Source organism: Amycolatopsis viridis (genome assembly GCF_011758765.1).
GTDB lineage: Bacteria > Actinomycetota > Actinomycetes > Mycobacteriales > Pseudonocardiaceae > Amycolatopsis_E > Amycolatopsis_E viridis.
On record NZ_JAANOU010000001.1, the window covers coordinates 5,394,191 to 5,449,686 of the forward strand.

Sequence of the window (55,496 nt, forward strand, 5' to 3'; positions counted from 1 at the left end):
CAGAACGCGAACGTCGGCAGCAGGCTCGCCCAGCTCGGCCAGTTGCGCGACCTCGCCGGGGAGGCCGCGGACGGCCTGCGGCACCGCGACCTGTCCGCGGTCGGCACCGCGCTGCGCAAGAGCTGGGAGGCCAAGCGCGCGCTCGCCTCCGGGGTGTCGAACCGGCAGATCGACGAGGCCGTGGACGCCGCGCTGGCCGCGGGCGCGTCGGGCGCGAAGGTGACCGGCGCGGGCGGCGGCGGGTTCCTGCTGGTCACCTGCCCGCTGGAGCACCAGCGGGAGGTGCGCGACCGGCTGGCCGGGATGACCGAGCTGCCCATCAAGCTGGAGCGCCTCGGGTCCCGGGTCATCCTCAACGTGCACCACGACATCTGGAGCTGACGCGTGACGAAACCGGCCACCGCCCCGCCCGTCGCGGCGGCACCCGCGGTCCGCGGGCACCGGCTGTGGCCGGCGGGCACGCTCGCGGCCGTCCTCGGGCTGGCCGGGCTGTGGTGGTGGTCCGGGCCGGCCCCGATGTCCGCGCCGTGGGACGTGTTCATCCTGCTCGACGGCGGCTACCGGATCACCGAGGGCCAGGTGCCGGGCACCGACTTCGGCAACCCGATCGGGCCGCTGGTGTACGGGCTGGTCAGCGTCGGGATGCGGATGCAGGCGGTGCCGTCGCTGACCGCGGTCGTCTACGCCGGGCTCCTCTTCCTCGCGATCGCCGCACCGCTCGCCTGGTTCGTCGCGCGCCGCCGGCTGCCCGCGGCGGCCGCGGCCGGGTTCACGGTCTTCACCGCGCTGCTGGTGCTCGCCGCCCGGCCGCTCGGGTACTCGCCGTGGATCACGACGTACGCGATGCTCTACAACCGCTACGGCTGGGTGCTCTACTCCACCCTCCTGCTGCTGGTGCTGATCCGGTCCCGCGGGCCGCTCACCGCGCGGCGGGCGGTCACCGACGGGCTCGTGCTCGGTCTGCTGCTGGGCCTGATGTTCTTCGGCAAGGCCAACTTCTTCGCGGCCGGTGTGGTCGCGGTCGTGGCCGGTCTGGTCCTGGGCACCCTGCGGCGCAGCGTCCGGCTCGGCGTCGCGGCGCTCGCGGCGTTCCTCGGTGTGGTGGCGGTGATGCGGCTGGCGTTCGGCATCCGGCTCACCGGGTACCTCGCCGACCTGGTGCACGCCGGTGCGTCGCAGGGCGGGCAGCGGCTCGGCATGCTGGTGACCAGTGCGGCCTACACCGCACCGGTGCTGCTGCTCGCCGCGGCGGTCGTCGGGGTGCTGGCCGTGCGGGCGCGCCGCCGGCAACTGCCCGCGCGCCCGCTCGCCGAGGTCGCGGTCGCGGCCGGGTTCGTCTGGGTGTCCAGTGTGCTGGTCGCGTCGGCGAACACCGCCGAGCACGGTGATCTGCCCGCGCTCGTGGTGATCCCGCTCCTGCTCGTCCCGGTCCTGCCCACCGCAGCACCCCGGGCGCTGGGAGCCGCGGGCCTGGCCGTGCTGGTCGCCGCCGCGGCGGGCCCGATCGCGGGGAAGGACGCGCTGTCGCTGGCGCGGGCCGTCGGCGGGCACGAGTCCGTGGCGAGCCCGCCGGTGAGCCAGCGGATCGACAGCCCGGGTCTGCGTGACTTCGTGGTCCCCGCCGACGCCCGGTGGCAGACGGCCTACCGCACGGCCGGCGCGGTACCGGCGATGATCGACGACGGCATCGCGGTGCTGCGCCGCCACGCCGGGCCGGCGGACACCGTGTCGACGCTCGCGCTGGCCAACCCGTTCTCGTTCGCGCTGTCCCTGCCACCGGCCACCGGCGGTCCACTGTGGTGGGACGTGGGCATCAGCTTCGACACGTCCACGCACCCCACCCCGGAAGAGGCGTTCGGGACGACGAAGTGGGTGATGATCCCCCGGATCGTGGACGGCCAGGGCTGCTGCACGGAGACCGTCACGGCCCTGCGTCAGATCTACGGCCCCTACCTGGCCCAGCACTTCACGGAGGTCGAGACGACGGCCGACTGGGTCCTGCTCGGGCGGACGCGATGACCGGCGTGCGAGAACCGGCGGCCAGGCGGCGGAACCAGCCGCTGCTGCCCGCCCCCGCGGCGCGGGTGCTGCACGTGACCGCGGCCGTGGCGGCGGTGGTCGTCGTGCTGCTGGGCGTGCTCAACGCCGGGCACACCGAACCGGGCTGGTTCGACGCGTGGGTGCAGCCGGCCGCCACCCGCTCGGTCGGCGCGGCCTGGTCCGCGGCGATCGCGGTGGACTTCCTCGGCGAACCACGGGGATCGGTGACGGTCGTCGTGGTGCTCGCGGTGCTGTTCGCGGTGCTGCGCCGGTGGCGGGTGCTGGCGCTCGCGCTGGCCGGCCCCGGGTTGACGATCGCCGTGACCGCGCTGGGCAAACCGCTGGCGGACCGGACGATCCACACGGTCTACCTGTCCTACCCGAGCGGGCACACGGCCTTCGTCACCGCGGTGACGCTCGCGGTGGCGATGCCACTGGCCGGACGGCTGCGTGCGGGTCCGGTGGTGGTGCTGGCGTGTGCGCTGGTCACCGGCGCGTACGCGGGCTGGGCGCAGGTCGGGCTCAGCGCGCACTACGCCACCGACGCCATCGGCGGGTTCTGCACCGCGGTGGCGGTGGTCCCGGCGACCGCGACCCTGATCGACCGGATCTGGCGACGGACCGCGACCGGCCCCCGGCCGGGTCAGGCGTAGGGCCGGAACACCGGCTTGACGGCACGGCCGCCGAGCCACGGCGTGGGGTCCGCGACGTCGAGGGCCTTGCGGTAGACCGCGCACGCCTGCGCGACCACGTCCACCGTCCGGTCGATGTCGGTCTCGGTGAGGGCGCTGCTGACCACGAACGACGGCCCGAGCACGCCGCCGGCCACCAGCTGGCGCAGGAACAGCGTCCGGTACGGCTGCGACGGCCGCAGCTGCTCGTCGAGCGTGCCGAACACCAGGTTGCTCGCCCGGCCGCGCACGACCACGTGGTCGCCGACGCCCATCGCCGCGGCCACGTCCCGCACCCCGGCCGCCAACCGCTCGCCCAGCGCGTGCAGCCGCGCGGTGATGCCCTCCGCCACGTAGGTGTCGATCACGGCCATCGCGGCGGCCAGTGAATGCGTTTCCGCTCCGTGGGTGGTGGACAGCAGGAACACCCGTTCACGCGAGTCGCGCAGGCCGCCCAGCTCCATCAGCTCCCGCCGGCCCGCGAGCGCGGACACCGCGAACCCGTTGCCGAGCGCCTTGCCGAACGTCGACAGGTCCGGCGTCACCCCGTAGTAGCCCTGCGCGCCCGCCTCGGACCAGCGGAACCCGGTGATCATCTCGTCGAAGATCAGCACCACGCCGTAGCGGTCGGCCAGCGCACGCAGCCCGGCGAGGTACCCGGGCGGCGGTTCGACGGCGGTCGCCGCCTCCAGGACCAGGCAGGCGACGTCGTGCCGCCGCAGCACCTCCTCGGTCGCGGCGAGGTCGCCGTAGGGGAAGCGCACGGTCAGGTCCGCGATCTCGCCCGGGATGCCCGCGGGCATGCCGGTGGTGCCGATGAACCAGTCGTCGGTGGAGAAGAACGGCTGGTCACCGCAGATCGCCGCCACCCGGCGCCCGGTGGCCGCTCGCGCCAGCCGCACCGCGGCCGTGGTGACGTCCGACCCGTTCTTGGCGAACTTGACCATGTCCGCGGTCGGCACGGTGGCCAGGAACCGCTCCGCGGCGGCCAGTTCGACGATGGACGGGCGCACGAAGTTCGTGCCCCGCTCCAGCTCGCGCCGCACCGCCTCGACCACCCGCGGATGGGCGTGCCCGAGGCTGACCGAGCGCAGCCCGGAGCCGTACTCGATGTACTCGTGTCCGTCCACGTCCCACACGTGCGCACCCCGCCCGTGCGAGATGACCGGCGCCAAGCCCTCGGGGTACTGGTCCTCGCCCTTCGCGTAGGTGTGCGCGCCGCCGGGCACGAGCGTGTGCAGCCGCTCGTTGGCTGCCGCGGACCGGGGCAGGAACTGCGGGTCCATGACGGTCACCTCAGGGTCTTCAGAACTTCGGCGAGCGACGGCGCGCGCCGGTCCCGGTCGGAGGTCAGGGTCACCGGCAGCGGCCACGGGATCGCCAGACCGGGGTCGTCGAAGGCGATCGTGACGTCCTCCGCCGGGTCGTGCGGCCGGTCGATGCGGTAGGACACGTCGGCGGGGTCGGTCAGCGCCTGGAAGCCGTGGGCGCAGCCCGCCGGCACGTACACGGTGACCTGGGTGTCGCCGGAGAGCTGGAAGTACTCGCTGTTGCCGAAGGTGGGTGAGTCCGGCCGCAGGTCGACCACCACGTCGAACACCTCGCCGTAGGAGCAGCGGACCAGTTTGGCCTCCCCGGCGCCGGAGCGCAGGTGCATCCCGCGGATCACGCCCCGCACCGACCGGGACAGGCTGTCCTGGGCGAACCCGTCCGGGTCGATGCCCACGGACGCCACGACCTCCCGGTCGAAGGTCCGCGAGAAGAAACCGCGCGCGTCGACGTGCGGCGTCGGTTCGAACAGCCAGGCCCCGGCGATGCCGGGCACCGGAACGGCCTTCATGTCCGGCCCCCTTCCACGACAGATTGGGACAGTGTGGCGAACTGGTGACGAATCCGCTCGGAAATCACGCGATTTCGGTCCTTGAGGACGGCGATCAGCTCCTCGCGCCGGTCTTCGGCGGCGCGGAACCGGTCGACGAGCCGGTCGAAGTCCGGCTCGCGCGCGGAGAGGCAGAACTCGCCGAGCCCCATCGCGTCCATGAGCACGTCGTTCTTGCGCGCGTAGCCGAGCGACACCGTCGGCCGCACGGTCTTCAGCGCGCACAGCACGTTGTGGTAGCGGGTGGCGACGACGACGTCGACCCCGGCCATCCGCTGCATCAGGTCGGCGAGCGAGGTGACCGGCTCGGCGGTGACGCCGGGTACGGCGGCCGCGATCCGGCGGGCGATCTCCTCGTCGGCGGTGTCGCCGGTGAACAGCCGGACGGGACGGCCCTCGGCGGCGAGCAGGCGCACGAACCGGGTCACGGTGGCCAGGTAGGCGCGGTGGATGTCGGCCGCTCGCGCGCGGTCGTCGTTGCCGCCGGTGTAGGCCATGACCCCCACCCCGACCGCACCGGTCGACGGCCGCGGCTGCGGGTCGGGCAGGCCGAACGCGAGGTCGGGGTGGACGGCGTCGCCGCGCACGTCGACGCCCATCCGCGCCATCGCCTGCCGCGAGTGTTCGTCGCGGTAGGAGCGGTGGTGCGCGAGCCGGGCCGCCGCCGTGATCACCCAGCGCGTGGCGGGGCGGCGCACGTACTCGGCGCCGGCCGCGACGAGCGCGACCTTCGTCCCGGTCAGCCGCGCGGTCAGCCCGAGCAGCAGCAGTGAGTAGGGAAATCCCCAGGGGCGCAACGGGAGCGTGGCCTCCAGCACCCCCATGCCGGGCACGATCACCACGTCGTGCCGGCGGACCCACCGGCCGATCCACAGCGGGTCGGCGAGTTTGCCGAACACCTTGGCGGGCAACGACTCCGTGCGGAACCAGTGCAGGCGCACCGCGGGCACGCCGAACCGCGTGCGGACCTCGGCGGGGCCGCCGCACAGCGCGTCCACGACCGCGTCCGGGTGTTCCCGGCGCAGGAACTCCAGCAGGGCCGCCAGGGAGCCGTCGTTGCCGAGGTTCCCCTGTCCCAGCAGGCCGAAGACGCCGATCCGCATCACCGGCCCCCGCGCCCCGCCACCACCGCGTCGACGACCACGTCCAGGTCGTTGTCCACGTGCGCGAACTCCTCGGACGGTTCCCGCCGCAGCGCGCGGCGGCCCAGCCACTCGCCCAGGTGGCGGTAGCACTCGCGGCGCTCGGCGGGGGTGATCGGCGCGCGCTGGACGATGCGGATCCACCCCCACACGTACCCGCCGAGCAGGCGGGCGGTCGGGTGCCGCAGCGGGTTCGCGCGTCTGGGGTCGAGGTTGGCGCAGCGGGACCGGATGGTCGGGTTGGCCCGCTCGGCCCGGTCCGGGTGGTCGCGCCGGAAGTACAGCAGCTCCGGGACCTGGAAGAACGGGCCCTGCAGGGCGATGTCGGCGACGAAGGTGCGGTCGGCGTGGTGGTAGCTGTCGTGCGGTTTCACCCGCCGCAGCGCCGACGCGCGGATCACGCCGTAGAAGTCGTCGCCGCCGTCGGCGAACAGCAGCGCCCGGAACCGGGTCGGCGGGTGCGGTGAGTCGGTGGCGAGCCGGTACTCGAACGGCGCGGTCACGCCCCCGGCACCGTCGATGATGGCCGTGCCGGCGTGCGCGAGAACCATTTCCGGGTGCTCGTCGAGCGCCTCCACGCAGCGCCGCAACAGGTCGCGCCCGTACAGGTCGTCGTGGGAGGCCCACTTGAACAGCTCGCCACGCGCCTCGCGGAAGACGAGGTTGTGGTTGGGCGCGGCCCCGATGTTGCGGGGCAGCGGGAGGAACCGGATGCGCCGGTCCTGCCGGGCGTACCGGCGGCAGATGTCCGCGGTGCCGTCGGTCGAGGCGTTGTCGGCGAGGATGAGCTCGAAGTCCTCGTAGGTCTGGCCGAGCAGAGCCTCGAGGGATTCGGCGAGGTACTCCTCGCCGTTGTGGACGGGCAGTCCGATGCTCAGCCTGGGAGTGCCGGTCATGCGGTCCTCATTTCCTCGGAGGTGGGAGCGGATTCGCGGAGGCAGAACTCCAGTTCGAGCCACCGGGCCGCCGCGCCCAGCGCGCTGCCGGCGGCGGTGCCCCAGCTGGATCCGACGGCGCCGCCCATCGCGGCACCGGCCAGCCCGCCGCCGACGTAGCCCGCGAACGTGACGACCTCGGCGCGCAGTCCCCGGCCCGCGGCGCCGAGCGCCCGCAACGCCGACGACGACCCGGTGGTGAAGCTCGCAGCGGCGACGGCGAGCGTGGCGGGCAGGATCAGCGCGGCGGCCGAGGGCCACACGTCGCCCAGCAGGTAGCGCCCGGCGGACTCGGGCAGCAGCACGATCAGCGCCAGGCCCCACACCACCGCCGCGGCCGCCTGACCGCCGCCGAGCAGCAGCGCGAACAGCCGCAGCCGGTGCGGCCGCTCCCGCACCACCCGCGCCGCCTCGGACACGGTGACCAGCGACAGTCCGATGAGGACGGCCATGAACGGCCCGAGCAGCAGCTGGGATCCGCGGACCGCGCCGACGTCGGCCAGCCCGGCGATCGCACCCAGCCCGTACATGCGCAGCTGCCCGGACCCGGCCACCAGCACGTTCTCCGCGAGGAACCGGCTGCCGAGGTCGCGGTGCTCCCGGATCCAGCTGCCCGTCCCGCGCCAGGCCGGGGTCATCCGCGTCTGCCAGTAGCCGTAGGCCCCGGCGACCGCGGCGGACAGGCCCCACGCGAGCAGGAACGCGACCACGCTGCCGTGCGGCATCGCCAGCAGCAGCGCCGGCACCAGGGCCACGTTCCACACCATGTCGTTGACGAACGCCTTGCGGCCCTGCCCGGCGGCGAAGAACGCGAACCGCCAGCTGTCCTGCAGCATCAGTCCCGGCAGCACGACGCCGAGCGCGATGAACGCGGCGCCCACGGTTCCGCCGATCACGAGCCCGGTGAGCGCGCTCACCACCCCGGTGGCGGCACCGACGAGCAGCGCGGTGCCACTGGACCGGGCCACCGCGCCGCGCCACAGGCCGGTCGCGACGCCGCTGAACCGCACGGACAGCGGATCGGTCGCGAGCCCGCGCGAGAAGCCCAGCACCACGCCGTAGGTGACCCAGGCGAGCGTGAACACGCCGAAGGCCGCCGCGCCGAGCGAGCGGGCGACGTAGACGCCGACGAAGAAGTTGCTGACGCTGGACACGGCCTGGTCGCCGAGGCCCCAGGTGATCCGGCCGGCCATGGCGCGCAGCGGCGAGTCGCGCACCCGGCGGTGCCGTCCGGTCCGGTCCGTCACGGCCATGTCCGCACCTCGCCGGCAGACCGCTCGACCAGCGCGTGCATCCCGGCGCCGGTTCGCATCAGGTGAACCGCAGGGAGTCGTCGACCACGCCGTCCTCGCGGTGCTGCTGGAGCCGGGCCAGCCGGGTGAAGCGCTGCTCGAACGCGCGCTGCGTGAGCCCGTACCGCTGGTACGCCTCGACCAGTTCGACCGCGCCGTCCTTGACCAGCCACTCGCAGGTGAAGCCGGGGACCGCCGCCCGGAACCGGGAGAAGTCGACCCGGTAGGACCGCGGGTCGGCCCCGGCCTCACCGGTGATCCGCAACCGTGAGCCGGGCACGGCCTCCACGACCTGCCCGGCGATCTCGGCCACGGTCACGTTGTTGCGTTCCGTGCCGATGTTGAACGCCTGGTCGTGCACCGCCTCCCGGGGCGCCACCAGCGCGGCGGCGAAGGCCCGCGCGATGTCCTGCGCGTGCACGAGCGGCCGCCACGGCGTGCCGTCGGAGAGCACCAGCACTTCCCCGGACAGGCACGCGTGCCCGACCAGGTTGTTCAGCACGATGTCCGCGCGCAGCCGCGGGGAGAACCCGAACGCGGTCGCGTTGCGCAGGTAGACCGGCGAGAAGCCGTCGTCGGCCATCGCGTGCAGGTCGTCCTCGACCAGCACCTTCGACTCCGCGTAGGGGGTCACCGGCCGCAGCGGCGCGTCCTCGGTCACCAGGTCCGCGCCACCGGAGGCGCCGTAGACCGAGCACGTGGAGGCGTACAGGAACCGCGACACCCCGGCGTCCTTCGCCAGCCGGGCCAGCCGGACCGCCGCCCGGTGGTTGATCTCGTAGGTCAGCTCGGGCGCGAGCGCACCCAGCGGATCGTTCGACAGCGCGGCCAGGTGGATCACCGCGTCCACATCGGACACCTGCGCGGGCGTGACGTCCCGCAGGTCGGTCCGGTGCCCGGGCGGGTCCTGCGGCGCCGGGCCGAGCACGCAGTCGTCGAACAGACCGGAGTCGAGCCCGGTCACCTCGTGACCGGCGGCGGTGAGCACCGGCGCCATCACCGTGCCCAGGTAGCCCTTGTGCCCGGTCAGCAGCACACGCATGGCTCAGCCCTCCAGCTGGAGACGCATCTTCTGCACGTGGAAGCCTTCCGCGTACCGCGCCTGGCATTCGATGCCGCGGATGCGGGCCAGCCCGAGGAACGCTTCCGAGTCGTACCAAGGACGATGTCGCTGCGAGGCGTAGTGCCGTTGCAGCAGTTCCACTTTTCTCCCGGCGAGTTCGTCCCGCAGCGGCACGTACGCGGTCGGCGTCTCGAGGTCGCCGTCCCACTTGACGATCTCGTAGCCGAGGGTGAGGTGCCCGCGGAACGCGGTCGGCACGAGTTCCGCCAGGCCGCGGTGGTCCTGGTGCGCGTCGCCGGTGCGGGGCGCGAGGATCAGGTCCGGATCGGTGCGGGACCGCAGGTCCTCCAGCGCGTTCTTCACCTCGTCCCAGTGCGCGGGCAGCCGCCCGTCCGGCGTCTTCAGCACCGTCACGTCGAGGTCCGCGCCCGGGCAGAACGCCGCGAGCGCGGACCGTTCCTCCTCCTCGCGCTCCGTGCCGCCGCCGGAGGAGATCAGGGCGTCCACCCGCAGCCCGGGACGGGCGAGGGTGAGCAGGGTGCCGCCCGCGCCGATCGCGATGTCGTCGCAGTGCGCGCCGAGCACGACGATCCGGCGGAGCCGGCCTGGGGTCAGTCCGATCACGCCGGCACTCGGTCCTTCTCCCACAGCGCCCACGGGCGCACCCCGCGCGTGTAGCCCTCGTCCAGGGCGAAGCGTTCCTTGACGGTGTCCGTCGGCTTCCAGAACCCGCGGTAGGGGTAGGCCAGCAGGCGGCCGCGCTTGGCGAGTTCGGCGCACCCGTCGGCGACCAGGTCACCGCCGGGCGGGATGTGGTCGAACACCTCCTGGCGCAACACGAAGTACCCGCCGTTCTCCCACAGCGGCATCTCGCTCACCGCGGTGATCGAGCCGACCAGGCCGCCCTCGTCCATCTCCACGCAGTGGAACGACGACTGCGGTGGCACGACCATCATCGACGCCCCCGCGTCGGTGGCGGCGAACCGCTCGATCATCGCCGGCAGCGGTGCGTCGGTGAGCACGTCGGCGTAGTTGGCGAGGAACATCTCGTCGCCGTCGAGGTGCTCGCGCACCCGGCGCAGCCGTTCCCCGATCGGCGATTCGATGCCGGTCTGCACGAACGAGATCGTCCAGTCCGCGATGTCGGTGGACAGCAGTTCCGCCCGGCCGCCGCGCAGCACGAAGTCGTTGGACGTGGTCTCGGAGTAGTTGAGGAAGAAGTCCTTGATGTGGTGGGCACCGTAGCCGAGGCAGAGGATGAACTCGGTGTGCCCGAAGTGCGCGTAGTAGCGCATGACGTGCCAGATCAGCGGCCGGGGACCGACCATGGCCATCGGCTTGGGCACGTCGGAGGCGGTGCCGCCGCGCATCCGCATTCCGTACCCGCCGCAGAACAGGACGACCTTCACGATGGGTTCACCTCGACGATTTCCAGGTGGGGTATGGGGAAGACCAGCCGCCCGCCCCACTCCCCGACGTAGGACAGTTGCCGGACCAGTTCGTCCCGGAGGTTCCAGGGCAGGACGAGGACGTAGTCGGGCCGGTCCGCGGCGATGCGGTCCGGCGGCAGGATGGGAATGCGCGTGCCGGGTGTGTACCGGCCGTGCTTGTACGGGTTGCGGTCGACGGTGTAGGCGAGCAGGTCCGGCCGGATGCCGCAGTGGTTGAGCAGGGTGTTGCCCTTGCCCGGTGCCCCGTACCCGGCCACCGTCGCGCCGTCGTCGGCCGCGTCGACGAGGAACCGCAACAGGTCGCGGCGCACCTTCGCCACCCGGGCGGCGAACTCGGTGTAGCCGGACAGCTCGTGCAGCCCGGCGGCCTTTTCCTGGGCCAGCACGTCGAGCACGCGCCGGCTCGGCTCCCCCGCGGCCTCCGCCGGCCGCGCCCACAACCGGATCGAGCCCCCGTGCGTCGGCAGCAGCTCGACGTCCACAAGGGACAATCCGCCGGAGGCGAGGGCGCGTTGCGCGGAAGCCACCGTGTAGTACTGGAAGTGCTCGTGGTAGATCGTGTCGTACTGGGTCTTCTCGATCAGCGTGAGCAGGTGCTGCACCTCGATCGACACCCAGCCGTCGTCGGCGGTCAGCGCCCGCAGGCCCTTCGTGAAGCCGACGACGTCCGGGATGTGCGCGTAGACGTTGTTGGCCACCACCAGATCCGCCGGGCCGTGCTCGTCGCGCACCCGCGCACCCGTTTCCGGGCCCAGGAACGCGGTGAGCGTGGGCACGCCGGCCGCGCGCGCGGCCTGGCCGACGTTCACCGACGGCTCCACGCCGAGACACCGGATCCCTTGCGCCACAACGTGCTTGAGCAGGTACCCGTCGTTGCTCGCGACCTCGACGACGAACGAGTCACCGTCCAGGCCCAGCCGGTCGACCGCGCCGGTGACGAACTTCCCCGCGTGGTCCACCCAGGACCGCGAATACGACGAGAAATACGCGTATTCGGTGAATGTTTCCTCCGGCGTGATCAACGGCGGAATCTGCGCGAGCCAGCAATCCGTGCACACCCGCAGGTGCAAGGGAAAGGTATTTTCCGACTCGTCCAGCTGTTGCGCGGTCAGGAACTTCTCGCACGGTGGCGTCGCGCCGAGATCAACGACGCTGGCCAGGTGGGTGGAACCGCAGAGCCGGCAAGAGGTCATGCCCCTGATTCGGGAGACACCGCGGAGCTGTTACAAATCCCGGACACATTTCCGGCGCCGAGCTCGAAATGAGACGCCGGAACTACTTGCGGATCTCCATGGTGCAGCACTTCGGGCCGCCACCGGCCTTGCGCAGTTCGGAGATGTCCACGTACACCGGTTCGTAGCCGTGCGCGGCGAGCCGCTCGCCCAGGCCGGTTGCTTCCCGCGGCAGGACGACGTTGCGGCCGTCGGACACCCCGTTGAGGCCGAAGCACTCGGCGTCGGCCGCGGTGGCGAGCACGGCGTCCGGGAACAGGCGCGCCAGGACGCGGCGCGACCCGTCGGAGAACGCTTCCGGGTAGTACGCGATCTGCGCCGGCGTGGTGTCGGTGGCCTCGCTGAGCACGAACAGCGCGGTGTCCAGGTGGTAGTAGCGCGGATCGATGAGCCGCAGGGACAGCACCGGCACACCGAGCACCTCCTGCGCCTCGGCGTGCGCGGCCGGGTCGGTGCGGAAGCCGGTGCCGGCCAGCAGCACGCGACCGGTCCAGGCGAAGTCGCCCTCGGCCTCGTTGACGTAGGAGGGCATAACGACGTCGCGGTAGCCGTGCTCGGCGAACCAGCGGCGGAAGTGGCCGGCCTCGGCGGCGCGCTGCGGTGCCCGGAACTTCGCGCCGAGCACCCGCCCGTCGACGACGGTGCCGGAGTTGGCGGCGAACACCATGTCCGGCAGGCCCGGCTGCGGCTCGATCTCCTCGACCGTGTGACCGAGGCGGCGGTAGGTGTCGCGCAGCTCCCGCCACTGCCGCATCGCGCACTCGGCGCTGACCGGCTGTGCCGGGTCCATCCAGGGGTTGATGGCGTAGTCGACCGCGAAGTACCGCGGCGGGCACATGAGGTAGCGGCGGGTGGTCGGTACCCGGGTCGTCATGTCTCAACGGTATGGCTCGATTCAGGGACAATCAATCGCTGTCCTTTGCTCACCGACCTGCTAAACATTGCGTGTGAACACCCTCGATCAGCAGATCGTTTCGTGCCTGGTGACGAATGCGCGCGCCAGCTACGCCGAGATCGGCAAGGTGGTCGGACTGTCCGCACCGGCGGTGAAACGCCGGGTGGACCGGCTGCTGGAGACCGGCGTGCTGCGTGGTTTCACGGCGGTGGTCGATCCGGAGGCGCTGGGCTGGGGCACCGAGGCGTTCGTCGAGGTGCACTGCCGGGGCAACGTCTCCCCGGCCCGCATCCGGGCGCGGCTGGAACCGCTGCCCGAGGTGGTCGCGGCCTACACCGTCACCGGGGCGGCGGACGCCATCGTGCACCTGCGGGCGGCCGACATCCACCAGCTGGAGATGGCCCTGGAGCGGGTGCGCGGGCTGGAGATCATCGACCGCACGGTGTCCACGGTGGTGCTGTCCCGGCTCCTTGAGCGCCCGCCCAACCCCGCGACATGATGGCTGGATGACCGAACGGATTGTGACCGAGCGGCACGGCGGGGTCGCCGTCGTCACCGTCGACGCCCCGGCGCGGCGGAACTCGCTCACGGTGGCGCTGTCCACCGAGCTCGCCCGGGCGGTCGGCGAGGCGGAACGGGACACGAAGGTGCACGCGCTGGTCGTCACCGGGACGCCGCCGGCGTTCTGCGCCGGTGCCGATCTCACCACGCTGGGCAGTGCGCGGGAGGAGGGCCTGCGGGCGGTCTACGCGGGCTTCCTGGCGGTGGCCCGGTCCACGCTGCCGACGATCGCGGCGGTGGGCGGCGCGGCGGTCGGCGCCGGTCTGAACCTCGCGCTCGCCGCGGACGTCCGGCTGGCCGGGCCGCAAGCGAAGTTCGTCCCGCGGTTCCTCGAACTCGGCCTGCACCCGGGCGGTGGGTTCACCTGGATGTTGCAACGCGCGGCGGGCATCCAGCGGGCGCGGGCGATGACGTTGTTCGGCCAGTCCCTCGACGCGGCCGCGGCCGAGGCGGCCGGCCTGACCCTGGGTACCGTGGACGGCGGCCACGACGACCTGCTGGCGGCGGCGCTGGAGCTGGCGGCACCGGCGGCGGAGGCGCCCCGGGACGTCGTGCTCGCCACGAAGTCCTCCCTGCGGCAGACCTCGACCATGGCCGAGCATTCCCGTGCCGTGGACACCGAGATCGAACCGCAGCTGAAGTCCCTGGATTCGCCCGCGTTCGCGGACCGGCTCGCCGCGATGCGGGCAGCGATCAGCCCGGCGAAGTAACTGTTACCATCGGTAGCAGGTAACCGGGATCACACCGCCGATCCACGACCGGAAATCGCTGCGCACAAACAACAAGTAAGGTGGAGGTATCGGCGAAAGTGTGCCCACGGCCACGTGTCGACGACACGACCGATCGGGAGAGAGGGATTCTCTGACCCATGAGCACGAGCACGAACGGCAACGGTGTGCTGTCGGCCAGCAGGCCCACTGAAGTCGCCAAACTGGACCGCGTCGTCATCCGGTTCGCGGGCGACTCCGGCGACGGCATGCAGCTGACCGGTGACCGGTTCACCTCCGAGGCCGCGGCGTTCGGCAACGACCTGGCCACCCTGCCGAACTTCCCCGCCGAGATCCGGGCACCACAGGGCACCATCCCGGGCGTCTCGTCGTTCCAGGTCCACTTCGCCGACTACGACATCCTCACCCCCGGCGACCGGCCGGACGTCCTCGTGGTGATGAACCCGGCCGCGCTCAAGGCGAACCTGCGGGACGTGCCCGCGGGCGGCACGATCATCGTCAACACCGACGAGTTCACCAAGCGCAACCTGACCAAGGTCGGCTACGGCTCCGACCCGCTCGAGGACGACACCCTGTCGGCGTTCCAGGTCCACAAGGTCGCCATGTCGACCCTGACCCAGGGCGCTCTGGAGGGCACCGGGCTGGGCAAGAAGGACGCCGAGCGCTGCAAGAACATGTTCGCGCTGGGCCTGCTTTCCTGGATGTACCACCGGCCGACCGAGGGCACCGAGGCGTTCCTGCGGGAGAAGTTCGCCAAGAAGCCGGACATCGCCGAGGCCAACATCCTCGCCTTCCGGGCGGGCTGGAACTACGGCGAGACCACCGAGTCGTTCGCCACGACCTACGAGGTGGCGCCGGCCAAGCTGGACAAGGGCACCTACCGGCAGATCACCGGCAACACGGCACTGGCCTACGGCATCGTCGCCGCCGGGCAGCGCGCCGGGCTGCCGGTGCTGCTGGGCACGTACCCGATCACCCCGGCCTCGGACATCCTGCACGAGCTGTCCCGGCACAAGAACTTCGGCGTGATCACCTTCCAGGCGGAGGACGAGATCGCCGGCATCGGCGCCGCACTGGGCGCCTCCTACGGCGGGGCGCTGGGCGTGACCTCGACGTCCGGGCCGGGCATCGCCCTGAAGTCGGAGACCATCGGTCTCGGCGTGATGCTCGAACTGCCGCTGGTCGTGATCGACGTGCAGCGCGGCGGCCCGTCCACCGGCCTGCCGACCAAGACCGAACAGGCCGACCTGTTGCAGGCGATGTTCGGCCGCAACAGCGAGTCGCCGCTGCCGGTCATCGCGCCGCAGTCCCCCGGGGACTGCTTCGCCGCGGCCCTCGAGGCCGCCCGGATCGCGCTGAAGTACCGGACGCCGGTGATGATCCTGTCCGACGGCGCCAACGCCAACGGCTCCGAACCGTGGATGATCCCGGACGTCGACCAGCTGCCCGACCTGTCGGTCGAGTTCGCCACCCGGCCCAACGCGGCCGACGGCTCGGGTGAGTTCTGGCCGTACGTGCGTGACCCGGAGACGCTGGCCCGCGCCTGGGCCGTGCCCGGCACGCCCGGTCTGGAGCACCGCATCGGTGGCCTGGAGAAGGCCGACGGCAAGGGCAACATCTCCTACGACCCGGACAACCACGACCACATGGTCCGGCTCCGCCAGGCCAAGATCGCCGGCATCGACGTGCCGGACCTGGAGGTCGACGACCCCTCCGGGGAGGCGCGGGTGCTGGCGCTGGGCTGGGGCTCGACCTACGGCCCGATCGGCGCCGCCGCCCGCCGGGTGCGCAAGCAGGGCATCCCGATCGCGCAGGCGCACCTGCGGCACCTCAACCCGTTCCCGCGCAACCTGGGCGAGGTCCTGGCGCGCTACGACAAGGTCGTGGTGCCCGAGATGAACCTCGGACAGCTCGCGATGCTGCTGCGCGCCAAGTACCTCGTGGACGTGCAGTCCTACACCAAGGTCGCCGGCCTGCCGTTCAAGGCCGAGGAACTGCAGCACGTCTTCACCGACATCATCGAAGGAGCGCTGACCCGATGACCGCCACCGACTTGGGCCTGCCCACCCTGGGCGGTCTGGACCTGGTGCCGACCACGGACGAGACCCAGAAGGCGAAGGACTTCAAGTCCGACCAGGAGGTGCGCTGGTGCCCGGGCTGCGGCGACTACGTCGTGCTCAACACGGTCCAGTCGTTCCTGCCCACGCTCGGGTTGAAGCGCGAGAACATCGTGTTCATCTCCGGCATCGGCTGCTCGTCGCGGTTCCCGTACTACCTCAACACCTACGGGATGCACTCGATCCACGGCCGCGCCCCGGCCATCGCGACGGGCCTCGCGACCACGCGGCCGGACCTGTCGGTGTGGGTGGTGACCGGTGACGGCGACGCGCTGTCCATCGGCGGCAACCACCTGATCCACGCGCTGCGGCGCAACGTCAACCTGAAGATCCTGCTGTTCAACAACCGGATCTACGGACTGACGAAGGGCCAGTACTCGCCGACGTCCGGGCAGGGCATGGTCACCAAGTCCACCCCGATGGGCTCGGTGGACACCCCGTTCAACCCGGTGTCGCTGGCGCTGGGCGCGGAGGCCACGTTCGTCGGGCGGGCGCTGGACAGCGACCGGAAAGGCCTGAGCGAGGTGCTCACCGCGGCGGCGCAGCACCGCGGATCCGCGGTCGTGGAGATCTACCAGAACTGCCCGATCTTCAACGACGGCGCGTTCGACGTGCTGAAGGACAAGGACGAGGCCGCGCACCGGCTCATCCCGTTGCGCGCCGGGGAGCCGATCCGGTTCGGCCCGGAAGCGGAGTACGGCGTGGTGCCGACCCGCTGGGGTGGGTTCGAGATCGCCAAGGTGGCCGAGGTGGGCGAGGAGAACGTGGTGGTCCACGACCCGTCGATCCAGGACACCTCGTACGCCTTCGCGCTGTCCCGGATCGGTGACCAGAACCTCAACCACACCCCGACCGGCATCTTCCGCCAGGTCAGCCGCCCCACCTACGACGACCAGGCCCGTGCCCAGGTCGAGCAGGCCCGCTCCGCGAAACCGGCGGACCTGCAGGCGCTGCTGACGGGCCGGGACACCTGGACGGTCGACTGAGGAACCCGCTGACGGCCCCGCGCGGATCCGCCGCGCGGGGCCCGGCGGTACCCGGCGGGCACGGCTGTCACCTCACAGCGGCCGGAACCCGACGCGCTCCGCGTCCTCGGCCGACCGGAACCACACCTCGGCCACCATCCGGCCGAACTGCGGCGACTCCTCCGTGCAGTACCGCAGGGCCGTCACGCTCGCCTTGACGGTGTACTCCTCGGACGGCTTCCCGCCGCCGGGCCGTGGCATCGCCGATCCGGGACCGAACGGCCCGGGCGGCACGGTGGACCCGGCGGTGTCGCCGTGGCTCCGGGCCCGCACAGCGGGGGCGCCGGCCGCCCGCGGGGTCGGCTCGAACAGGGAGCCGCTGCGGCCGCCCTCCTCCGGCTGCACCGGTTCGCGCCGCTCCACGGTCCGCATCGAGGGTCGCGGCGGCTCGACGGTGTGCGCCGGGCGCCGCGGTTGCCGCCGCGGGAGGACCTGGGTGGTCTCGGTGGCCGTCTCCTCGTCGGCGGGCCGCTCCGGCTCGTCACCGCCGAAGGCGTAGGCCGGCGGTTCCGGCGCGGCGAACGGCGTGAACCCGGACTCCTGGCCCCGCGCCGGCTCGGGCGCGGCGAACGGTGTGAACGCGCCCGGCTCCGCCTCGCGGGAGGGCTCCGGCGTGTGCCCGGGGTCGAACAGGGATCCCGGCTCCGGCTCCGGCGCCTCGTCCCGGCCGAACAGCGCCCCGCGGCCGGTTCCCGGCTCGTGCGCGCCACCCGGCTCGAACAGGGACCCGGCGGCCGGCTCCGCGGCTTCGTCCGGCTGGAACAGCGACCCGGCATCCGCGGCCTCATCGCGGTCGCCCCACCGCCCGGCCTCCCGGGTGTCCTCCCGGTCGAACAGCGGCCCGCTCCCGTCCTCGGACCGTGCCGCCGCGTCCGGCTCGGTGTCCGGCCGCGCGTGCGCCCCCCGCCGCGGCTGGGCGGCCTCGGCCTGGTCGCGCTCGAAGAGCGATCCGTGGCCCCGCTCGGCACCCGGCTGCCCGGAGGCCGCCTCGAATCCGGCCGGCCGGTCGAACAGCGAGCCGCCGAGCCCCTGGTCGGCCGCCTCCCGGCCCTGCTCGAACAGGGCACCCCGCTCGGCTGTCTCGTCCCGCGGCTCACCGGCCTGCTCGTGGCCGCCGGCGAACCGCGCGCCGCGCCGAGCGGACTCGTCGTCCCGCCCGAACGCGTCGAACACCGTCGTCGCGTCGACGCGGGGTTCGGGGTCGAACAGCGAGTCGTCGTCGATTTCGGAACCCGGCTGGTACCCGGGACGCCCGGCGAGGCTGTCGCGCTCCAGCCAGGACGTCCGGGGGTGGTGCGGCTCCTCCGGTGCGGGCTCCTCCGCGCCGACCGGCTTCTTCCGCGCAGCCGGTGCCGACACCGGGTCGCGGTCCACGGCTCGCGCCGGTTGCGCGGCACGCGCGTTCTGCGCGTCGAGCAGGCGGCGCTCCAGGTGCCGGCTTCTCGCCTGGGCCGGCCGGGCCAGGAACAACCAGGTCAGCAGCACCCCGACCACGAATGCCGCCGCGCTCCAGAGCCAGACCTGTCCGAAGAGGGACATCCGTGCTGCCCTTCCTTTCCTACCGCGCGGTTACCACTCTCAGTGACGCCGCACCGGCTCGAGCATGACGCGGCCGGCCCGCCCGTCGTCAACCGCGGCCGGTCCGGCGATCGTCACCGGGTCCGCGCGACCAGGTAGTTCGCGACGGACTCGCACGCGTCCCGCGCGGGCCCGGCGGGCAGGGAGGCCAGCTCGGTCCTCGCCTGCTGAGCGTAGTCCGACAGGGTGCCCATGGCGCGGTCCAGGCCGCTGGAGGACCGCAGCAGCGTCAGGGCCTCCTCGACCAGGTCGTCGTCGGTGACGGGGCCGTCCAGCAGCTCGACCAGGCGCGGGTCGGTGTCCGGGTCGGCCAGCGCGTACAGCATCGGCAGGGTCCGCACGCCTTCCCGCAGATCGGTGCCCGGCGTCTTGCCGGACTCGTGGGACGGCGAGGCGATGTCGATGATGTCGTCGGAGATCTGGAACGCGGTGCCGACGATCTCGCCGAACCGCTGCATCGCCCCGATCGCCTCGGGCTTCGCACCGGACATCATCGCCCCGAAGCGGCCGGACGTGGCGATCAGCGAACCCGTCTTCTGGGCGATGACGCTGAGGTAGTGCTCGACCGGGTCGTCGCCCTCGCCCGGGCCCACGGTCTCCCGCATCTGGCCGGTGACCAGCTCGCTGAAGGTCTCGGCGAGGATGCGCGCGGCGTCGGTGCCCAGGTCGGACACCAGCCGCGAGGCGTGCGCGAACAGGAAGTCGCCGGTCAGGATGGCGATGCTGTTGGTCCAGCGGGCGTTGACGCTGGGCGCGCCCCGGCGCATCGTCGCCTCGTCCATGACGTCGTCGTGGTACAGGGTGGCCAGGTGCACCAGTTCGACGGCGGCCGCGGCGATCACGACGTCTTCGTGGTTGCCCTCGCCGAACTCCGCGGCGAGCAGGGTCATCAGCGGACGGAAGCGTTTGCCCCCCGCCTCGACCAGGTGCGACGCGGCGTCGTGGACGGCGCGCACCTCGCTGCGGGCGGTCTCGCGCAGCAGCTTCTCGACGTCCTCGAGGCCGGCGGCCAGCGTGCGCAGCAGCTGCTCATCGGCGATCCGCAGGCCCACGCTCCCGCGCAGCTCCTCGATCGTGCTACCCCGGTGCCGCACTGACACGTTGTCCGCCCTCTCCGCACTTGCATGACCGGTCCTCACCAGCGTAATGGCTGGCCCCGGGGCGTTCGTGGGCCCATTGCGAACCGTCCCGGTGATGCCGGTGACAACCGGCCCCACACCATTGGGTGAGGCGGCCCGCGGGCCGCTCTGACCAGCACTAACGTTCGCCGGGTGAGCAGCAGGAGGGCCCGGAACACCATCGTCGCGGCGATCATGCTCGGGATGCTGCTGGCCGCGCTCGACCAGACGATCGTGTCCACGGCGCTGCCGACCATCGTGGCCGATCTCGGCGGCGCGAACCACCTGTCATGGGTGGTCACGTCGTACCTGCTCGCCGAGACGATCATGACGGTGCTGATCGGCAAGTTCGGCGACCTCTACGGGCGCAAGCCCGCGTTCCTGGCCGGTGTGGTGCTGTTCCTCGCCGGGTCGTTCCTGTGCGGCTGGGCGCACTCGATGGTCTGGCTGGTGGCGTTCCGGGCGTTGCAGGGTCTGGGCGCGGGCGGGCTGATGGTCACGGCGGCCGCGGTGATCGCCGACGTCGTGCCGCTGCGGGAACGCGGCAAGTACCAGGGCGCGATCGGGGCGGTGTTCGGCGTCGCGACGGTGGCCGGACCGCTGCTCGGCGGGCTGTTCGTGGACCACCTGAGCTGGCGGTGGGCGTTCTACGTGAACGTGCCGCTCGGGGTCTTGGTGCTGGTCGTGGCCGCCGTGGCGCTGCCGACGGTCCGGGCCGCGGTGCGGCCGCGCATCGACTACCTGGGGATCATCCTCATCGCACTCGCGTCGACCGGGTTGACCCTGGTGACGAGCTGGGGCGGGACCGAGTTCCCGTGGGCGTCACCGGTGATCCTCGGGATGGCGGCCGGCTCGGTCGTCCTGCTGGCCCTGTTCGTGCTGGTGGAACTGCGCGCGGCGGAACCGATGCTGCCGATGCGGCTGTTCCGCGGCCGGGTGTTCTCGGTGGCCGGCATCCTGAGTTTCGTCGTCGGGTTCGCGATGCTCGGTGGCATCACCTACCTGCCGACCTACCTCCAGCGGGTGCAGGGCGCGAGCGCCACCGAGTCGGGCCTGCGGATGCTGCCCCTGGTCGTCGGCATCATGATCACGGCGATCGCCAGCGGCGCCGTGATCAGCCGCACCGGACGCTACCGCGCGTTCCCCATCGCCGGGTCGCTCGTGCTGGCGCTGGGCTTGTTCCTGCTCTCACACCTGGGCGTCTCGACGAGTTTCTGGGTCACCTCGGCGTACATGGTCGTGCTGGGTCTCGGGCTGGGCTGCACGATGCAGGTGCCGACGATCGTCGTGCAGAACACCGCGGACTACGCCGACCTCGGGGTGGCGACCTCCGGGGTGAGCTTCCTGCGGACGCTGGGGAGTTCGTTCGGCGTCGCGGTGTTCGGCACGATCTACGCGAACAACCTGCCGCCCCAGCCGTCCACGGAGTCCTATGTGGATGCGATCCGGACGATGTTCCTGGTCGCTTCGCCGGTCGGGCTGCTCGCGCTGCTCGTGGCGTTGTTCCTGAAGGAGGTTCCGCTGCGCGACCCCTCGAAGGCGCTGGCGTCGGGCAACAGCGGTGTCGGCGAAGGCTTCGCGGTACCGGGCTCGGGCGACTCGCGACAGGAGCTGGAGAAGGTCGTGGCCGCGGTGTGGTCGAAGCGGAAGACCGACCCGGGACCGGAGATCCTCGCCCGCTCGGGGGTGCCGCTGAACTACGCGCAGGCGTGGATGCTCGCGCAGATCTACCGGCACAGCGTCGACGACGGCGACGCCACGTTGCAGGAGATCGCCGCGGAAACCGGTGTCCCGGCGGGGATCTTCGCGCCCACCGCGGTGCAGCTCGTGGACGCGGGGCACCTCGCCGAGGCGGACGGGCACTTCACGTTCACCGGTTCCGGCAGCGAAACCTTCGCCCGGCTGGTCGGCGCCTGGCGGCTGTGGGTGCTGGACAACGTCACCGGCTCGGACGCCGCCGCGGGACGGGACCTGACGGCCTGCGTGGACGCCATCGCGACCCAGCTGATCAGCAACAGCCGCTCGCTCACGCCGCCGCGCCGGCACGCCGCATCGGTCGGCTAGCACGCTGGTCCGACAGAATCGGCCGCACGCGGGGAAACTCCCCGGCTTCGTCCACATGCCGCTCAACCATCCACAGAATGTGGTTCTTTTTCCCGCTCCGCGACTTCACCGGGCATGCTCGAGACATGACCGGACGAACCGTTTCCCACCGCCGCACCAGCAACCGGGCCACCCGGCCGGCCTTCGACGAGGCCCGCGAGCACGGCCTCGCCCGCCGGCACCTCCGCAAGCTGATCCGGCTGGCGCAGAACAACCCCTGCCGTTGCCGCGGAGTCCACCGGCACGCCTGTTCCTCCGTCGACGTGGTGCACGCGCTGGACTCCGCTTGACCGCGGACACGGAAGTGCCCTCCGGCCCGGACGGGCGGAGGGCACTTCCGGAGGCCCTGCGTCAGAAGGCGAAGGCCCCTGCCCCCGCCCAGTCGAGCGCGAACGCGGGGGCGACACCGAGCAGCAGGGTGATGATCACGCCGAGCGTGATCGCCGCGGTGGTGAACGCGCCCGGCACCGTCACCGTGGGTCCGTCGGGAGCCGGTTTGGAGAAGTACATGAGCACGACCACCCGCAGGTAGAAGAACGCCGCAACGGCGCTGAACACCAGCGCGATCACCACCAGCGGCGCCATGCCGTCCCGCAGCGCCGCCGAGAACACGACGAACTTGCCGACGAACCCGCTGGTGAGCGGGATCCCGGCCAGAGCGAGCAGGAGGAAGGTGAACACCCCGGCCAGCACGGGCGACCGCTTGGCCAGGCCGGCCCACGCGGACAGGTGCGTGGCCTCGCCCTTGGCGTCGCGCACGAGGGAGACCACCCCGAAGGCGGCGAGCGTGGTGAAGCCGTAGGCCAGCAGGTAGAACAGGGTTCCGGACAGGCCCTGGCCGGTCATCGCGAGCACGCCGACGAGCAGGAAGCCGGCGTGCGCGATGGACGAGTAGGCGATCATGCGCTTGACGTCGGTCTGGGTCAGGCCGAGCACGGCGCCGACCGCCATCGAGATGATCGCGACCGCCCACAGCACGCCGCGCCACTCCCAGCTGGTCGACTCGAACCCGACGGTGAGCACCCGCAGGATGCCGCCGAACGCGGCGACCTTCGTGCAGGCCGCCATGAAGGCGGTGACCGGGGTCGGCGCGCCCTGGTAGACGTCCGGCGTCCACGTGTGGAACGGGCCGACCGAGCCCTTGAACAACAACCCGACCACGAGGAGACCCATGCCCGCGAACAGCAGCAAGTCCGAACGATCCGAGCCCGCCGCCGCGCCGGCGATGTCGGCCAGCTTCACCGAACCCGCGTAGCCGTACAGCAATGCGAGCCCATAGAGGAAGAACGCCGACGAGAACGCCCCGAGGAGGAAGTACTTGACCGCCGCCTCTTGCGACAGCAGGCGCCGGCGCCGGGCCAGGCCGCACATCAGGTACAGCGGCAGGCTCAGCACCTCGAGCGCGATGAACATGGTGAGCAGGTCGTTGGCCGCGCAGAACGTCATCATCCCGCCCAGCGCGAACAGCGCCAGCGGGAAGACCTCGGTCTGCATCCCCGTGGAGCCGACCTGGGCCCGGTCCTGCACAGTGCCCGGCCGGATGGCGGCCTGCGCGACGAACGCCCCGCCGGGCTCGACCGAACGGTCCGCGATCAGCAGGATCGCGGGCAGCGCGAGCGCGAGCAGCGTGCCCCACAGGAACAGCGCCGGCTTGTCGACCGACACGGCACCGCTGAGCGTGGTGAGACCCCGAACGGGCGAGCCGCTGACGTACACCGCGAGCGCGATCCCGGCGGCGGCGAGCCCGGCGAGGCTGAGCAGCACCTGCGACGGCCACCGCATGTGCCGGGGCAGGAACGCCTCGAACAGCACGCTGACGCACGCCGCGCCGAGCACGATCAGCACGGGCAGGATCGCGCCGTAGTCGATGTGGGGTGCGGAGATGTGCCCCTGCTGGGCCAGAATCCCGGGCATTTCACTGGCCTCCGTTGAGTGCGGAAAGCGTCGCGTCGACCGACGGGGTCACCGTGTCCAGCACGGGTTGGGGGTAGAAGCCGAGGCCGATGACCAGCACGACCATCGGCACCAGGATCGCCAGCTCCCGGCCGCCGAGGTCCCGGATGGTCCGCCGGGCGCCCAGTTCCGGGGCGATGGCGGCGCCCGGGCCGCCTCCGGCGCCGACCAGCGCGGTCCCCCGCACCGGGCCGTTCATCAGGCGCTGGTACAGCCAGAGCACGTACGCCGCGGCGAGCACCATGCCGACGGTGGCGAGGATCGAGTACACCGGCTGGGTCTCGAACGCGCCCAGCAGCACCAGGAACTCACTGACGAACGAGTTGGTACCGGGGAGGGACAAGGTGGACAGACCGGCGACGAGCAGCATGCCGCCCAGCAACGGGGTGAGCTTGTACATCCCGCCGTAGTCGGAGATCCGGGTGGAGCCGCCGCGGGCGATCACCAGGCCCAGCACCACGATCAGCATGCCGGTCGCGAGGCTGTGGTTGAGCATGTAGGTGACCGCACCGACGGTCGCCTGCTGGGTGAAGGCGAAGATGCCCAGGGCGATGAACCCGAAGTGGGCGATGGACACGTAGGCGACGAAGCGCTTCATGTCCTGCTGCCCGGCGGCGAGGATCGAGCCGTAGAGCACCCCGATCACGGCGAGCACCAGCACCAGCGGCGCCAGGTCCTTGCTGGCCTGCGGGAACATCGGCAGGCAGTAGCGCAGGAACCCGAACGTGCCCACCTTGTCCAGCACACCGACCAGCAGCACGGCCACGCCGATGGGCGCCTCACCCGCCGCGTCGGGGAGCCAGGTGTGGAACGGCACGAGCGGCGCCTTGATCGCGAACGCCAGGAAGAACCCGAGGAACAACCAGATCTGGGTGCTCGCCGGCGCGTCCCGGACCACCGTGACCAGCGTGGCCCAGTCGAAGGTGCCGTGCCCCAGCTTGTCGGCGGCGAGCGAGTAGGCCCCGATCGCCGAGGCCAGCATGATCAGACCGCCGAGGAAGGAGTACAGGAAGAACTTGACCGCCGCGTACTGCCGGTTCGCGCCGCCGTAACCGCCGATGAGGAAGTACATCGGGATCAGCATGATCTCGAACAGGACGTAGAACAGGAACACGTCGGTCGCGGCGAACACCGCGATGGTGATGGCTTCCTGCACCAGGATCAACGCGAGGAAGCCACCCGCGCTGCGGTCCTGCGGCAGCTTGTCCGCCGTGCCGAGGGCGCCGATGACGATCGGCACCAGGAAGGCGATCACGGCGATCATCACCAGGGCGATGCCGTCGATCCCGAAGGAGATGTGCACGCCGAAGCTCGGGATCCAGTCCATCGAGCTGGTGTGCTGCAGGCGGGCGCCGCCGGGGTGGTACGTCGCCCAGGTCGGGATGATCATCGCCAGCTCGACGAGGGAGAACACCACCGCGGTGACGGTGGCGAGCCGGTCGTTGCGGCGCAGCCCGGTGACCACGCACGCGCCGACCAGCGGCCAGAGGATGAGGGCCAGTACCCAGGTCATGAGAACCTCACCATCAGCAGTGCGGCGACGAGGACGAACGAGCCGGCCAGCATCGACAGGGCGTAGGAGCGGACGAACCCGGTCTGGAGCCTGCGCAGCCGCCCGGATCCGCCGCCGAGCGCGGCGGCGAGGCCGTTGACCGCACCGTCGACGCCCCGGCTGTCGAGGTACACCGAGAACCGGGTGAGCCACATGCCCGGGGTCGCCACCAGTGCCTCGTTCAGCGCGTTGCCGTACAGGTCCTTGCGGGCCGCCTTGACGACGGCCGAGACGTTCTCGGGCCGCTCGACCGGGGTGTCGCGGCGACCGACGACGAGCCACGCGACCAGCACGCCGAGCGCGGACAGGGCGACCGTGATCCACGGGATGAGCGAGTGCGGGATCGCGGTGTGCCCGGCCTCGCCGAGCTCGCCCAGCGCGGGGGCGAGCCAGTTCGACAGCCGGTCGCCGAGGGCGAAGAACGCGCCCGCGCCGACCGAGCCGATGGCCAGCACGATCATCGGCGCGGTCATCACCGGCGGCGACTCGTGCGGGTGGTACTCCTCGCCCTCGGCGGTGCGCAGGTCGCGCCAGCGTTCCTTGCCGAAGAAAGTGAGCAGCATCAGCCGGGTCATGTAGAAGGCGGTGAGCGCGGCGCCGAGCATCGCGGCGAGACCGAAGACCCAGCCGCGCCAGCCCTCCTGGCCGAACGCGGCCTCGATGATCGCGTCCTTGGAGAAGTAGCCCGACAGGAAGGGGAACCCGATGAGCGCCAGGTAACCGAGCCCGAAGGTGACGAACGTGATCGGCATGTGCCGGTACAGGCCACCGAACTTGCGCATGTCGACCTCGTCGCGCATGCCGTGCATGACCGAGCCGGCGCCGAGGAACAGCCCGGCCTTGAAGAAACCGTGCGTGAGCAGGTGCATGATGCCCAGCGCGTAGCCGAACGGCCCGAGTCCGACGGCGAGCATCATGTAGCCGATCTGGCTGACGGTCGAGTACGCGAGCACCTTCTTGATGTCGTCGTAGGCGCAGCCGATGACGCACCCGATCAGCAGGGTGACCGCGCCGACGAGCGTGACGATCAGGCGTCCCGCCTCGGTCTCGTTGTAGATCGGGTTGGCCCGCGCGACCAGGTACACACCGGCGGTGACCATCGTGGCGGCGTGGATCAGGGCCGACACCGGGGTGGGGCCCTCCATCGCGTCCGGGAGCCACGCCTGGAGCGGGAACTGGCCGGACTTGCCGCACGCACCGAGCAGCAGCAGGATCGCGATCGCGGTGATCACCGCGGGCGGTGCGTCGCCGATGCGGGCGAACACGCCGGCGTAGGTGACCGTGCCGAGGTACTTGAACATCAGGAAGATCGCCAGCGCGAGCCCGACGTCACCGACGCGGTTCATCAGGAACGCCTTCTTCGCCGCGGTCGCGGCGGACGGGCGGTCCGAGTACCAGCCGATCAGCAGGTAGGACGCCAGGCCGACACCCTCCCAGCCGAGGTAGAGCGTCACGAAGTTGTTGCCCAGCACCAGAACCAGCATGGAAGCCACGAACAGGTTCAGGTAGCCGAAAAAGCGACGGCGGTCGCGGTCCTCCCTCATGTAGCCGATCGAGTAGATGTGGATCAGCGCGCCGACCCCGGTGATCAGCAGGACGAAGACGAGCGACAGCGCGTCGATCCGCAGTCCGAAGTCGATCTGCAGGGAGCCGACCCCGATCCAGGTGAACATCCGGGTGTCGGTCACGTGCCCGTCGCTGCCGAAGAACAGCACCAGGCCGTACACGAACGACGCGATGACGGTCGCGCAGCCGAGCAGGTGTCCCCATCCGTCGGTGCGCCTGCCCCCGGCCAGCAGGACGAGCGCGCCGAGGGCCGGGAACGCGACCAGCAGCCACGATGATGCGATCACTGAGTAGCCCTCTCAGTACTTGAGCAGGTTGGTGTCGTCGACCGACGCCGACCGGCGGGTGCGGAAGATGGCCATAATGATCGCCAGGCCGACGACGACCTCGGCGGCGGCGACGACCATCACGAAGAACGCCATCACCTGGCCGTGCAGCCCACCGTTGATGCGGGAGAACGTGACCAGGGACAGGTTCACGGCGTTGAGCATCAGCTCGATGCACATGAACACGACGATGGCGTTGCGCCGCACCAGCACGCCGACCGCGCCGATGGCGAACAACAGGGCTGACAGGAGCAGGTAGTAGGTGGGGGTCATTCCTCGTCACCCTTCCCGACCAGTGCGCGGGCGCCGGGCTCCGGTTCGGTGCCCTCGACCTGCTTGCGCTCGGCTTCGAGCCGCGCGGTGGGTGTGGACTCGATGATCGTGGACAGCGACTCGGGCGCGACCGAGCCGTCCGGCAGGATCGCGGGCGTCGTGACCGAGTGGGAGGTGGCGAACACGCCCGGCCCGGGTTTGGGCGAGATGCGTTCGTACTCGCCGCGGAACCGGGCCTCGACGAGTTCCTTCTGCGTCCGGTGGCCGCGCTTCTCGGTGAAGGCCAGCACCATCGCCCCCAGCGCGGCGGTGATCAGCAGCGCCGAGGTGAGCTCGAACGGGAACAGGAAGTCGGTGAAGATCAGCCGGCCGAGCCCGCCCGGCGTGCCGTTCGGCGCGGGGGCCGGGGTGACGTTGGCGAACGCCCGGGTGAGCGCGGTGGCCAGCAGCCCGGCGATGCCGATGCCGAGGATGCCGCCCCACAGCCGCTGCCCGCGCAGCACCTCGACGACCGAGTCGGAACTCTCCCGCCCGACGAGCATCAGCACGAACAGGAACAGCATCATGATCGCGCCGGTGTAGACGATGATCTGGGTGAACCCGAGGAACGGCGCCTGCTGGACCATGTAGAGGATGCCCAGCGAGAACATCGTGAGGGCCAGGAACAGCGCCGAGTGCACCGCGTTGCGCGCGAAGATCAGCCCGAGCGCGCCCAGGAGCGCGATCGGACCGAGGATCCAGAACGCGACGGCCTCGCCGGTGGAGACCGTCTCCGCGGCCTGTGCCAGCACCATCACCGCACCTCCTCGGGAACGGCTCGCGCGGCGGCCCAGCGCGAGGGCTGGGGTGCCCGGGGTGTCGGTGTCCTCATTGGATCGCCTCCTCGCGGGAGGTTTCCACGGTCTCGCCGGGCGGGACGCCGCGGCCGCGGGCCAGTTCCGGGCCGTGCACGTAGTAGTCCTGCTCGTCGTCCCCCAGGCGCATCGGGTGCGGCGGTTGCTCCATGCCCGGCAGGAGCGGCGCCAGCAGGTCCTCCTTGGTCCAGATCAGCTTCTGGCGGTCGTCGTCGGCCAGCTCGTAGAAGTTGATCATCGTCAGGCTGCGCGTCGGGCAGGCTTCGATGCACAGGCCGCAGCCGATGCACCGCAGGTAGTTGATCTGGTAGTCCTTGCCGTACCGCTCGCCGGGCGAGTAGCGCTCGTCCTCGGTGTTGTCGCCGCCCTCGACGAAGATCGCGTCCGCCGGGCACGCCCACGCGCACAACTCGCAGCCGACGCACTTCTCCAGCCCGTCCGGATGCCGGTTGAGCTGGTGCCGGCCGTGGTAGCGCGGGGCGGCCGGGGCACCGATCTCCGGGTACTCCTCCGTCGCCACCTTCTTGAACATCGTGCCGAAGGTGACGCCGAAACCCTTGATGGGGTCAAACAGTCCCATCGGAACCCTCCTTCCCGGCGCCCACCTGCGCGGGCTCCGAAGTCCGGCCGGCGACCCGGCGCCTGCGTTTCCCCGTGCCCCGTTCGGGCACGTCGGGCACGCGCAGGTCCAGCGGCGGCAACGGGAAACCACCGCCGGTGACCGGCACCGAATCGCCACCGGCCTGCTTCTTCTCCGGCACCAGCAGCGCGATCGCGACCGCGACGACCACGACGATCGCGCCACCGATCAGGATCTGGGCGGTCGTCAGGCCACCGTTGTTCCGGATGGCGCGGATCGTCGTGATGATCAGGATCCACACCAGGTTCGCCGGCACCAGGACCTTCCAGCCCAGCTTCATGAACTGGTCGTACCGGAACCGCGGCAGCGTGCCGCGCAGCCAGATGAACCCGAACAGCAGCGCGAACAGCTTGATCGTGAACCAGATCAACGGCAGCCAGCCCCGGTTCAGCGGTGAGTCGAGCCCGACGAACGGGAACATCCAGCCGCCCAGGAACAGCGTCGTCGCGAACGCCGACACGATCACCATGTTCACGTACTCGGCGAGGAAGAACATCGCGAACTTCATCGACGAGTACTCCGTGTGGAACCCGCCGACCAGCTCAGACTCCGCCTCCGGCAGGTCGAACGGCGCGCGGTTCGTCTCGCCGACCATCGAGATCAGGTAGATCGCGAAACTCGGCAGCAGCAGGTAGAAGTACCAGCCCCCGGCCTGCGCGTGCACGATGTCGCCGGTCGACATCGACTGCGAGTACAGCACCACGCCGACGATCGACAGACCCATCGCGATCTCGTAGGAGATCACCTGCGCCGCCGACCGCAGCCCGCCGAGCAGCGGGTACGGCGACCCGGACGACCACCCGGCCAGCACGATCCCGTACACCCCGACCGACGAGCAGGCCAGGATGACCAGCACCCCGACCGGCAGGTCGACCAGCTGCAGCACGGTCTGCTCGCCGAAGATCGACACCTGCGGGCCGAACGGGATGGCCGCCAGCGCAATCAGCGCCGGTACCGCGGACAGCACCGGGGCGAGGAAGTAGACCTTGCGGTCGGCGCCGTCCGGGATGATCTGTTCCTTGAACGGCAGTTTGATCGCGTCCGCGAGGGACTGGAAGTAGCCGCCGGGGCCGACGCGGTTCGGGCCGGGCCGGTTCTGCATCCGGCCGATCGCCTTGCGCTCCCACACGATCAGGAACACCGTCAGGAGCGGACCGATCAGCAGGATCACGACCGTTTTGAGCAGGACCAGCCACCACGGGTCGTCCGCCAGCAGCTGCGCCCGGGTCATCTGCTCGGGCACCTGGGCCAGTAACGGAGACATCAGCGCGCTCCCTCGATGTTCACGACCGACCCGTGCCCGGCGCCGAGCGTCTTGCGCACCCGCGAGCCCTCCGAGTTGCCCGGCAGCCACACGACGTCGTCGGGCAGGTCGGCGATTTCGACGGGCAGCGTGATCGCGCCGCGGTCGGTGGAGACGGTCACCTCGTCGCCGAGGCGCGCCGCGGTGCGGGCCGACACGCGGGCAACCACGGCGCGGGCGGTCCCGGCCAGGTTCGGCTCCTCCGCCTGCAGCGAACCCTCGTCCAGCAGCTGCCGCCAGCTCGCCAGCCGCGCCTGCCCGGGACCGGCGTGCCCGGCGGCGCGCGGCGCGCCGGACTCCCAGAACTTGCCGTGCACGGCGTTCGACGAGCCCAGCCGGGCGAAGTCGCCGCGTGCGGCCGCCGGGGTCTGGGTGAACAGGTCGGCGTCCATCTCGACGGCGAGGGTGTCCAGCACCCGGCAGTCCGGCAGGGCGCCGGTGCCTTCGAGGGTCGTGTCGAACTCGCGGCGGCGGCCCTCCCAGTTGACGAAGGTGCCGGACTTCTCGACGACCGGCGCGATGGGCAGGACCACGTCGGCGTGCTCGGTGACCGTGCTCGCCCGCATCTCCAGGCTCACCACGAACTCCGCTCTCCCCAGCGCCTGCCGGGCCAGTGCCGGGTGCGGCAGGTCGTCCAGGTCGACCCCGCCGACGACCACACCGGACAGGTAACCGCCGGCGAGCGCGCCGATGATGTCGTTCGTGTCGCGGCCCGGTTCGGCCGGCACGGGCACCCCCCAGGCCGCCTCGACCTCGGCCCGCGCGGCCTCGTCGGTCACCGGACGGCCGCCGGGCAGCAGCGTCGGCGCCGCACCCGCTTCGAGCGCGCCGCGTTCACCGGCCCGGCGCGGGATCCAGGCGACCTTCGCACCGGTCCGCGCGGCCAGCCGGCGCACCGCGGCGAACAAGCCGGGCACCTCGGCCGCCCGTTCCCCGACCAGCACGACCGCGCCATCCGCGCTCAGCGCCGACTCGACGTCGGGTGCGTGCTCGGGGATCCCGTCCAGCGCCGCCGCCTCGGAGCCGGGCACGCAGGCCAGCAGCTCACCGGAGGTCTTGCGCACCGAGGGCGTGGTCCACTGTCCCAAGTGGACGACTCGAGTGCGCTTCTTGCGGGCGGCCTTGCGCAGCCGGAGGAAGACGATCGGCGCCTCCTCCTCGGGTTCGAACGCCACGCACAGCACAGTCGGCGCGTTCTCGATCGCACCGAACGTGACGCCGTCCTCCGGCGTCGTGCCGACCACCTCGGCGGCGAGGAACTCCAGCTCCTCCGGCGAATGCGCCCGCGCCCGGAAGTCGATGTCGTTGGTGCGCAGGGCGACCCGCGCGAACTTCGCGTACGCGTAGGCGTCCTCCAGCGTCAGGCGGCCACCCGCGAGCACCGCGGCACCGCGGCTGTCCCGGGCCCTGGCCAGCCCCTCCGCGGCGATCCGCAGCGCCTCGGTCCACGGCGCCTCCCGCAGCTCACCGGAGGCGTCCCGCACCAGCGGCCGACGGATCCGGTCGGCCGCCGTGGCGTACCGGAAGGCGAACCGGCCCTTGTCGCAGATCCACTCCTCGTTGACGTCCGGGTCGTTGGCTGCCAGCTTGCGCATCACCTTGCCGCGCCGGTAGTCGGTGCGCTCGGCGCAGCCGGACGAGCAGTGCTCACACACGCTCGGCGCCGACACCAGGTCGAACGGCCGGGACCGGAAGCGGTACTGCGCACTGGTCAGCGCCCCCACCGGGCAGATCTGGATGGTGTTGCCGGAGAAGTACGACTGGAACGGCGTACCCGACGAGGTCCGCGACGCCAGGTCGAGCACGTCCGCCGTTTCCGCCGTGCCGATCTGCTGGTGCGCGCCGCGCTCCAGCAGGTCGATGAACGGGTCGCCGGCGATCTGCGCGGAAAACCGCGTGCACCGCTGGCACAGCACGCACCGCTCGCGGTCGAGCAGCACCTGCGTGGAGATCGGCAGCGGTTTCGGGAACGTCCGCTTCGTGTCGCGGAACCGGGAGTCGGCCCGGCCGTGTGCCATCGCCTGGTTCTGCAGCGGGCACTCGCCGCCCTTGTCGCACACCGGGCAGTCCAGCGGGTGGTTGATGAGCAGCAGCTCCATCACGCCCTGCTGGGCCTTGTCCGCGACCGGGGAGGTCAGCTGGGTCTTGACGACCATCCCGTCGGCGACCGTCATCGTGCACGACGCCTGCGGTTTCGGCATCGGCCGGCCGCCCATCTCCACCTCGACGAGGCACTGGCGGCAGGCGCCGGCCGGGTCGAGCAGCGGGTGGTCGCAGAACCGCGGGATGACCGTGCCGAGCCGCTCGGCGGTGCGGATGAGCAGTTCGCCCTTCGGCGCGATGACCTCCTCGCCGTCGATCGTCAGCTTGACGTGACCTTCGGGGACGGGCGTCTCGGTCCCGGGGTTTTCCGGCGCGATCGTCATGCCTGTGCTCCCACCAACTCGCGCTTGTTGCTCTCGCACAGGGCGAGGAACTCGTCGCGGAAGTACTTGATGCCGCTGGTGATCGGGCTGACCGCGCCGTCACCGAGGGCGCAGAACGAGCGGCCGAGGATGTTGTCGCAGACGTCCAGCAGCGTGTCGATGTCCTCGGCGGTGCCCCGCCCGTCGACCATCCGCTCCAGGATCTGCGCCAGCCAGTACGTGCCCTCGCGGCAGGGCGTGCACTTGCCACACGACTCGTGTTCGTAGAACTGGGTCCACTTCATCACCGCCCACGGCACGGACACCGTCTCGTTGAACACCTGCACCGCGGTGGTGCCCAGCATCGACCCGGCCTCCGCGGCGCCCTCGAAGTCGAGCGGGATGTCCAGGTGCTCGGCGGTGAACATCGGGGTGGACGAGCCGCCCGGCGTCCAGAACTTGAGCGGGATGCCGTCCTTCATGCCGCCGGCGAGCTCCAGCAGCTGCCGCAGCGTGGTGCCGAGCGGCGCCTCGTACTGCCCCGGGTTCTCGACGTGCCCGGAGATCGAGTAGATCTTCGGGCCCGGCGACTTCTCCCGGCCCATCTTGCGGAACCAGTCGGCACCGCCGTTGACGATGAACGGGACGCTCGCGATGGTCTCGACGTTGTTCACCGTGGTCGGCGCCGCGTAAAGACCGGCCGCCGCGGGGAACGGCGGCTTGAGCCGCGGCTGGCCGCGGCGGCCCTCGAGCGAGTCGAGCAGCGCGGTCTCCTCACCGCAGATGTAGGCGCCCGCACCGGCGTGCACGGTGATGTCCAGGTGGAACCCGGACCCGAGGATGTCCGTGCCCAGGTACCCGGCCCGGTACGCCTCGCGCACGGCCGCGTTGAGCCGCCGGTACGGGTGCAGCGCCTCGCCGCGCACGTAGATGAAGCAGTGGTGCGAGCGCATCGCGTAGGCGGCGATGATGCAGCCCTCGACCAGCGAGTGCGGATCGGCCATCATCAGCGGGATGTCCTTGCAGGTACCCGGCTCGCCCTCGTCGGCGTTGATGACCAGGTAATGCGGCTTGTCCTCGTTCGGTGGCATGAACGACCACTTCACGCCCGCCGGGAAGCCCGCACCGCCGCGGCCACGCAGGCCGGAGTCCTTGATCAGCTGCACGAGCTGCTCGGGCGTGCCGCGCAGCGCCTTGCGCAGCGCGGTGTAGCCCTCCAGCTGTTCGTAGGTGGACAGGCGCCAGGAGTTGGGCGAGAGCCAGCGCTTGGTCAGCACCGGCGTCAGCGGGTCGGTCATTTCGCCTCCACCTCCGGCAACGGCACGTCGTCCGCCATGACCGGGGCGGTCCAGCCCCGTTCCTGCGCGATCCGCGCGCCCCTCAGGGTTTCCGGCGCCTGGGACGGTCCGTCCACCTGCGACCGGTAGATCTCCTCGTCCTCCGGGAAGAAACCGGCAAGCTGGAGCTCCGCGCTCTTGAAGTCGCCGAGCGGGGCGCCGCGCGAGGGCTGCGGCTTCTCCCCGCGCCGCAACGCGTCCACGAGTTCGACCGCGCTGTCCGGGGTCTGCTTGTCGTAGTACTCGTAGTTGACCTGCAGCACGGGCGCGAGGTCGCAGGCGGCCAGGCACTCGGCGTGCTCCAGCGTGATCGACCCCGGCTCACCCGGGGTGCCCGCGGTTTCCTCGTGCCCCAGCGGTTTCCCGTCCGCGCCCAGGTGTTCCTGCAGGGTGCGGTAGATCGCGTCGCCGCCCAGCGCGGCGCACAACGTGTTGGTGCACACGCTCACCAGGTGCTCGCCGCACGGCCTGCGCTTGTACATCGTGTAGAAGGTGACGACCGCGCTGACCTCGGCCTCGGACAGACCCAGCTGCTGCGCGCAGAACGTCACGCCCTCCTGGCTGACGAACCCCTGCACCGACTGGACCAGGTGCAGCATCGGCAGCAGCGCCGACCGGGACTGCGGGTACCGGGACATCAGCTCCCGCGCCCTGGCCACCGTGTCCGCGTCGAAAACCGGTGCTGTGGGCTGTGTCTTCAACGGTCCACTCCTCCCATGACCGGGTCCACGGACGCGACCGCCGCGATCACGTCCGCCACCAGGCCGCCCTCTGACATCGCCGGCAGGGACTGCAGGTTGACGAAACTCGGTTCCCGGACGTGCACGCGCACCGGGCGCGTACCGCCGTCGGAGACCAGGTGGAAGCCCAGCTCGCCGCGCGGCGACTCGATCGGCGAGTACACCTGCCCCGGCGGCACCTTGAAGCCCTCGGTGACGAGCTTGAAGTGGTGGATCAGCGACTCCATCGACTGGCCCATGATCTTGCGGACGTGTTCCAGCGAGTTGCCCATGCCGTCGCTGGAGATCGACAGCTGCGCCGGCCACGCGATCTTGCGGTCCTCCACCATCACCGGGCCCGGCTCGATCTTCTTCAGGCACTGCCGGATGATCCGCAGCGACTGGTGCATCTCCTCGACCCGGCACAGGTAACGGCCCCAGCAGTCGGCGTCCGTCGAGGTCGGCACGTCGAACTCGAACTCGTCGTAGCGCGAGTACGGCTCGATCTTGCGCAGGTCCCACGGCAGGCCCGCGGACCGCAGCACCGGGCCGGTGACACCGAGCGCGAGGCACGCGTCGACCGGCAGGTAGCCGACGCCCTTGAGGCGGTTGCGCCAGATCGGCTGGCCGGTGAACAGCTTGTCGTACTGGGGCAGGCGCTCGTCCATCACCTTGACGAACTCGCCGACCTTCTCCTGCCAGTCGGCCGGCAGGTCCTGCGCGATCCCGCCGGGGCGGATGAACGCGTGGTTCATGCGCAGCCCGGTCAGGTATTCCAGTAGGTGCAGCACTTCCTCACGCTCGCGGAACCCGAACGTCATCGCGGTGGTGGCGCCCAGCTCCATGCCGCCGGTGGCGATGTAGACCAGGTGCGAGCCGATGCGGTTGATCTCGCACAGCAGGACGCGGATCAGCTCGGCCCGCCGCGGCGCCCGGATGCCGAGCAGCTTCTCCACACCCAGGCAGTAGCCCAGCTCGTTGAACAGCGGGGACAGGTAGTCCATGCGGGTCACGAACGTGACGCCCTGGGTCCAGGTCCGGTACTCGCAGTTCTTCTCGATGCCGGTGTGCAGGTAGCCGATGACCGAGCGCAGCTGGGTGACGGTCTCACCCTCCAGCTCGAGCACGAGCCGGAGCACGCCGTGGGTCGACGGGTGCTGCGGGCCCATGTTGATGACGATCCGCTCGTCGTGCTGGGCGTCCTCCAGCACGTCGTCCCAGTCGCCGCCGCTGACGTGGTAGATGCGGCCTTCGGTGGTGTCCCGGGATTCGGCGTACCCGGTGGTGCTGTCCGTGCTGTCCGTGCTGTCGCTGCCCGGCACGGACGTGTCCGTGCCGGTGCTGACGTCCGAGAGCCGTTCCGTGGTCATGCCTGGACACCTCCCCGTTGTGCTCGCTGTGGCCTTCGGGTGGTCACGAGTACGACCTCCGCTGATCGGGGGGCGGGATCTCCGCGCCCTTGTACTCCACCGGGATCCCGCCGAGCGGGTAGTCCTTGCGCTGCGGGTGACCGTCCCAGTCGTCCGGCATCAGGATCCGGGTCAGGGCCGGGTGACCGTCGTAGACGATGCCGAACAGGTCGTAGGCCTCGCGCTCCTGCCAGTCGGCCGTCGGGTAGACCTCCACGATGGACGGCACGTGCGGATCGTCCACGTCCACCGCGACCTCCAGCCGGATGCGCCGCCGGTAGGTCATCGACGTCAGGTGGTAGACCGAGTGCAGCCGCTGCGGCACGTCCGGCCCGTAGTCCACGCCGGACACCGAACTGCACAGTTCGAACCGCAGCCCGGCGTCGTCCCGCAGGATGCGGCACATCGCGACGAGGTGCTCGCGGTCCACGTAGAGCGTGATCTCGCCGCGGTCGACGGTCACCTGGTGCACCGCCTCGGCCGGCACGTCGTTCTCGGCCAGCGCGGCGAAGAACTGGTCGGCGAACTCGTCGAACCAGCCACCGTAGGGCCGTTCCGCGGGCGCCGGCAGGTAGGCCGGCAGCCGCAGGCCGCCGTAGCCGGAGGTGTCACCGCTGTCGCGGACACCGAACATGCCCCGGCGCTCGCGCCCGGCGACGATCGGCTGCGCCGGGCGCGGCCCGCGCGGTTCCAGTCCGGTGTCCGGTCGCTGGGCGCTGGACTGCTCGCCGCCGGACTCGGGGGTTTCTTCAGCCATGCCGCATCACTTCTTCGCGTACTTGATCGACGAGGGGATCAGCTCGGTCTGCTGCCCGGCCTTGAGCGCGGCGCGGCGCGGCCCTAGCGGCTCGTCGGCGATCTTGGCGTGCAGCTTGAGGATCGCGTCGAGCAGCATCTCCGGCCGCGGCGGGCAGCCGGGCAGGTACATGTCGACCGGGACGATGTGGTCGACGCCCTGCACGACCGCGTAGTTGTTGAACATGCCGCCCGAGGAGGCGCACACGCCCATGGCCAGCACCCACTTCGGCTCGGCCATCTGGTCGTAGATCTGCCGCAGGACCGGCGCCATCTTCTGCGTGACGCGACCGGCGACGATCATCAGGTCGGCCTGCCGCGGGGTCGCGCTGAACCGCTCCATGCCGAACCGGGCGATGTCGTAGCGCGAGCCACCGACGGTCATCATCTCGATCGCGCAGCAGGCGAGCCCGAAGGTGGCCGGCCACAGCGAGTTCTTGCGCGCCCAGTTGACCAGCTTCTCCAGGCTGGCCAGCAGGATGCCGTTGGGGAGCTGCTCTTCGAGTCCCATGACGTCCCTCCCCTAGTTCCAGTCGAGCCCGCCGCGCCGCCACACGTAGGCGTAGGCGAAGCCGACGGTCGCGATGAACAAGACGATCTCCACCACGCCGAACAGGCCGAGCGCGTCGGCCGAGACGGCGAACGGGTAGAGGAAGACCATTTCGATGTCGAACAGGATGAACAACATCGCGGTGATGTAGTAGGCGACCGGCATCCGGCCGCCGCCCACCAGCGGTTGCGGTGACGGCTCGATCCCGCACTCGTAGGCCATCTGCTTCGCCCGGTTGTACCGGCGCGGGCCCACCAGCGGGCCGAGCAGCACGGAGAACACCGCGAAGCCCGCGGCGAGGACGAACAACAGGACCAGTGGCAGGTACATCTCGAGCCCCGGGGACGAGGCGGCCTGCGCGAGGGGACTCGGGGACTGCGACATCAGCACGGTGCTTGCCGTCCTTTCCGCGCCGTTGCGAACGTGTCGCTTGTGAAACTGTTCACAATCTGTCCTGCGACGTTGTGAACCGGTTCACAAAGCATAGGGGCAGTGTAGGACGTGGCTCACATTGTTGTCGCGGGGTGTTTCGGGTAAGGCGAACCTAACCAAAAGACGCCCTGGTGGGGCGCCACAACCGCGAGACCAGCACGAAAAGGATCTTCACGATCACGCAACGCACAAACAGTGTGACGTAACCCACGGAACCTGACCGAGATGCGGCCCAGATCACGTCCGCGGGGAGCGCCCTCGTGCCGCTCGCGGCGGCAGCCGGACCGCCCGTCAGGCGCTCGGCGTGAGCCGGGCGGCCAACGCGATCAGCCGGTCCACGGTGTCGCCGCCCTTCGCGTCGTAGCAGCCGGACAGGCCCTTGTAGATCAGCGGGATCAGCGAGTTGATCCGCAACCCGTACTTCGTCGCCGCACGCATGACCTTCGGATTGCCGATGGCCTTCGCGAAGACGTTGCCCAGCCGGTAGTAGCCGCCCATCAGCTCCTTGAGCGCGAGCGGGTACCCGTGCAGCGCACGCTCCCGCGACGAACCCGCGGGCCGGGCCAGCGCCTGCACCACGAACTCGGCCGCGAGCTGCGCCGACTCCATCGCCGCCGAGATGCCCTCGCCGTTGAACGGGCTCACCATGCCGCCCGCGTCGCCGAGCAGGAGCAGCCCGTCGCGGTAGTGCGGGGTGCGGTTGAACCCCATCGGCAGACCGGCGCCGCCGATCCGGCCGATCGCGTTCTCCTCGCGGTAGCCCCACTCCTCCGGAGTCGAGTCCAGCCATTGCCGCATCAGGGCGCGGTAGTCGGTGTTGCGGAAGGACTTCGACGTGGACAACATGCCGAGCCCGACGTTCACCGTGCCGTCACCGAGCGGGAAGGCCCAGCCGTACCCGGGCAGCAGCCGCGGATTACGCGGATCCTTGCGGTCCCACAGCTCCAGGTGCCCCTCGATGAACGGGTCGTCGTGGCGCGGGCTCCGGTAGTAACGCCGTACCGCGACGCCCATCGGGCGTTTGTCGTCCGTCTCGATACCGACCGACCGGGCCAGCCGCGCGGACACGCCGTCGCACGCCAGCACGAGCGGGGCGTGGTAGCGGACGGGCGTCTTGTCCGGCCCCTGCCTGCCCTCGACCCCGATCACCCGGCCGCTGCGCTCGTCGGTGATCGCGCCGGTGACCGTGGTGCGCTCCAGCAGCCGGGCGCCCGCCTTGACCGCGGTCCTGGCCAGCAGGTCGTCGAAGTCCTGCCGGGTGCGCGAGACGCCGTAGGGCGGGTAGCTGGTCAGCTCCGGCCAGTCCATCTCCAGCGTCAGCTCGGCGGTGCGGATCCGCAGGCCGCGGCTGTGCACCCAGCCCGCCTCACGGCTCGTGTCGATGCCCAGATCGATCAGCTGCTTGACGCCGCGCGGGGTCAGGCCGTCGCCGCACACCTTCTCGCGCGGGAACTCCGTCTTCTCGCAGACCAGGACGTCCAGCCCGGCGCGCGCCAGGTACGTCGCGACGGTGGATCCGGCCGGGCCCGCGCCGACGACGATTACCTGAGCGTCCTGGGTCATGCCCCGGAGTTTACGGAAGGCTTCGTGGCCCGGTGGATGGCGACGACGCCGAACGTCAGGTTCAGCCACTCCACCTTCGTCCAGCCCGCGTCGGCGATGATCCGCGCCAGTGCGCGCTGGTCGTGCCACGCGGCCATGGATTCGGCCAGGTAGGAGTACGCCTGCGGGTTGGTCGAGGAGAACCGGCCGAGCAGGGTCATCACCCGCAGGATGAAGCGCCGGTAGACGAACCGGATCGGCGGGAACGTGGGCGTCGACACCTCGCAGATCACCAGGCGCCCGCCGGGCTTGACCACCCGCGCGATCTCCTCGAGCGCGGCCCTGGTGTCGACGAAGTTGCGGATGCCGAAGGTGATCGTGGCGGCGTCGAAGCTGTCGTCGGCGAAGGGCAGGTGCAGCGCGTCGGCGGCGACCATCGGGACGTCACGGTGCTTGCCGCTGCGGAGCATGCCGAGCGAGAAGTCGGCGGCCAGGCACCACGCGCCGCCGCGCGCGTACTCGGCGGTGGACACCCCGGTACCGGCGGCGAGGTCGAGCACCTTCTCCCCGCGGCGCGCGTCGAGCACGCGGGATGTCATCGTGCGCCACCGCCGGTCGAACCCGAACGTCATGACCGAGTTCGCCCGGTCGTAGCCGGCCGAGACGCCGTCGAACATCGCGGCGACCTCGTGCGGATCTTTGTCGAGGCTCGCACGGGACATGCCTGAAGCCTAACCGCGATGCCCCCGGCCCGGGTCAGGGTGGCGGGGACAGCGCGGACAACATGCCCCGCACGCTCGCCGGCCAGGCGAACTCCTCCGCCCGGGCCCGGGAAGCCGCACGCCGCAGGTCCTCCGGCCGGTCCAGCAGTCCGGTGACGGCGGTCGCGAACGCCCGTGGCAGGTCCGGCACCGCGGCCCCGCACCCGGGCCGGACGATCTCCCGCAGCGCCGACGACCGCGACACCACCACCGGCGTCCCGGACGCGAGCGCCTCCAGCGCGGCGAGCCCGAACGTCTCGTGCGGACCGGGCGCGAGCGAGACGTCCGCGCTGGCCAGCAGCCGCGCCACGGCGGTCCGGTCGGACACGAACCCGAGGAACGTCACCGGCAGCCCGCGTGCCCGCCGCTCCAGCGCCCGCCGCCGCGGCCCGTCCCCGGCGATCACCAGCCGCACCCGGGCGCCGGACCCGGTCAGCTCGGCGACCGTGTCCACGCTGCGTTCCACGTGCTTCTCCGGCGACAGCCGGCCACAGTGGACGAGCAGGGCATCCGCGCCGGACGCCAGTTCACCGCGCAGCGCGGCATCGCGGTGAGCGGGCCGGAAGGTGGCGAGGTCGACGCCGAGCGGGACCTGCCGGACGTTGCCGGCGCCGATCCGGTCGAACTCCTCACGCGCGAACGAGGTGGTGCACACGACGGTGTCGTAGTTGCCCGCCATGCGGCGGTTGGCGACGTCGGCGACCCGGCGTGCCAGCGGCCCCGGCACCAGGAACTGCTCCAGCAGCCGGTCCAGCCGCTCGTGCGAGATCACCACGCTCGGCACGTCGTGACGCCGCGCCCACACCCCCATCCCGCGCAGCGTCAGCCGGTCGGACACCTCCAGCCGGTCCGGCCGCAACGCCGACAGCAGCGCGCGCACCCGGAACGGGTCCACCGCCCGGTAGCCACCGGTGCCGGGGATCCGCGGCGCGGGCAGGGAGATCCGGCTTACCCCGGTCGGCAGCCGCTCCTCGGCGTGCCGCGGTCCCGGCACCACGAGCGTCACCCGGTGGCCGCTCGCCACGTACCCGGCGCCGAGGTGGTGCAGCGCGGTGCGCAGGCCACCGGAGCGGGCCCGTAGAAGTTCGCCAGCTGGACGATGTGCACGGCCTCACGCGGCCCGCGCCACCCGGCCGGTGACCACCTCGTAGTGGTGCACCAGCTCCGCGCACACCACCGGCCAGGTGCGGCCCAGGACGACCTTGCGCGCCTTGCCGCCCAGCCGCTCGCGCAGCGCCGGATCCCGCAGGTCGTGCACCCGCCGCACCAGCTCCCCGGCGAACCCGTCCGGATCCGGCGGCAGCAGGTAGCCGGTGCGGCCGGGCAGCACGAGGTCGCGCGGTCCGCCCGAGTCCGGCGCCAGCACCGGCAGACCGGAGGCCATCGCCTCCTGCACCGCCTGGCAGAACGTCTCGTGCGGTCCGGTGTGGACGAACACGTCCAGGCTGGCGTAGGCGGCGGACAGCTCGTCTCCGTAACGGGCGCCGAGGAAGGCCGCGCCGGGCAGGCGGGCCTGCAGGTCCTCGCGGTCCGGGCCGTCACCGACGACCACCAGCCGCACCCCGGGCATCCCGGCCAGCGCCGCGAGCCTGCCCACCTCCTTCTCCGGCGCGAGCCGCCCGACGAACCCGACCAGCAGCTCCCCGCCCGGGGCCAGCCGGGCACGCAGCTCCGGATCGGCGTGCGCGGGCGAGAACCGGTCGACGTCCACCCCCCGCCCCCAGCGGTGCACGCGCGGCACGCCGTGCGCCCGCAGGTCCTCGACCGACTGCGTGGACGGCGCGAGCGTCCGGTCGGCCTTCGCGTGCAGCCGCCGCACCCACCGCCACGCCGCCCGCGCACCCAGGCCGAGCCCGTAGGCGGTGGCGAACCCGGCGATGTCGGTCTGGAACACCGCGACCGAGGGCACCCGCAGGCGGCGGGCCGCGGCGAGCCCCCGCGCGCCGACCACGAACGGCGAGGCCAGGTGCACCACGTCCGGGCCGAACGCGGCGAGCGCGGTCAGCACCGTCCGGGTGGGCAGGCCGATCGGCAGCGAGTTGACCACCGGCAGGTCCAGCGCCGGGGTCCGCACCACGGGCACGCCCCGGTAGTGCACGGGCCCGGCCAGGCCGGGGGCGACCACCAGCACGTCGTGGCCGGTGTCCCGCAGGTGCTCGACGACCCGCAGCACCGAGTTGGTCACGCCGTTCACCTGCGGGAGGAAGCTTTCGGTGACGATGGCGACGCGCACCGTCCCACGGTGACAGCCGGTCCGGTTCGGGCGGAAAAGCGTGCGTGACGAGGCAGCCAACGGTGCCCGAACTTCACGAAGCTTTCTCCCCTTCACCTGGGTGTTGCCACCCGGACACCCGGCGCCGCCACACTCGGCTGGCGTGACCCTCCTCTCCGCCCGCCCGCCCCACCCGGTCGAGCCGGGCCTGCTGTCGCGGGCGCTCGAGGTCGCCGGACGGCTGGCCAACGACGCCACCGACGTGATCACCGCGACCGCCGGCCGCGGCGCCCACCCGGACGTGGCGGACTCGCCGTTCGACTGGGTCACCGACACCGACCGCATCCTGGAGCGGCACACCCGCCGCGTGCTGACCGCCGAGTTCCCCGGCATCCCGGTCGTCGGCGGCGAGTTCGGCGCCGACACCGGCGCGGACTCCGCGGCCTACCGCTGGGTGGTGGACCCGGTCGACGGCACCGCCAACTACGTGGCCGGCGTGCCCTGGTGCGCCTACAGCCTGGCACTGGTCGATGCGTCCGGCCCGGTCGTCGGCGTGGTCGCCGACCCCTACCGCGCCCAGATCTACGCCGCCGCCCGCGGTCGCGGCACCCGCGCGAACGGCAAGCCGGTCCGGCTGACCGGACGGGACCGGATCGCCGGGGCGATCGTGTGCACCGAGCTGGCCCGCAAGGGGCCGTGGCCGGGCATGGGCTCGTTCATCGAGCACGCCGCGGCCGCGCGCGCCGGGGTCCGTGTGCTCGGCTCGGCGGCGTTGTCGATCGCGCAGGTCGCGCTGGGACACGCGATCGCCGCGGTGCTGCACAGCTACCACGAATGGGACGTCGCCGGATCCGTGGCGCTGGCCATCGAGGCGGGCGCCGTCGTGCTGGACCGCCGCGGCGACGACAGTCCGCTGCCCACCGACGGCCTGCTCGTCGCCGCGCCGGGCGTCGCCGGGGAGGTCCTGTCGTGGTGGCAGGAAACCGAACGCGGGATTCGTGCGTCCTAGATCCGACGAGAATCCGGAACCGGGAGCGACACGAATGATCATCTACGGCTGGCGCAAGAGCGTCCAGGACCTGGCCACCGCGACCTACCTGTGCGGGAACTGCCAGAACCCCAGCGCGCACGCCCTGCGCCGGGCGGTCACGAAGTTCACGCTGTTCTTCATCCCGCTGTTCCCGATCAGCTCGAGGTACTTCACCGTCTGCACCTTCTGCGGCATGACCAACAAGCTGACCAAGCAGGAGGCGCAGCAGGTCCAGGCCATGCAGCAGGCGCAGCCGCCGGCCGGCTACCCGCAGCAGGCCTATCCGCAGCAGGCCTATCCGCAGCAGGCCTATCCGCAGCCCGGGTATCCGCAGCAGCAGCCACAGCCCGGCTACGTGCCGCAACCGCAGGTGCAGCAGTACCCGCAGCAGCAGATCCAGCCGCCGCGGCAGGGCTTCTAGCGCGCCACGCGGTAGCGGAGGTAGACCACGTCCGAGCTGACGGTGCGGGTCTCGACGAGGTCGAGATCCGCCCGGCGCCCGTGCTGCGGGAAGAACGGGATGCCGCCGCCCACCAGCACCGGGTAGACCCTGGCCCGGTACTCGTCGATCAGGCCCGCCGCGGCCACCTCGGCGGCGAGGGTCGCGCCGCCGATCGCGATGTCCCCGTCCCCCGGCTCGGCCCGCAGCCGCTCGATCTCCTCCGCCACGCCGCCGGTGGCCAGGCGCGCGTTGCCCCGCACCTCCCGCAGCGTGGTGGAGAAGACGACCTTGGGGAGCGCGTTCCAGACCCCGGCGAACTCGAGCTCCGCGTCGTCGAGGGACTGCTCCTGCTCGGCGGTCTCCCAGTACAGCATCGTCTCGTACAGCCGCCGTCCCATCAGGTGCACGCCGACCCCGCGCACCTCGTCGAGGGCGAGACGGAAGACCTCCTCGGTCGGGACGCTCCAGTCGAAGGAGCCGTCCGGCCCGACGATGTAGCCGTCCAGTGAGATGGCCATCGAGTAGGTCACGCTGCGCATCGGGCCCCCGGGTGGTCGGATTCAGCCGGATTTGACCGGGGCGTCGTCGTCCACAACGGCGACCTCCGGTTCCGCCGGTACGGCGCGGCGCAAGCGGTGCCGCATGCCCCAGGACGCGGCGCCCGCGACCAGCCAGGTGACCAGCACCGTCAGGCCCAGCGGCAGCAGGGTGAGCGTCGCGGTGCGGCCGGCCACCCGCGCCAGATCCGGATCCGTCGCGTCGTATTCGATGCGCACCAGATCACCCGCGACCAGCCCGCTCGGGTAGAGCACCCCGTTCGACGGGATGTGCACGATGCCGTCCGGGGTTTCGAAGCGGATGATCGTCCGGTCCCACGTCACCGCGTCGACCTCGGCCGTCGCCGTGCCCAGGTGGCCGGTGATCGCCTCGTCGTTGCGGATCGCGGCCAGCAGCAGCCCGGCGCACAGCACGGTGATCACGACGGCGACGGCGAGCACGCAGCGACGGCCGATCTTCAGCCACCACAGACTCCTCGCCGTCACCCGTCCGAGCATAGAAGGTGCGGGTTAACGGCTTCCCCCGGCCGCCAGGAGCCGGTGCGTCCGCTCGATCGACGGGTACGACTCCGGCTGCGCGGCGCTGCGCAGCGTGACCGTCCCGTTCGGCCCGGTGGCCGGTTTGCCCGCGGTGAACAGCCACGTCTGGAACAGCTGGCGCAGCGGTTTGCCGGAGACCTGCTCGGCCAGCGCGACGAAGTCGCTGATCCGGGCGTCGCCGCCCCGGTGCTGCGCGACCCACCCGCGCAGGATGGCGAAGAACGCCTCGTCCCCCACCGCGGTGCGCAGCGCCTGCACCGCCATCGCGCCGCGGTCGTACACCGCGTCGTCGAACTGCGCGGCCACGCCCGGGTCACCCGGCAGGACCTGCCAGAACGGCGCGTCCGCCGGGTGGGAGTCGTAGGCGTACTGGGCGAGCTCGGCGGCGGTGCCCTCGCCCTGGTGCTCCGACCACAGGTACTCGGCGTAGCTGGCGAAGCCCTCGTTGAGCCAGATGTCGCTCCACCGGCCCAGCGATACGGAGTCGCCGAACCACTGGTGGGCGTTCTCGTGCGCGACGACCGAGGTGTTCGCGCCCGAGACGAAGAACTTGGTGCTGTACACCGGCCGCGTCTGCGCCTCGAGCGCGAAGGTCAGGCCGGTGCTGACCACGCCGCCCTCCGCCTCGAACGGGTACGGGCCGAACTGGCTCGCCAGGAACCCGACGATCTCCGGCGTGCGCTCGACACTCGCCTTCGCCGCGGCCAGCGACTCACCCGCGGACGGGTCGTACGCGGTGGTGAACGGCTTGCCGTCCGGGGTCGCGGACTGGTTCACCTCGAACTTGCCCACCTCGAGCGTGGTGGCGTAGGTGTTCTGCGGCTGCGTGCTGCGCCAGTTCCAGCGCGTCCAGCCGGCCCGCTGCTTGGTCTTGCGGACGAGCGTGCCGGTGGACAGGGCAGCGACGTCGTCGGGCACCTCGACGGACACGTCGTAGGTGGCCTTGTCCGTGGGGTGGTCGTCGGACGGGTACCACCATTGGGCGTTCTGCGGCTCGTCGACGGCGAGGGCACCGTCCGGGGTCTTCTTCCAGGCCGTGTAGCCGTCGATGACGACCTTGGACGGCGTGTCGGCGTAGGTCACGACGACGGTGATGGGCTGGTGCTTCGCCAGCGGCCGGACCGGGGTGACCTCCAGCTCGCCCGGCCGGGTCACGCGGAAGGCGGCGGGTGCGTTGTTCACCCGGATGGAGCTGACTTGCAGGCCGAAGTCCAGGTCGAAGCTGGTGAGCTCCTGCGTGGTGGTGGCGAGGATGGTCGTGGTGCCGGCGAGCTGGTCGGTGGCGGGCTGGTAGGTCAGGCGGATGTCGTAGTGCGCGACGTCGTAGCCGCCGTTGCCGGCGTACGGGTAGTAGGGGTCGCCGGCGCCGGGCGCGCCGGGCGCGGGCGCGGCACTGGCGGTCGAGGCGAGCAGAACGGTCGCCAGTCCGGTCGTCACGGCCCCCAGGCCGGCGCGAGTTCGCAAACGCATGCGGCGACGCTAGCCGGAAAACTCCGCACCGGACACGGCCGAAAGATGGTTCCTCCCCACTGGAAACGGCTGGCCGCCGCAACCGCGTCGCCGACCAGCCAACTCACCGCCCGCAAGAGCCAACGCGCCACCCGGAAGGGCAAACACGCCGCCCCAATTAGCAAACACGCGCGCACCCGGCGTGTTGGCCACTCCCGGCGCCGTGTTTGCCACTCCCGGCGGCGTGTTCGCCCCTCGCGGCGCCGTGTTCACCACTCCCGGCGCCGTGTTGGCCACTCCCGGCGCCGTGTGCACCGCTCGCGGCGGCGTGTCGGCTGCGCCGGGGCGGCGTGTTGGCTGCGCCGGGGCGGCTGCGGGTCAGGAGAGGGCGGTGGAGACCGCGGTGCGGATGCGGGCGTGCAGGTCGCGGTGGCGCGAGCGGTCCACCTGCACCTCGACGACCCGCAGCCCGGGCGCGGGCCGGAGAGCAGCGCGGAACTCGTCGATCGTGCCGGCGAGCACGTGCGGGACATCGAAGCCGCTGCACAACGCTGCCAGGTCTGCGCCGTGCGGGGTGCCGAACACGTGCTCGAACGAGTCGCGGTGCTCGGGCGCGCCCTGCTCCAGCAGCGAGAAGATCCCGCCGCCGTCGTCGTTGAGCACCACGATCGTCAGGTCCGGCCGGGTGCTCGCCGGGCCGGCCAGCAGACCGTTGATGTCGTGCAGGAACGTCAGGTCGCCGAGCAGGGCGTAGGAGGGGCCGCGGTGCACCGTCGCCGCGCCGATCGCCGTGGACACCGTGCCGTCGATGCCCGCCACCCCGCGGTTGCGGTGCACCAGCACGTCCGGGCGCATGCGGCCGGCCAGCGCCACGTCCCGCGCCGGGTTCGACGAACCCACCACCAGCAGCGCGTCCGGCGGGAGCGCGTCGACCAGCTCGGACGCCAGCCGCAACCCACTGGGCCACTGTTCCTGCCGCAACGCCCGGTCCACCGCCGCGTTCGCCAGGCCGTCCGCACGCTGCCACGCGGCCAGCCAGTCCGGGTCGGCCGGTTTGGTCGGCGAGTCGAACCACTGCCCGACCTGCCGCACGTTGTGCGCCGGTGCCGGCCAGTCCGAATCGGGCCGGACCAGCAGCACCTCGACGTCGGCGTCGGACAGCAGCTGCTGGATCTGGCGGAACACCGTCGGCCGGCCCAGGCACAGCACCTGCTCCGGCTTGTGCCGCCGGATGAACTCCTCGGCGCCGAGCAGCCACACCCCGGACGAGATCGCCGACGACCCGAGCAGGCCCAGTCCCCCGGTCTCCGAGATCACCGGCCAGCCGTGCTGCTCACCCCATTCGCTCGCCGCGCGGACCCCGCTGTCGCACGCCACGACCAGGCCACAGCGCGCCGACGGCACCACGAACGACGGCAGCGCACCGAAGTCGGGCAGCTCGGTCCACCGCTCCCCGCCGGGCCTGCCTTCCAGCGACTCGTACCACTCGTCGTCGCCGTCGGGCACCAGCGGTTCACGGAACGGCACGTTCAGGTGCACCGGGCCGCAGCGCCACTCGCCGTAGGCGGCGTTCCACGCCCGGCAGATCTGGCTGCGCCAGTACGCGTTCTGGCCGCCGCGCCGCTCGGCGACGGCCAGCTCGTCGAAGTAGCGGACCGCGTTGCCGTACAGCCGCTGCTGGTCGATGACCTGGTTGGCGCCCGCGGCGCGCAGCTCGGGCGGGCGGTCGGCGGTGAGCACGATCAGCGGGACCCCGGCCCGGTCCGCTTCCAGCACGGCAGGGTGGAAGTTCGCCGCCGCGGTGCCGCTCGTGCACACGACGGCGACCGGGCGTCCGGTGCGCGCGGCGATGCCGAGCGCGAGGAAACCGGCGCCCCGCTCGTCGATGCGGACGTGCAGCTGGAGCCGCCCGGCCGCGGCAGCGTCGTGCAGCGCCAGCGACAGCGGCGCGTTGCGGGAGCCGGGGCACAGCACGACGTGCGAGACGGTGTTGCGGACGAGTTCGTCCACGATGACCTTGGCCTGCGCGGTCGACGGATTCACCGGGCACCGCCCGGCGTGTCACCCGTCACCACAGTCACACGGCCTATTCTCCCAAACGTGCATGACGCCCGCGTTTCCGAGCTGTTCGACCCGTCCGCCTGGACCGAAATCGAGGGTTTCGGTTTCACCGACATCACCTATCACCGTTCCGTCGAGGCTCGCTCCGGCAAACGCGTCGTCCGCGTCGCGTTCGATCGCCCCGAGGTTCGTAACGCCTTCCGCCCGCACACCGTCGACGAGCTGTACCGCGCTCTCGACCACGCGCGGATGAGCTCGGATGTCGGCTGTGTCCTCCTGACGGGGAACGGTCCCTCGCCGAAGGACGGTGGGTGGGCGTTCTGTTCCGGTGGTGACCAGCGTATTCGCGGTCGGTCCGGGTATCAGTACGCGAGCGGCGAGACCTCCGACACCATCGACCCGGCGCGGGCCGGGCGCCTGCACATCCTCGAGGTCCAGCGGCTGATCAGGTTCATGCCGAAGGTGGTGATCGCGGTGGTCCCGGGCTGGGCCGCGGGTGGCGGGCACTCGCTGCACGTGGTGTGTGACCTGACGCTCGCCTCCGCCGAGCACGCCCGGTTCAAGCAGACCGACGCCGACGTGGGCTCGTTCGACGGCGGGTTCGGCTCGGCCTACCTGGCGCGCGAGGTGGGCCAGAAGTTCGCGCGGGAGGTTTTCTTCCTGGGCCGTGAGTACGACGCCGAGCAGATGCACCGGATGGGCGCGGTGAACGCGGTGGTGCCGCACGCCGAGCTGGAGGCCGAGGCGCTGCGGTGGGGCTGGGAGGTCCTCGGCAAGTCGCCGACGGCGCAGCGGATGCTGAAGTACGCGTTCAACCTCATCGACGACGGGCTCGTCGGCCAGCAGGTCTTCGCGGGGGAGAGCACCCGGCTGGCGTACATGCAGGACGAGGCCGTCGAGGGCCGGGACGCGTTCCTGCAGAAACGCGACCCCGACTGGTCGGCCTTCCCCTACTACTACTGAGGTCACCGTGCGCGAGGTCTGGCTGCGGGGTCCGGAGTCGATCGACGAGCTGGCCGGGGCGGTGGCCGCGGCCCTGGACGGGGGCGAGCCGGTGCTCCCCCTGGACGGCCGCGATCCGCAGGCCGCCGGGCTGCTCGCCGCGATGCGACCGGACCAGCCGGTCGAGGACGGCACGGCGGTGCTCATCGCGACCTCGGGATCCACCGGTGAGCCCAAGGGCGTCCTGCTCTCCGCCGACGCGTTGCGGGCGTCCGCCACGGCCACCCACGCCCGGCTCGGGGGTGCCGGGCGGTGGCTGCTCTCGACCCCGGCGAACTACATCGGCGGGCTGCAGGTGCTGGTGCGGTCGATGCTCGCCGGGCAGCCGTTCGCGGTCCTGCCGCCCGGCCCGTTCCGCGCGGACCGCTTCGCCGAGGCCGCCCGGCCGGTGCTCGTCGCGGACGGGCCGCGGTACACCGCGATGGTGCCGACCCAGCTGACCCGCCTGCTCGACGCCGGTGGCCCGGGGCTGGCGGCGGCGAAGGCGTTCGACGCGATCATCCTCGGCGCCGCCGCGACCACCCCGGCCCTGCGTGCCCGCGCGGCCGAGGCCGGGGTGCGGATCATCCCGTCCTACGGGATGAGCGAGACCGCCAGCGGGTGCGTCTACGACGGCGTACCGCTCGACGGGGTCGGGGTGCGGATCGCCGCCGACGGGCGCGTCCTGATCGCCGGGCCGGTCCTGACCCACGGTTACCGGCTGCGGCCCGACCTGACCGCGGAGTCGTTCGACGGCGAGTGGTTCCGGACCGGGGACCGCGGACAGCTGCGCGACGGTCGTCTCGAAGTGCTCGGCCGCCTCGACGACGTGATCAACACCGGTGGGGTGAAGGTGTCCGCGGCAGCGGTGGAACGCCTGATCACGGCTCTGCCCGGGGTGCGGGAGACGTGTGTGGTCGGGCTGCCGGACCCGGAGTGGGGCCAGATCGTGGCCGCCGCGGTGGTACCCGAGGGCGAGGCGCCGGGCGTGGCCGAGCTGCGGGCCGCGGTCCGCGCCGAGGCGGGCGCCGCGGCCGTGCCGAAGCGGGTCGAGTTCGTTACCACACTCCCGCTCCGCGGACCGGGCAAAGTCGACCGGACGGCAGTCGTCGACCAGATTTTTCCCCCGGTTGGTTGACATCTGGCGCGGTCCGCCTTTGAGTTACCCAATGAGATCGCTGCAACGTTTCCTCGTCGCGGCCATCGGCGCCGTGCTCGCCGTCTTCGCGGTCGCCGGCACGGCGACGGCCGTTCCGCCCCGGCCCGACTCCGGCACACTCACCTGGTCCGTCCCGGTCACCGGGGAGTAGACGGTTTCCGCTTGAATTGCAGTCATGGCGACTGTGACGGAATGGATCGAGGGGGCCCGCCCCCGGACGCTGCCGAACGCGGTGGCGCCGGTGGTGGCGGGCGTGGGGGCGACGATCCAGCTGGGGGCCTTTTCGTGGTGGCAGTCCCTGCTCGCCCTCCTGGTGGCGCTGGCGCTGATCATCGGCGTCAACTTCGCCAACGACTACTCCGACGGCATCCGCGGCACGGACACCGACCGGGTCGGTCCGCTGCGCCTGGTCGGCTCCGGTGCCGCGGCACCGAAACTCGTGCTCGCGGCGGCCCTGACCTCCTTCGGCGTGGCCGGCGTGGTCGGGCTGGTGCTGGTCGCGGCCACCGGCCGGTGGTGGCTGATCGCGGTGGGCGCGGCGTGCATCCTCGGCGCCTGGTTCTACACCGGCGGCCGCAAGCCCTACGGGTACGCCGGGCTCGGCGAGGTCGCGGTGTTCATCTTCTTCGGGCTGGCCGCGGTGCTCGGGACGGTGTACGTGCAGGCCGGCCGGATCAGCTGGGAGGCGCTGGGGGCCGCGGTGGCCGTGGGGTGCTTCTCGATGGGCGTGCTGGTGGCCAACAACCTGCGGGACATCCCGACCGACCGGGTGGCCGGCAAGGTGACGCTGGCCGTCCGCCTGGGCGACGCCGGCACGCGGCGCTTCTACCTGGCGCTGATCGCGGTGCCGTACGTGGTGACGCTGCTGCTGGCGATCGGGCACCCGCTGCCGTTGATCGCCCTGGTGACCGCGCCGCTGCTGCGGACCCCGGTGCGGGCCATCACCAGCGGCGGCACCGGCCCGCGGCTGATCCCGGTGCTGAAGGACACCGGGCTGGCGATGCTGGGGTGGTCGTTGCTGACGGCGATCGGGCTCGCGGTCAGCTGACCCACTTGCCGGTGGCCAGGAACTCCTCCATCCGCGCGGTGTGCGGGGCCAGGTCGAAGCCCTGCTCGGCGATCCACTCGTCGTTGTAGTAGGTGTGCGCGTACCGCTCGCCACCGTCGCAGATGAGGGTCACCACACTGCCCACCTGACCCGCTTCGAGCATGCCGGCGATGATCTCGAACGCCGCGTACAGGCTCGTGCCGGTCGAGCCGCCCGCCCAGTGCCCGGTGCGTTCCCGCAGCAGCCGGATCGCCGCCATGGACGCGGCGTCCGGCACCCGGATCATGTGGTCGATGACCGTCGGCACGAAGGACGGCTCCACGCGCGGCCGGCCAATGCCCTCGATCCGCGACGGCATGCCGGTCGTGTAGTCCAGCGCGCCGGTTTCCCACGCGCCGTAGAACGACGAGTTCTCCGGATCGGCCACCGCGACCTTCGTGGTGTGCCTGCGGTACCGCACGTACCGGCCGAAGGTCGCGCTCGTCCCGCCGGTGCCCGCGCCCACCACGATCCACGACGGCACCGGGTGCCGTTCGGCACGCATCTGGGCGAACACGGACTCCGCGATGTTGTTGTTGCCGCGCCAGTCGGTGGCCCGCTCGGCGTAGGTGAACTGGTCGAGGTAGTGGCCGCCGCACTCGGCGGCGAGCCGTTCCGCCTCGCTGTACATCGCGGACGGGATGTCGACGAAGTGGCACCGGCCGCCGTAGAACTCGATCAGTTCGATCTTCTCGCGGCTGGTCTTGCGCGGCACCACGGTCACGAAGTCGAGCCCGAGCATGCGCGCGAAGTACGCCTCGGACACAGCGGTCGAGCCGCTGGACGCCTCGATCAGCGTGGTGTCCGGCCCGATCTGGCCGTTGACCAGCCCGTACAGCAGCAGCGACCGGGCCAGGCGGTGCTTGAGCGAGCCGGTCGGGTGCACCGACTCGTCCTTGAGGTAGAGGTCCACGCCCCATTCCGGCGGGAGCGGGAAGCAGTGCAGGTGGGTGTCGGCGCTGCGGTTCGCGTCGGCCTCCAGAAGCCGGATCGCCTCGCGCACCCACGCCCTACTCGCCGGCGGCATCTTCACCCCGCAGCTGGGCGCGCAGCTTGGCCCGCTCCCGCGCGCGGTGCTCGTTGCGCGCCGCGAGGCCGGCGGTGACCCGCGCGTTCAGCTTGCGGAAGACGAGCAGGCCGACCGGCAGCCCGACCACGACGCCGACGGCCACGGCGACCAGCAACGGCACCTTCACCAGCACGAGCACGGCCGCCACGACGACGATCAGCCCGAACCGCGCGAGCAGGTAAAGCGTCAGGTCGCGGCCCAGATGGGTACGGGTCTCGCTCACGTCTGAGGAGCCTACGCGCCGGACCGCGGCGGATCTTCGAGCACCGTGTTGTTCGGCCGTCCCTCGAACCGGGTCGACAGCACCACGGTGGTGCGGGTGCGGGCCACCCCGCCGATGCGGCGCAGCCGGCCGAGGGTGTGCTCCAGCTCGTCGACCGTGGGCACGCGGACCTTGACCACGAACGCCTCGTCGCCGGCGACCGCGTAGCAGCTCTCCACCTCGGGCAGCGCGCCCAGCTCCTCGGCGACCTCGTTGTCGTCCGCGGTGTCGGTCGGCTGGATGCCGACCAGTGCGGTGACGCCGAGGCCGACGGTGCTCGGGTTGACGGTCGCGTGGTAGCCGGTGATCACCCCGGCCGCCTCGAGCTTGCCGACCCGCTCGTGCACGGACGAGGCGGCCAGCCCCACGGTGCGGCCCAGCTCCGCGTAGGTGGCCCGGCCGTTCAGGCGCAACGCGGCGATGATCTTGCGGTCCAGCGCATCCACGCGGTTCAGACTAGGCGGCGCCCGCCCGGCACCGCCGGAACGGCCAACTCACCACCCGGAACGCCCAACTCACCCCCGGGAACGGCCAACACGGTGCCCGGAGCGACCAACACGCCGCCGCGAGCGCCGGCCCCGCCGTGTTTGCCGCTGGGCGCGCCGTGTTTGCTCGGGTGGGCGGCGTGTTTGCCGCTGCGGGCGGCGTGTTTGCTCGGGTGGGCGGCGTGTTTGCCGCTGCGGGCGGCGTGTTTGCCGGTGTCCGGGCCGGCTCGGGTGGGCAGGGGTCACGGCGTGCGCAGCGGGACATCACGCACGTATCAGTCGTGCAGGACGCCGCCCTCGATCTCGCGCGCCTGCACGAGCTCAGCCAGGTGGTGTCCGTCGCCCAGTACTCGTTGGGCGCCCCGTTCGTGCACCCCATCCGGTTGGCGCGCGGGGTGGTTTCCGGTGCGCACCGGGGTGGCAGCGGGCGCGCGCGGCGTGGGCGTTTTGTCCCTTACTACCTCTTTACCTATCGACAACCGTTCGAGTACCTGGCGGGTGAAGTGCCACGATTGCCGCGTTGATGAGACCGGGGCTCCGGCCTCCGGTTTAGCAGTGTGGTCGTGAAGGAGGCGGAAAATGACCGCGAGCACGGGAGGGCGCCTGCTGACGCCCGGCGAAGTCGCCGCGTTGTTCCGGGTGGACCCGAAGACCGTGACCCGCTGGGCGACCGCGGGCCGCATCGGCTCGATCCGCACCCCCGGTGGGCACCGGCGGTTCCGGGAGTCCGAGGTCAACGCCCTGCTGGCCGAGCTCACCACGGACGCCAGCGAGCCGACACGGGTCTGAATCGCGTGGCGCGTCCCCGCGGACCGGCTCGGACAGCCGGATCCCGCGGGGCCCGAGCGCGTCAAGGAGAACTCACGCCCCAGGGGTTACCCTCGGGGCAGCAGTTCCGCGCCAACGCACTCGGAAGGGAGCGGGGATGATCTACCTGCTCGCAGCGATCGGAGCGCTCACCATCGCTGTCCTGTTGTGGCGAGCGTTCGGCCCCGAGCACGTCGGGGTGTCCTCGCGAGCGACGGTCCCACCGGACGACGACCCCGAGTTCCTCCGCAAGCTGGGCCAGCAGAAGCCACCGAAGTCCGACGAGGATTGATCACCTCCGGTCACGCGCCCGCGGGCGTCACCGCTTCCCGGGGAACGCGTCGGCCATGGTCGCGGCGAGTTCCAGGAGCGCCATGCGCGTCTCCGGCGTCAGGCGCTCCAGCTCGATCTCCGCGCCCTCCTCCAGGTGCGGGTCGAACGGGATCCGGCACACCGCCCTGGTCCGCGCCGCGAAGTGCGCCGCCAGCTTGTCCAGGTCGACCGAACCGGCCTTCGGTCGCACCGAATTGATCACGGTCACCGACCGTTTCACCAGGTCACCGTAGCCGTGCGCGTCCAGCCAGTCGAGCGTGGCCGACGCGCTGCGGGAACCGTCCGCCGACGCCGACGACACCACGACCAGCGAGTCGGCCGCGTCCAGCACGCCCTTCATCGCCGAGTGCATCAGACCGGTGCCGCAGTCGGTGAGCACGATGTTGTAGAAGTGCTCCAGCAGCGCGATCGTGCGCAGGTAGTCGCTTTCCGAAAACGCCTCCGACACCGCCGGGTCCTGCTCGCTGGCGAGGATCTCCAGCCGGCTCGTCCCCTGCGAGGTGTAGGCCCGCACGTCGCTGTAACGGGTGATCCGGTCCGCGTCCCGCAGCAGGTGCCGCACCGTGGCGGTGGTCTCGATCGGGATCTTCTGCGACAGCGTCCCGCGGTCCGGGTTGGCGTCCACCGCGATCACCCGGTCGCCGCGCAGCGCCGCGAACGTCGAACCCAGGGTCGTGGTGACGGTGGTCTTGCCGACCCCGCCCTTGAGGCTCAGCATCGCGATCCGGAAGCACCCGCGCAGCGGCTGGTTCACCCGCGCCACCAGCTCGCGCTG

The 55,496-nt window shown here is 71.6% G+C and carries 55 protein-coding genes and 1 pseudogene (2 of these 56 running past the window's edge); 18 read left to right on the plus strand and 38 right to left on the minus strand.

Annotated elements, in window-relative coordinates; all coding sequences use genetic code 11:
• The 3 genes in view from FHX46_RS26665 to FHX46_RS26675 are tightly spaced (at most 5 nt apart) and all read left to right on the plus strand, a layout consistent with a single transcriptional unit that may run on beyond the window.
• Positions 1-381 carry the end of a GHMP family kinase ATP-binding protein gene (locus FHX46_RS26665; RefSeq protein ID WP_167121694.1) on the plus strand. Its footprint begins 609 nt before the window's first position, so only the last 381 of its 990 coding nucleotides appear in the window; its start codon lies off the left edge, out of view; it ends in the stop codon at positions 379-381.
• A gap of 3 nt (positions 382-384) precedes the next feature.
• The gene (locus FHX46_RS26670) at positions 385-2,019 is read left to right on the plus strand and encodes a hypothetical protein (RefSeq protein ID WP_167120421.1); all 1,635 of its coding nucleotides are present in this window, start codon (positions 385-387) and stop codon (positions 2,017-2,019) included.
• Positions 2,020-2,024: 5 nt separating this feature from the next.
• Positions 2,025-2,693: a phosphatase PAP2 family protein gene (locus tag FHX46_RS26675; protein WP_208400300.1), complete on the plus strand. Its 669-nt coding sequence runs from the start codon at positions 2,025-2,027 to the stop codon at positions 2,691-2,693.
• Here FHX46_RS26675 and FHX46_RS26680 read toward each other — a convergent pair.
• From FHX46_RS26680 to ddaH, 10 genes are all read right to left on the minus strand, one after another.
• Complete coding sequence (locus FHX46_RS26680) at positions 2,684-3,997, minus strand: glutamate-1-semialdehyde 2,1-aminomutase (RefSeq protein WP_167120425.1); 1,314 nt, start codon at positions 3,995-3,997, stop codon at positions 2,684-2,686. The two genes, FHX46_RS26675 and FHX46_RS26680, sit on opposite strands and share 10 nt — an antisense overlap.
• 5 nt (positions 3,998-4,002) lie before the next feature.
• Positions 4,003-4,551, minus strand: a complete 549-nt coding sequence (locus FHX46_RS26685) for a dTDP-4-dehydrorhamnose 3,5-epimerase family protein (RefSeq protein WP_167120428.1) — start codon at positions 4,549-4,551, stop codon at positions 4,003-4,005.
• Positions 4,548-5,693, minus strand: a complete 1,146-nt coding sequence (locus FHX46_RS26690) for a polysaccharide pyruvyl transferase family protein (RefSeq protein ID WP_167120431.1) — start codon at positions 5,691-5,693, stop codon at positions 4,548-4,550. Before FHX46_RS26690 ends, FHX46_RS26685 begins: the two co-directional genes overlap by 4 nt.
• Complete coding sequence (locus FHX46_RS26695; RefSeq protein WP_167120433.1) at positions 5,693-6,628, minus strand: glycosyltransferase family 2 protein; 936 nt, start codon at positions 6,626-6,628, stop codon at positions 5,693-5,695. The genes FHX46_RS26690 and FHX46_RS26695 overlap by 1 nt, the downstream gene beginning before the upstream one ends.
• Complete coding sequence (locus FHX46_RS26700) at positions 6,625-7,920, minus strand: hypothetical protein (RefSeq protein ID WP_167120436.1); 1,296 nt, start codon at positions 7,918-7,920, stop codon at positions 6,625-6,627. The genes FHX46_RS26695 and FHX46_RS26700 overlap by 4 nt, the downstream gene beginning before the upstream one ends.
• A gap of 58 nt (positions 7,921-7,978) precedes the next feature.
• Positions 7,979-9,001: an NAD-dependent epimerase/dehydratase family protein gene (locus FHX46_RS26705; protein WP_167120439.1), complete on the minus strand. Its 1,023-nt coding sequence runs from the start codon at positions 8,999-9,001 to the stop codon at positions 7,979-7,981.
• A gap of 3 nt (positions 9,002-9,004) precedes the next feature.
• Positions 9,005-9,646 (minus strand): PIG-L deacetylase family protein, encoded by a 642-nt coding sequence (locus FHX46_RS26710; RefSeq protein ID WP_167120441.1) that lies wholly within the window; start codon positions 9,644-9,646, stop codon positions 9,005-9,007.
• Positions 9,643-10,431 carry a sugar phosphate nucleotidyltransferase gene (locus FHX46_RS26715; protein ID WP_167120443.1) on the minus strand — a complete coding sequence of 263 codons (789 nt, stop codon included), beginning with the start codon at positions 10,429-10,431 and terminating at the stop codon, positions 9,643-9,645. Before FHX46_RS26715 ends, FHX46_RS26710 begins: the two co-directional genes overlap by 4 nt.
• Positions 10,428-11,666: a class I SAM-dependent methyltransferase gene (locus FHX46_RS26720; protein ID WP_167120446.1), complete on the minus strand. Its 1,239-nt coding sequence runs from the start codon at positions 11,664-11,666 to the stop codon at positions 10,428-10,430. Before FHX46_RS26720 ends, FHX46_RS26715 begins: the two co-directional genes overlap by 4 nt.
• 82 nt (positions 11,667-11,748) lie before the next feature.
• Positions 11,749-12,579 (minus strand): dimethylargininase, encoded by an 831-nt coding sequence (gene ddaH / locus FHX46_RS26725; protein ID WP_243871347.1) that lies wholly within the window; start codon positions 12,577-12,579, stop codon positions 11,749-11,751.
• A gap of 73 nt (positions 12,580-12,652) precedes the next feature.
• Here ddaH and FHX46_RS26730 point away from each other — a divergent pair, with 73 nt between their 5' ends.
• From FHX46_RS26730 to FHX46_RS26745, 4 genes are all read left to right on the plus strand, one after another.
• Positions 12,653-13,099, plus strand: coding sequence for an Lrp/AsnC family transcriptional regulator (locus FHX46_RS26730; RefSeq protein WP_167100862.1), 447 nt, complete (start codon positions 12,653-12,655; stop codon positions 13,097-13,099).
• Between the two features lie 7 nt (positions 13,100-13,106).
• Complete coding sequence (locus FHX46_RS26735; protein ID WP_167120449.1) at positions 13,107-13,871, plus strand: enoyl-CoA hydratase; 765 nt, start codon at positions 13,107-13,109, stop codon at positions 13,869-13,871.
• 158 nt (positions 13,872-14,029) lie between these two features.
• Positions 14,030-15,931, plus strand: coding sequence for a 2-oxoacid:acceptor oxidoreductase subunit alpha (locus tag FHX46_RS26740; RefSeq protein ID WP_167120452.1), 1,902 nt, complete (start codon positions 14,030-14,032; stop codon positions 15,929-15,931).
• A complete protein-coding gene (locus FHX46_RS26745) occupies positions 15,928-16,992 on the plus strand; it encodes a 2-oxoacid:ferredoxin oxidoreductase subunit beta (RefSeq protein WP_167120455.1) in 1,065 nt (354 codons plus the stop codon). Before FHX46_RS26740 ends, FHX46_RS26745 begins: the two co-directional genes overlap by 4 nt.
• Positions 16,993-17,064: 72 nt before the next feature.
• Here FHX46_RS26745 and FHX46_RS26750 read toward each other — a convergent pair whose 3' ends face one another.
• Both FHX46_RS26750 and FHX46_RS26755 read right to left on the minus strand, forming a co-directional pair.
• On the minus strand, positions 17,065-18,570 hold the full coding sequence (locus tag FHX46_RS26750) for a sunset domain-containing protein (RefSeq protein ID WP_167109615.1): 1,506 nt from the start codon (positions 18,568-18,570) through the stop codon (positions 17,065-17,067).
• A gap of 113 nt (positions 18,571-18,683) precedes the next feature.
• A complete protein-coding gene (locus tag FHX46_RS26755) occupies positions 18,684-19,703 on the minus strand; it encodes a polyprenyl synthetase family protein (RefSeq protein WP_167120458.1) in 1,020 nt (339 codons plus the stop codon).
• 177 nt (positions 19,704-19,880) lie between these two features.
• Between FHX46_RS26755 and FHX46_RS26760 the strand changes: the two genes are divergently transcribed.
• Together FHX46_RS26760 and FHX46_RS26765 are read left to right on the plus strand one after the other, a co-directional pair.
• The gene (locus FHX46_RS26760; protein ID WP_167120461.1) at positions 19,881-21,791 is read left to right on the plus strand and encodes an MDR family MFS transporter; all 1,911 of its coding nucleotides are present in this window, start codon (positions 19,881-19,883) and stop codon (positions 21,789-21,791) included.
• Between the two features lie 125 nt (positions 21,792-21,916).
• Entirely contained in the window at positions 21,917-22,120 is a 204-nt protein-coding gene (locus FHX46_RS26765) for a hypothetical protein (RefSeq protein WP_167120464.1), read from the plus strand.
• Between the two features lie 61 nt (positions 22,121-22,181).
• Here the strand turns inward: FHX46_RS26765 and nuoN are convergent, their stop codons facing one another.
• From nuoN to FHX46_RS26855, 18 genes and pseudogenes are all read right to left on the minus strand, one after another.
• A complete protein-coding gene (nuoN, locus tag FHX46_RS26770) occupies positions 22,182-23,744 on the minus strand; it encodes an NADH-quinone oxidoreductase subunit NuoN (protein ID WP_167120467.1) in 1,563 nt (520 codons plus the stop codon).
• Position 23,745: 1 nt separating this feature from the next.
• Entirely contained in the window at positions 23,746-25,296 is a 1,551-nt protein-coding gene (locus FHX46_RS26775) for an NADH-quinone oxidoreductase subunit M (protein ID WP_167120470.1), read from the minus strand.
• Positions 25,293-27,188 (minus strand): NADH-quinone oxidoreductase subunit L, encoded by a 1,896-nt coding sequence (gene nuoL / locus FHX46_RS26780; protein ID WP_167120474.1) that lies wholly within the window; start codon positions 27,186-27,188, stop codon positions 25,293-25,295. Before nuoL ends, FHX46_RS26775 begins: the two co-directional genes overlap by 4 nt.
• Before the next feature lie 12 nt (positions 27,189-27,200).
• Entirely contained in the window at positions 27,201-27,500 is a 300-nt protein-coding gene (gene nuoK, locus FHX46_RS26785) for an NADH-quinone oxidoreductase subunit NuoK (protein WP_167100885.1), read from the minus strand.
• Positions 27,497-28,294 (minus strand): NADH-quinone oxidoreductase subunit J, encoded by a 798-nt coding sequence (locus FHX46_RS26790; RefSeq protein ID WP_167120477.1) that lies wholly within the window; start codon positions 28,292-28,294, stop codon positions 27,497-27,499. The genes nuoK and FHX46_RS26790 overlap by 4 nt, the downstream gene beginning before the upstream one ends.
• 73 nt (positions 28,295-28,367) lie before the next feature.
• Positions 28,368-28,934, minus strand: a complete 567-nt coding sequence (gene nuoI / locus FHX46_RS26795) for an NADH-quinone oxidoreductase subunit NuoI (RefSeq protein ID WP_167120480.1) — start codon at positions 28,932-28,934, stop codon at positions 28,368-28,370.
• Positions 28,921-30,258, minus strand: a complete 1,338-nt coding sequence (gene nuoH / locus FHX46_RS26800; RefSeq protein ID WP_167120481.1) for an NADH-quinone oxidoreductase subunit NuoH — start codon at positions 30,256-30,258, stop codon at positions 28,921-28,923. The genes nuoI and nuoH overlap by 14 nt, the downstream gene beginning before the upstream one ends.
• Positions 30,258-32,723 (minus strand): NADH-quinone oxidoreductase subunit G, encoded by a 2,466-nt coding sequence (locus FHX46_RS26805; protein WP_167120483.1) that lies wholly within the window; start codon positions 32,721-32,723, stop codon positions 30,258-30,260. Before FHX46_RS26805 ends, nuoH begins: the two co-directional genes overlap by 1 nt.
• Positions 32,720-34,000, minus strand: a complete 1,281-nt coding sequence (nuoF, locus tag FHX46_RS26810; RefSeq protein ID WP_167100898.1) for an NADH-quinone oxidoreductase subunit NuoF — start codon at positions 33,998-34,000, stop codon at positions 32,720-32,722. Before nuoF ends, FHX46_RS26805 begins: the two co-directional genes overlap by 4 nt.
• On the minus strand, positions 33,997-34,740 hold the full coding sequence (gene nuoE, locus FHX46_RS26815; protein ID WP_390622644.1) for an NADH-quinone oxidoreductase subunit NuoE: 744 nt from the start codon (positions 34,738-34,740) through the stop codon (positions 33,997-33,999). The genes nuoF and nuoE overlap by 4 nt, the downstream gene beginning before the upstream one ends.
• Positions 34,737-36,128 carry an NADH-quinone oxidoreductase subunit D gene (locus FHX46_RS26820; RefSeq protein ID WP_167120486.1) on the minus strand — a complete coding sequence of 464 codons (1,392 nt, stop codon included), beginning with the start codon at positions 36,126-36,128 and terminating at the stop codon, positions 34,737-34,739. The genes nuoE and FHX46_RS26820 overlap by 4 nt, the downstream gene beginning before the upstream one ends.
• Positions 36,129-36,171: 43 nt before the next feature.
• Positions 36,172-36,924 (minus strand): NADH-quinone oxidoreductase subunit C, encoded by a 753-nt coding sequence (locus FHX46_RS26825; protein WP_167120488.1) that lies wholly within the window; start codon positions 36,922-36,924, stop codon positions 36,172-36,174.
• Between the two features lie 6 nt (positions 36,925-36,930).
• On the minus strand, positions 36,931-37,473 hold the full coding sequence (locus FHX46_RS26830; RefSeq protein WP_167100907.1) for a NuoB/complex I 20 kDa subunit family protein: 543 nt from the start codon (positions 37,471-37,473) through the stop codon (positions 36,931-36,933).
• A 12-nt stretch (positions 37,474-37,485) separates the two neighbouring features.
• A complete protein-coding gene (locus FHX46_RS26835) occupies positions 37,486-37,896 on the minus strand; it encodes an NADH-quinone oxidoreductase subunit A (RefSeq protein WP_167120490.1) in 411 nt (136 codons plus the stop codon).
• Between the two features lie 339 nt (positions 37,897-38,235).
• Positions 38,236-39,507 (minus strand): geranylgeranyl reductase family protein, encoded by a 1,272-nt coding sequence (locus FHX46_RS26840; RefSeq protein WP_167120492.1) that lies wholly within the window; start codon positions 39,505-39,507, stop codon positions 38,236-38,238.
• Complete coding sequence (locus tag FHX46_RS26845) at positions 39,504-40,208, minus strand: demethylmenaquinone methyltransferase (RefSeq protein ID WP_167120494.1); 705 nt, start codon at positions 40,206-40,208, stop codon at positions 39,504-39,506. The genes FHX46_RS26840 and FHX46_RS26845 overlap by 4 nt, the downstream gene beginning before the upstream one ends.
• 34 nt (positions 40,209-40,242) lie before the next feature.
• A pseudogene (locus tag FHX46_RS26850) lies at positions 40,243-41,354 on the minus strand (glycosyltransferase).
• 4 nt (positions 41,355-41,358) lie between these two features.
• The gene (locus FHX46_RS26855; RefSeq protein ID WP_313886253.1) at positions 41,359-42,480 is read right to left on the minus strand and encodes a glycosyltransferase family 4 protein; all 1,122 of its coding nucleotides are present in this window, start codon (positions 42,478-42,480) and stop codon (positions 41,359-41,361) included.
• Positions 42,481-42,622: 142 nt separating this feature from the next.
• On the opposite strand from FHX46_RS26855, the gene FHX46_RS26860 reads away from it, so the two are divergent.
• Positions 42,623-43,468, plus strand: a complete 846-nt coding sequence (locus FHX46_RS26860; protein WP_167100922.1) for an inositol monophosphatase family protein — start codon at positions 42,623-42,625, stop codon at positions 43,466-43,468.
• Positions 43,469-43,502: 34 nt separating this feature from the next.
• A complete protein-coding gene (locus FHX46_RS26865) occupies positions 43,503-43,910 on the plus strand; it encodes a zinc-ribbon domain-containing protein (RefSeq protein WP_167120496.1) in 408 nt (135 codons plus the stop codon).
• On the opposite strand, the gene FHX46_RS26870 is transcribed toward FHX46_RS26865, so the two are convergent.
• The 4 genes from FHX46_RS26870 to menD form a co-directional block, all read right to left on the minus strand.
• Positions 43,907-44,470, minus strand: coding sequence for a dihydrofolate reductase family protein (locus FHX46_RS26870; protein ID WP_167120498.1), 564 nt, complete (start codon positions 44,468-44,470; stop codon positions 43,907-43,909). The genes FHX46_RS26865 and FHX46_RS26870 overlap by 4 nt on opposite strands.
• Before the next feature lie 21 nt (positions 44,471-44,491).
• A complete protein-coding gene (locus FHX46_RS26875; RefSeq protein ID WP_449224097.1) occupies positions 44,492-44,974 on the minus strand; it encodes a DUF3592 domain-containing protein in 483 nt (160 codons plus the stop codon).
• 24 nt (positions 44,975-44,998) lie between these two features.
• The gene (locus FHX46_RS26880; RefSeq protein ID WP_167120500.1) at positions 44,999-46,498 is read right to left on the minus strand and encodes a M1 family metallopeptidase; all 1,500 of its coding nucleotides are present in this window, start codon (positions 46,496-46,498) and stop codon (positions 44,999-45,001) included.
• Between the two features lie 357 nt (positions 46,499-46,855).
• Positions 46,856-48,520 (minus strand): 2-succinyl-5-enolpyruvyl-6-hydroxy-3-cyclohexene-1-carboxylic-acid synthase, encoded by a 1,665-nt coding sequence (gene menD / locus FHX46_RS26885; RefSeq protein ID WP_167120502.1) that lies wholly within the window; start codon positions 48,518-48,520, stop codon positions 46,856-46,858.
• Positions 48,521-48,577: 57 nt separating this feature from the next.
• On the opposite strand from menD, the gene FHX46_RS26890 reads away from it, so the two are divergent.
• From FHX46_RS26890 to FHX46_RS26905, 4 genes are read left to right on the plus strand one after another with little or no spacing between them, the layout of a single operon-like run.
• Complete coding sequence (locus FHX46_RS26890) at positions 48,578-49,501, plus strand: 1,4-dihydroxy-2-naphthoyl-CoA synthase (protein ID WP_167100937.1); 924 nt, start codon at positions 48,578-48,580, stop codon at positions 49,499-49,501.
• Positions 49,502-49,508: 7 nt separating this feature from the next.
• Positions 49,509-50,657, plus strand: coding sequence for an o-succinylbenzoate--CoA ligase (gene menE / locus FHX46_RS26895; RefSeq protein ID WP_167120504.1), 1,149 nt, complete (start codon positions 49,509-49,511; stop codon positions 50,655-50,657).
• 31 nt (positions 50,658-50,688) lie between these two features.
• Positions 50,689-50,829, plus strand: coding sequence for a hypothetical protein (locus FHX46_RS26900; protein ID WP_167120505.1), 141 nt, complete (start codon positions 50,689-50,691; stop codon positions 50,827-50,829).
• Positions 50,830-50,853: 24 nt separating this feature from the next.
• Entirely contained in the window at positions 50,854-51,726 is an 873-nt protein-coding gene (locus FHX46_RS26905) for a 1,4-dihydroxy-2-naphthoate polyprenyltransferase (RefSeq protein WP_167120508.1), read from the plus strand.
• Here FHX46_RS26905 and FHX46_RS26910 read toward each other — a convergent pair.
• The 3 genes from FHX46_RS26910 to FHX46_RS26920 are packed head-to-tail and all read right to left on the minus strand — an operon-like array spanning position 51,719 to position 53,542.
• Complete coding sequence (locus tag FHX46_RS26910) at positions 51,719-52,792, minus strand: PLP-dependent cysteine synthase family protein (protein ID WP_167120510.1); 1,074 nt, start codon at positions 52,790-52,792, stop codon at positions 51,719-51,721. The genes FHX46_RS26905 and FHX46_RS26910 overlap by 8 nt on opposite strands.
• Positions 52,776-53,057, minus strand: a complete 282-nt coding sequence (locus tag FHX46_RS26915; protein ID WP_167120512.1) for a DUF4229 domain-containing protein — start codon at positions 53,055-53,057, stop codon at positions 52,776-52,778. The genes FHX46_RS26910 and FHX46_RS26915 overlap by 17 nt, the downstream gene beginning before the upstream one ends.
• Positions 53,058-53,068: 11 nt before the next feature.
• Complete coding sequence (locus tag FHX46_RS26920) at positions 53,069-53,542, minus strand: Lrp/AsnC family transcriptional regulator (protein ID WP_167120514.1); 474 nt, start codon at positions 53,540-53,542, stop codon at positions 53,069-53,071.
• A gap of 179 nt (positions 53,543-53,721) precedes the next feature.
• On the opposite strand from FHX46_RS26920, the gene FHX46_RS26925 reads away from it, so the two are divergent.
• The 3 genes from FHX46_RS26925 to FHX46_RS26935 all read left to right on the plus strand — a co-directional run bounded on the left by FHX46_RS26925 (position 53,722) and on the right by FHX46_RS26935 (position 54,680).
• Complete coding sequence (locus FHX46_RS26925; RefSeq protein WP_167120516.1) at positions 53,722-54,105, plus strand: hypothetical protein; 384 nt, start codon at positions 53,722-53,724, stop codon at positions 54,103-54,105.
• A gap of 55 nt (positions 54,106-54,160) precedes the next feature.
• The gene (locus tag FHX46_RS26930) at positions 54,161-54,370 is read left to right on the plus strand and encodes a BldC family transcriptional regulator (RefSeq protein ID WP_167100958.1); all 210 of its coding nucleotides are present in this window, start codon (positions 54,161-54,163) and stop codon (positions 54,368-54,370) included.
• A gap of 136 nt (positions 54,371-54,506) precedes the next feature.
• Positions 54,507-54,680 (plus strand): hypothetical protein, encoded by a 174-nt coding sequence (locus FHX46_RS26935; protein ID WP_167100961.1) that lies wholly within the window; start codon positions 54,507-54,509, stop codon positions 54,678-54,680.
• Positions 54,681-54,707: 27 nt separating this feature from the next.
• On the opposite strand, the gene FHX46_RS26940 is transcribed toward FHX46_RS26935, so the two are convergent.
• Positions 54,708-55,496, minus strand: the 3' portion of a protein-coding gene (locus tag FHX46_RS26940; protein WP_167120518.1) for a MinD/ParA family ATP-binding protein. 312 nt of this gene lie beyond the right edge of the window; 789 of the gene's 1,101 nt are visible here — the last part of the coding sequence; its start codon lies off the right edge, out of view; the stop codon is at positions 54,708-54,710.

What these genes read in the sequence shown, in the direction of transcription:
- nuoF (WP_167100898.1), bottom strand. Translation starts at nt 34,000, where the DNA reads ATGACCGACCCGCTGACGCCGGTGCTGACCAAGCGCTGGCTCTCGCCC.
- FHX46_RS26935 (WP_167100961.1), top strand. Translation starts at nt 54,507, where the DNA reads ATGATCTACCTGCTCGCAGCGATCGGAGCGCTCACCATCGCTGTCCTG.
- FHX46_RS26805 (WP_167120483.1), bottom strand. Translation starts at nt 32,723, where the DNA reads ATGACGATCGCGCCGGAAAACCCCGGGACCGAGACGCCCGTCCCCGAA.
- FHX46_RS26680 (WP_167120425.1), bottom strand. Translation starts at nt 3,997, where the DNA reads ATGGACCCGCAGTTCCTGCCCCGGTCCGCGGCAGCCAACGAGCGGCTG.
- FHX46_RS26830 (WP_167100907.1), bottom strand. Translation starts at nt 37,473, where the DNA reads ATGGGACTCGAAGAGCAGCTCCCCAACGGCATCCTGCTGGCCAGCCTG.
- FHX46_RS26720 (WP_167120446.1), bottom strand. Translation starts at nt 11,666, where the DNA reads ATGACCTCTTGCCGGCTCTGCGGTTCCACCCACCTGGCCAGCGTCGTT.
- FHX46_RS26905 (WP_167120508.1), top strand. Translation starts at nt 50,854, where the DNA reads ATGGCGACTGTGACGGAATGGATCGAGGGGGCCCGCCCCCGGACGCTG.
- FHX46_RS26825 (WP_167120488.1), bottom strand. Translation starts at nt 36,924, where the DNA reads ATGGCTGAAGAAACCCCCGAGTCCGGCGGCGAGCAGTCCAGCGCCCAG.
- FHX46_RS26820 (WP_167120486.1), bottom strand. Translation starts at nt 36,128, where the DNA reads ATGACCACGGAACGGCTCTCGGACGTCAGCACCGGCACGGACACGTCC.
- FHX46_RS26740 (WP_167120452.1), top strand. Translation starts at nt 14,030, where the DNA reads ATGAGCACGAGCACGAACGGCAACGGTGTGCTGTCGGCCAGCAGGCCC.
- FHX46_RS26765 (WP_167120464.1), top strand. Translation starts at nt 21,917, where the DNA reads ATGACCGGACGAACCGTTTCCCACCGCCGCACCAGCAACCGGGCCACC.
- FHX46_RS26880 (WP_167120500.1), bottom strand. Translation starts at nt 46,498, where the DNA reads ATGCGTTTGCGAACTCGCGCCGGCCTGGGGGCCGTGACGACCGGACTG.
- nuoN (WP_167120467.1), bottom strand. Translation starts at nt 23,744, where the DNA reads ATGCCCGGGATTCTGGCCCAGCAGGGGCACATCTCCGCACCCCACATC.
- FHX46_RS26685 (WP_167120428.1), bottom strand. Translation starts at nt 4,551, where the DNA reads ATGAAGGCCGTTCCGGTGCCCGGCATCGCCGGGGCCTGGCTGTTCGAA.
- FHX46_RS26745 (WP_167120455.1), top strand. Translation starts at nt 15,928, where the DNA reads ATGACCGCCACCGACTTGGGCCTGCCCACCCTGGGCGGTCTGGACCTG.
- FHX46_RS26705 (WP_167120439.1), bottom strand. Translation starts at nt 9,001, where the DNA reads ATGCGTGTGCTGCTGACCGGGCACAAGGGCTACCTGGGCACGGTGATG.
- nuoI (WP_167120480.1), bottom strand. Translation starts at nt 28,934, where the DNA reads ATGGGACTGTTTGACCCCATCAAGGGTTTCGGCGTCACCTTCGGCACG.
- nuoK (WP_167100885.1), bottom strand. Translation starts at nt 27,500, where the DNA reads ATGACCCCCACCTACTACCTGCTCCTGTCAGCCCTGTTGTTCGCCATC.
- FHX46_RS26700 (WP_167120436.1), bottom strand. Translation starts at nt 7,920, where the DNA reads ATGGCCGTGACGGACCGGACCGGACGGCACCGCCGGGTGCGCGACTCG.
- FHX46_RS26845 (WP_167120494.1), bottom strand. Translation starts at nt 40,208, where the DNA reads ATGTCCCGTGCGAGCCTCGACAAAGATCCGCACGAGGTCGCCGCGATG.
- FHX46_RS26930 (WP_167100958.1), top strand. Translation starts at nt 54,161, where the DNA reads ATGACCGCGAGCACGGGAGGGCGCCTGCTGACGCCCGGCGAAGTCGCC.
- FHX46_RS26865 (WP_167120496.1), top strand. Translation starts at nt 43,503, where the DNA reads ATGATCATCTACGGCTGGCGCAAGAGCGTCCAGGACCTGGCCACCGCG.
- nuoH (WP_167120481.1), bottom strand. Translation starts at nt 30,258, where the DNA reads ATGTCTCCGTTACTGGCCCAGGTGCCCGAGCAGATGACCCGGGCGCAG.
- FHX46_RS26900 (WP_167120505.1), top strand. Translation starts at nt 50,689, where the DNA reads ATGAGATCGCTGCAACGTTTCCTCGTCGCGGCCATCGGCGCCGTGCTC.
- FHX46_RS26910 (WP_167120510.1), bottom strand. Translation starts at nt 52,792, where the DNA reads ATGCCGCCGGCGAGTAGGGCGTGGGTGCGCGAGGCGATCCGGCTTCTG.
- FHX46_RS26750 (WP_167109615.1), bottom strand. Translation starts at nt 18,570, where the DNA reads ATGTCCCTCTTCGGACAGGTCTGGCTCTGGAGCGCGGCGGCATTCGTG.
- FHX46_RS26695 (WP_167120433.1), bottom strand. Translation starts at nt 6,628, where the DNA reads ATGACCGGCACTCCCAGGCTGAGCATCGGACTGCCCGTCCACAACGGC.
- FHX46_RS26835 (WP_167120490.1), bottom strand. Translation starts at nt 37,896, where the DNA reads ATGTCGCAGTCCCCGAGTCCCCTCGCGCAGGCCGCCTCGTCCCCGGGG.
- FHX46_RS26870 (WP_167120498.1), bottom strand. Translation starts at nt 44,470, where the DNA reads ATGCGCAGCGTGACCTACTCGATGGCCATCTCACTGGACGGCTACATC.
- ddaH (WP_243871347.1), bottom strand. Translation starts at nt 12,579, where the DNA reads ATGACGACCCGGGTACCGACCACCCGCCGCTACCTCATGTGCCCGCCG.
- FHX46_RS26775 (WP_167120470.1), bottom strand. Translation starts at nt 25,296, where the DNA reads ATGACCTGGGTACTGGCCCTCATCCTCTGGCCGCTGGTCGGCGCGTGC.
- FHX46_RS26840 (WP_167120492.1), bottom strand. Translation starts at nt 39,507, where the DNA reads ATGACCCAGGACGCTCAGGTAATCGTCGTCGGCGCGGGCCCGGCCGGA.
- FHX46_RS26690 (WP_167120431.1), bottom strand. Translation starts at nt 5,693, where the DNA reads ATGCGGATCGGCGTCTTCGGCCTGCTGGGACAGGGGAACCTCGGCAAC.
- FHX46_RS26735 (WP_167120449.1), top strand. Translation starts at nt 13,107, where the DNA reads ATGACCGAACGGATTGTGACCGAGCGGCACGGCGGGGTCGCCGTCGTC.
- FHX46_RS26790 (WP_167120477.1), bottom strand. Translation starts at nt 28,294, where the DNA reads ATGGTGCTGGCACAGGCCGCGGAGACGGTCTCCACCGGCGAGGCCGTC.